The sequence below is a fragment of the Bacteroides intestinalis genome (assembly GCF_003464595.1).
Classification (GTDB): Bacteria; Bacteroidota; Bacteroidia; order Bacteroidales; family Bacteroidaceae; genus Bacteroides; species Bacteroides intestinalis_A.
This window is the reverse complement of sequence record NZ_QRZF01000029.1, coordinates 1-50,168: the sequence shown is the minus strand read 5'-3', so window position 1 is coordinate 50,168 and position 50,168 is coordinate 1. Positions and strand designations below refer to the sequence as shown.

General features: G+C 41.7%; 26 protein-coding genes and 1 pseudogene. 16 read left to right on the top strand and 11 right to left on the bottom strand.

All coding sequences use genetic code 11. The features are described 5' to 3' along the window. Positions 1 to 819: RHS repeat-associated core domain-containing protein (locus DWW10_RS26175; protein ID WP_182021534.1), on the top strand; the 819-nt coding region annotated here is incomplete at its 5' end. Positions 820 to 826: 7 nt separating this feature from the next. Continuing rightward, positions 827 to 1,183 (top strand): hypothetical protein, encoded by a 357-nt coding sequence (locus DWW10_RS24040; protein ID WP_118422373.1) that lies wholly within the window; start codon positions 827 to 829, stop codon positions 1,181 to 1,183. Positions 1,184 to 1,262: 79 nt separating this feature from the next. Here the strand turns inward: DWW10_RS24040 and DWW10_RS24035 are convergent, their stop codons facing one another. The 8 genes from DWW10_RS24035 to xerD form a co-directional block, all read right to left on the bottom strand. Beyond that, positions 1,263 to 1,799, bottom strand: coding sequence for a hypothetical protein (locus DWW10_RS24035; RefSeq protein WP_118422374.1), 537 nt, complete (start codon positions 1,797 to 1,799; stop codon positions 1,263 to 1,265). Beyond that, on the bottom strand, positions 1,799 to 4,072 hold the full coding sequence (locus DWW10_RS24030; RefSeq protein ID WP_118422375.1) for a GH92 family glycosyl hydrolase: 2,274 nt from the start codon (positions 4,070 to 4,072) through the stop codon (positions 1,799 to 1,801). The genes DWW10_RS24035 and DWW10_RS24030 overlap by 1 nt, the downstream gene beginning before the upstream one ends. Before the next feature lie 132 nt (positions 4,073 to 4,204). Next, positions 4,205 to 5,854, bottom strand: coding sequence for a RagB/SusD family nutrient uptake outer membrane protein (locus DWW10_RS24025; RefSeq protein WP_118422376.1), 1,650 nt, complete (start codon positions 5,852 to 5,854; stop codon positions 4,205 to 4,207). Positions 5,855 to 5,869: 15 nt separating this feature from the next. Then, complete coding sequence (locus tag DWW10_RS24020) at positions 5,870 to 8,866, bottom strand: SusC/RagA family TonB-linked outer membrane protein (protein WP_118422377.1); 2,997 nt, start codon at positions 8,864 to 8,866, stop codon at positions 5,870 to 5,872. A 396-nt stretch (positions 8,867 to 9,262) separates the two neighbouring features. Next, positions 9,263 to 10,801, bottom strand: a complete 1,539-nt coding sequence (locus DWW10_RS24015) for a YifB family Mg chelatase-like AAA ATPase (protein ID WP_118422378.1) — start codon at positions 10,799 to 10,801, stop codon at positions 9,263 to 9,265. A gap of 28 nt (positions 10,802 to 10,829) precedes the next feature. Next, the gene (locus DWW10_RS24010) at positions 10,830 to 11,864 is read right to left on the bottom strand and encodes a TlpA disulfide reductase family protein (RefSeq protein ID WP_118422391.1); all 1,035 of its coding nucleotides are present in this window, start codon (positions 11,862 to 11,864) and stop codon (positions 10,830 to 10,832) included. Positions 11,865 to 11,990: 126 nt separating this feature from the next. Continuing rightward, positions 11,991 to 13,682 (bottom strand): tetratricopeptide repeat protein, encoded by a 1,692-nt coding sequence (locus DWW10_RS24005; RefSeq protein ID WP_118422379.1) that lies wholly within the window; start codon positions 13,680 to 13,682, stop codon positions 11,991 to 11,993. Between the two features lie 138 nt (positions 13,683 to 13,820). Beyond that, positions 13,821 to 14,771 (bottom strand): site-specific tyrosine recombinase XerD, encoded by a 951-nt coding sequence (xerD, locus tag DWW10_RS24000; RefSeq protein WP_022393875.1) that lies wholly within the window; start codon positions 14,769 to 14,771, stop codon positions 13,821 to 13,823. A 239-nt stretch (positions 14,772 to 15,010) separates the two neighbouring features. Between xerD and aroQ the strand changes: the two genes are divergently transcribed. The 3 genes from aroQ (at position 15,011) to DWW10_RS23985 (ending at position 17,708) form a co-directional block, all read left to right on the top strand. Continuing rightward, positions 15,011 to 15,436, top strand: a complete 426-nt coding sequence (gene aroQ, locus DWW10_RS23995) for a type II 3-dehydroquinate dehydratase (protein ID WP_022393874.1) — start codon at positions 15,011 to 15,013, stop codon at positions 15,434 to 15,436. An 84-nt stretch (positions 15,437 to 15,520) separates the two neighbouring features. Continuing rightward, a complete protein-coding gene (gene pyk, locus DWW10_RS23990) occupies positions 15,521 to 16,978 on the top strand; it encodes a pyruvate kinase (protein WP_118422380.1) in 1,458 nt (485 codons plus the stop codon). Positions 16,979 to 17,078: 100 nt separating this feature from the next. Continuing rightward, positions 17,079 to 17,708 carry an O-methyltransferase gene (locus DWW10_RS23985; protein WP_118222958.1) on the top strand — a complete coding sequence of 210 codons (630 nt, stop codon included), beginning with the start codon at positions 17,079 to 17,081 and terminating at the stop codon, positions 17,706 to 17,708. 3 nt (positions 17,709 to 17,711) lie between these two features. Here DWW10_RS23985 and DWW10_RS23980 read toward each other — a convergent pair whose 3' ends face one another. Next, entirely contained in the window at positions 17,712 to 19,655 is a 1,944-nt protein-coding gene (locus DWW10_RS23980) for an ATP-binding protein (RefSeq protein WP_118422381.1), read from the bottom strand. Then, complete coding sequence (locus DWW10_RS23975) at positions 19,652 to 20,725, bottom strand: sensor histidine kinase (protein ID WP_118422382.1); 1,074 nt, start codon at positions 20,723 to 20,725, stop codon at positions 19,652 to 19,654. The genes DWW10_RS23980 and DWW10_RS23975 overlap by 4 nt, the downstream gene beginning before the upstream one ends. A 140-nt stretch (positions 20,726 to 20,865) precedes the next feature. Here DWW10_RS23975 and rbfA point away from each other — a divergent pair, with 140 nt between their 5' ends. Next, positions 20,866 to 21,198 (top strand): 30S ribosome-binding factor RbfA, encoded by a 333-nt coding sequence (rbfA, locus tag DWW10_RS23970; RefSeq protein WP_022391688.1) that lies wholly within the window; start codon positions 20,866 to 20,868, stop codon positions 21,196 to 21,198. Then, on the top strand, positions 21,195 to 22,427 hold the full coding sequence (locus DWW10_RS23965) for an FtsX-like permease family protein (RefSeq protein WP_118422383.1): 1,233 nt from the start codon (positions 21,195 to 21,197) through the stop codon (positions 22,425 to 22,427). The genes rbfA and DWW10_RS23965 overlap by 4 nt, the downstream gene beginning before the upstream one ends. A 68-nt stretch (positions 22,428 to 22,495) precedes the next feature. Here DWW10_RS23965 and DWW10_RS23960 read toward each other — a convergent pair whose 3' ends face one another. Continuing rightward, positions 22,496 to 26,557 carry a hybrid sensor histidine kinase/response regulator transcription factor gene (locus DWW10_RS23960; RefSeq protein WP_118422392.1) on the bottom strand — a complete coding sequence of 1,354 codons (4,062 nt, stop codon included), beginning with the start codon at positions 26,555 to 26,557 and terminating at the stop codon, positions 22,496 to 22,498. Between the two features lie 242 nt (positions 26,558 to 26,799). Between DWW10_RS23960 and DWW10_RS23955 the strand changes: the two genes are divergently transcribed. The 9 genes and pseudogenes from DWW10_RS23955 to DWW10_RS23910 all read left to right on the top strand — a co-directional run bounded on the left by DWW10_RS23955 (position 26,800) and on the right by DWW10_RS23910 (position 49,929). Beyond that, positions 26,800 to 29,466, top strand: a complete 2,667-nt coding sequence (locus DWW10_RS23955) for an alpha-L-rhamnosidase (protein ID WP_118422384.1) — start codon at positions 26,800 to 26,802, stop codon at positions 29,464 to 29,466. Positions 29,467 to 30,078: 612 nt separating this feature from the next. Beyond that, positions 30,079 to 33,240: a SusC/RagA family TonB-linked outer membrane protein gene (locus DWW10_RS23945; RefSeq protein WP_118422385.1), complete on the top strand. Its 3,162-nt coding sequence runs from the start codon at positions 30,079 to 30,081 to the stop codon at positions 33,238 to 33,240. 12 nt (positions 33,241 to 33,252) lie between these two features. Further along, a complete protein-coding gene (locus DWW10_RS23940; RefSeq protein WP_118422386.1) occupies positions 33,253 to 34,941 on the top strand; it encodes a RagB/SusD family nutrient uptake outer membrane protein in 1,689 nt (562 codons plus the stop codon). A 34-nt stretch (positions 34,942 to 34,975) separates the two neighbouring features. Beyond that, on the top strand, positions 34,976 to 35,353 hold the full coding sequence (locus tag DWW10_RS23935; RefSeq protein ID WP_118422387.1) for a hypothetical protein: 378 nt from the start codon (positions 34,976 to 34,978) through the stop codon (positions 35,351 to 35,353). Positions 35,354 to 35,420: 67 nt separating this feature from the next. Next, positions 35,421 to 36,851 carry a glycoside hydrolase family 28 protein gene (locus tag DWW10_RS23930; protein WP_118422388.1) on the top strand — a complete coding sequence of 477 codons (1,431 nt, stop codon included), beginning with the start codon at positions 35,421 to 35,423 and terminating at the stop codon, positions 36,849 to 36,851. Between the two features lie 256 nt (positions 36,852 to 37,107). Next, on the top strand, positions 37,108 to 39,813 hold the full coding sequence (locus DWW10_RS23925; protein WP_118422393.1) for a glycoside hydrolase family 2 protein: 2,706 nt from the start codon (positions 37,108 to 37,110) through the stop codon (positions 39,811 to 39,813). A 24-nt stretch (positions 39,814 to 39,837) separates the two neighbouring features. Continuing rightward, positions 39,838 to 42,432 (top strand): annotated as a pseudogene (locus tag DWW10_RS26170) (beta-mannosidase); the annotation flags it as partial. A gap of 1,530 nt (positions 42,433 to 43,962) precedes the next feature. After that, positions 43,963 to 45,153: a glycoside hydrolase family 88 protein gene (locus DWW10_RS23915; RefSeq protein WP_118422390.1), complete on the top strand. Its 1,191-nt coding sequence runs from the start codon at positions 43,963 to 43,965 to the stop codon at positions 45,151 to 45,153. 15 nt (positions 45,154 to 45,168) lie between these two features. Continuing rightward, entirely contained in the window at positions 45,169 to 49,929 is a 4,761-nt protein-coding gene (locus DWW10_RS23910) for a family 78 glycoside hydrolase catalytic domain (protein WP_118422394.1), read from the top strand. Positions 49,930 to 50,168: the final 239 nt, after the last annotated feature.

Here is a 50,168-nt window from a genome sequence, read left to right as displayed (position 1 = left end):
CCGCAAGCGGGCAGCTACCCGGGTACGTATCCTTATACTTATTGCGGCGGTGATCCGGTGAACAGGGTTGATCCGACGGGGGAAGATTATTGGAGTACGAGTGATCCGAATGTAATCTATAACTTCTGGAAGTATTATAATGATTCGAATAAAGATAAAGGTGGTTATGATTTCCAGGGTTGGTATCAAATGTCCGATAGGGAATTTCTTGCAGCTTATGATAAGTATGGAGAGGCTTCCTTGACTTACAATGATCAAACTTCTAAAATGTATTTCTCTAAGGGTAAAGTAGTAAATGGAGAAGTTGTGATTTATGGAGGTCATGTAACGGTACGGAAAGGAAAATCAAGTGTGCTTTCTGATGTTAGCTCCTCTTTGTCTGTAACATCCACAATATCAGGAGTTCTCGGAGATGCTGCTGAAAGAAGTAATGCTACTTTTAGATTGAAAAATAGTGAGAAAAAATTTGATTTTAGATATTACAAAGATGGCTGGAAAGGTAACAAGTATTATAAACCAAGTAGTGTTTCAACCGTAGGAAAATATATCAATAGGGGAAGTCGTGTTGTAAGTGTGTTGGGCACTTTTGTATCAGTCACCCAATTTAAAAATGCTAATACGATTGAAGAACAAGTAGAGAGTGGATTAGATTTATTAATAGATGGAGTTGGCTATTGTCCCGTTATAGGTACAGGTATATCTTTGTATTGGACCTTTGGCGGCAAACAACTCCACTATATGTATGTAAACAAGGGGCTTATTCCGCAGATAAAAATGGGAGTAAATCCAGGGCTTCCAGTATATCAACCTTTTAAATAAAGTACTTATGAGGATTCTTTTTAATTATTGTTATTATAGAATTAGTAAATTCTATAAAGATTGGGGAGAAAGTGGTTCAGAAGGCACTGCTGGAGTTATATTATATGGTTGTTTAGGTGGTTATTTTCTATCAATGTTGGGATTTATTCTTTCTGCTTTTAATATAGAAATGACAGAAATATTAGTTGCAGTTGTTATTCTATTTTTTATAGGTATGAGCTTCTTCTTTGTTAGCGAGAAAAAATACAAAGAATTGGAAGAACATTATAAAAATGAGAAACATAGTAAGCTTAAAGGCTGGTTCGTTTTTACATTTTGTATTTCTTCTTGGATATTGTTTATCATCGTTTTGTATAGCGTATAATGAATTTCTATTTACTTTGAGATGATATCCCTTCCCTGTCTCTTACTATGCGATATATAGTAGAGACAGGGAATTTTCATTATTCTACTTCCCAGTTAACCCCCAACGGATTATTACAAGTTCTCCATACTAACGCTAACTTAGGATTATCCAGTATCCACATCTCGCATCCTTCCACGGCATCCTTCACATGAATAAGCGTATAACCTAAAGCCTGTTCGTTACTGTCCAGGACAGAGTATGTCGTTTGATTGTAGACAAGTGTTCGCTGCTCCTTTAATTGCTTGTAGGCGGAACGGGAAAGGAAATAAACAGTTTCCTCCGGAGAGAGCTGTACGTGTTTACCATCTTCCGGTTGCAGGAAACTGAGCCGTGTAGCTTGTTCTATGGATTTGCGGCCCATAGCATAACTTCCCGATTGCCATTTCAAATTGCGTTCTATTCCCCAATACAGGTATATAGAATCCTGCTTTTCCTGGAAAGACATTTTATATTTCCGTGTCTGTCCGTGTAATTTGAATACAAATAGCAATGTATCGGGCATAATGCTCTGTGCAAATAGACTTCCGGTGAAGCCCAGACATAGCAAGACGGATAGAATCATATGTTTCTTCATTACTTCTCGTTTTCTTCGTTCAACAATAATTGTTTACCCCATTCACTCGGTTTCTTTCCCATCTTCAGGATCAGTTCGCCACCTGCAACGATGTCTTTATGCCGTATAGCTGAATAGGGGTAAGTTTCTCCATTCAATGTAACGGATTGTATATATCTGTTCTTATCAGAAAGCCCCTGAGTGGAAATCTTGAAAGTCTTTCCGTTATCTAACCGGAAGATTGTTTCTTCCAGCAAAGGAGTATTGATCAGGTAATAGTCTTGTCCGGCATTGGGGTATAGTCCCATCATGTGGAAGGCAAGCCATGAGGACATGGCACCGGAGTCATCATTGCCTGGTAGTCCTATAGGTCCATCATTATAGTTCTTAGCAATGATTTCGTGGATACGGTCACTGCTACGGTAGGGTTTTCCCAGCCAATGGTAAAGACAAGGAGAGAGGAAAGAAGGCTCATTGTTTACGTTGAAGAAACCCTGATCGAAGAAGATGTCCAGGCGTGCTTCAAACTTTTCTGCACCGCCGCATTTCTCTATCAGCCCGGGAACATCGTGCGGTATGCTTAGGGAATATTCCCATGAGGAAGCTTCGTAGAAGAACATGTCCCACCAAGGCGTGTACCAGGGACCTTCGAAAGTGACGGGGGTATAGGTAAAGGTCGGCTTTTGTATATTGGACTTTCCGAAAGTGATTTCATCGAGCCAGTTGCCTTTTTCATCGCGGGGCAGAATGAAACCTTTGGCACCGGCATGTTCATAATCGTCACGCCAGAGGTTCTTCCAATTTCCGGATTGCTTCAGATAGTGCTGATAAAGGTCTTCTTTTCCCAGCCCTTTGGCAACCAGGGCAATGGCATAATCGCAATAGGAGTATTCCACGGTACGGTTTCCGGCACGAGGAATGCCGTAGGGGATATAACCGAGTTCCAGATAAGGGATCAGTCCGCCCCGTCCTTCTGCTTCATGGCGGTCGCCGGGACAGACGGTTGCATCTTTCAGCATGGCTTGCAAGCCGAGTTCATAATCTATTCCTTCCAGCCCTTTTACGAAGGCGTCGGCTATTACGATCTCGGCATTGGAGCCGCCTTGTGTACGTCCGTTGCAGTTGCCACTACGGGCATCAGGCATGTAACCGTCTCGTTTGTAGATGTTGATGAGTGAGCGGACGATATCTGTTTCGCGTTTTGGATCTATCAGGGTAATGAGCGGTGAAGAAGTGCGATAAGTGTCCCAGATGGCATAGAAGTCATCATAATAAGGTTCATTATCTGCCCAAAGAGGATTCTCTCCACTGCGGTCTACAGGCATAATCATGGTGTGATAGAGGCCGGTATAGAACATACGTTTCTGTGCTTCGGGGGTACGGGGAGAGATTTCAATTCTTTGGAGTAAGTTTTCCCATTGGGCTAGAAGCTGCTGATGTGCGGTCTCGAATGACCAATGAGGAATATCGGAATGAGCATTTTGGCGGGCTTTCAGTGAGCTGAGGAAGGAGATACCTACTTTCAACTGCACCACTTCTTCAGATGAATTGAAGCGTAGTAATGCTCCGGTCTTTTGATGTGAGTCGTATTGGAACTTTTCATTTGTTATCTTATCACCTTTCCAGGTAGCTGTATTTACGAAAGGTTTATCCGTTTCTGCATAAAAGTAGACAGTGTAGGCACGACCATTGTTCCATCCGCCACGGATACGGGTATAGCCGATGACTTCGCGGTCGGAGATGATTTCTATTTCGGAGCCTACAAATTGTTGTGCCTCGCGTGCATCGGGTACGGGACTTTCACCTAAGAAGAATCCGGCATCGATGGCCAGTGACTTCAGAGAGTCTTTGGGATAGGTGAAACGATAGAACGAGGCTTTAGGTGCGGTGGTTATTTCTGTCTGTATACCGGAAGCTTGAAATTGGGTAGTATAATATCCTAATTTAATAGTTTCGTACTTGCGGTGATCGATATGCTTTGTTCGGTCCATTCCGTCGCCGAAAGGCATTACAAGGATATTGCCATATTTAGGTCCGCCACCTGTTCCGCTGACGTGTACCTGAGAGAAACCGTCTACCTGTTCGGGCATGGGTAGCCAGCCGCTGTTCGGGCGTGGGGTACAGTCCGGTGAAGGTTTCACCATTCCGTAGGGGCAGGAAGGGCCGATAAAGACTCGTCCCAGTCCTTCGGAACCAATGCGTGGGTCTACGTAATCTGTGAGTTTGGTGTTCTGTGCAAAGGTATTTGCGGAGAACAATAGTAGGACAGATAATGTGAATAATTTGCTTTTCATTGGCAATTGTTTTTGTTAAATGTAAAGAAAGCCCTGTATCCGATCCGTTTTGGGTTCCGTAAATCGTAATACAGGGCTTGAAAGCCTTTTTAAACTTTAAATATGATATACCGGCTCTTTCTTTTCTCTATATTAATAACCGAAATTCTGTTTCCAGTTGGTATTGGTTTCCATCATCTTTTGTGGAACGGGTAGCAGGCGACGCCACAACTCGGTCTTGGCGCCTGGGTTGGCTTCGTTCTTTACTCCCCAGTCGTTCTCGAACTGGCCGAAGCGGATCAAATCTTGACGACGCCACATTTCGCAGATGAATTCGCGTCCACGCTCGTCAAGCAGTTCCTGCAAGGTGGGCGTTCCCTCCACATGGGGAGCACTGGAGCAGTCTCGTACTTCGTTCATAAGTGAGGCGGGCGTGTGTCCCATGGTAGCTTTGGCACCGCGAAGGATGGCTTCTGCTTTGCTCAGCAGGATGTCGGCATAGCGGAAGATGGGGATGTCGTTACCGCTAAGGCGATCACGATCCGTATAGTCTTCAGGAATAGAGGGGTATTTGCCGAGGTGGCATCCCTTCATGATATTTTTTGCTTCAGAGTCGGCACCGACATCAAGGTGATCCAGTGAATAGGTTGTGGTTACAAATGTGATTTCCTTTGTATAGTTCACTTGTTGTCCCTGAAACATGATGGGGGTTTCTGTAAACTCGTAATTCTTGGTATAGTCGGCAACGTATTGCGGCCCTTTTAAGATTACCTGGTTACGCTCATCACCCGGCAGGTTGAAGCGGTCCACGCATTCGGGCACTAGTACATAGGCGCCTGCTAAAGACTTGGCGGGGAGGAAGCCCCACGGGCCGTTATCGCAGTTGTTTGCTTTCTTGAAGGTCATGAAGCGGTCCAGTTGGTGCCCGCCTTCGTATTTATTCGTGTTTTTTACCGGGTCGAAGTTCATGGCATAGATGAAGTCCTTGATATGTACTCCGTTGTTTGGGAAGAATTTTTTACGGTATCCTTTACCTACCTCGAATATACCGGAGTTGATGATGTCGTCGCATACGGCCACCAGTTCGTCCAGTTTATCGTTGGATGTGTCGTTGGTTACCTTGGTCACATCGCCACAGGTGTAAACACCCCAGTTCAAGTAGAGTTTGGCAAGCAAGGCTTTCGCCATCCATTTGTTGGGACGGCCGTAGGTGTCGGCGTTGTTTGCCTCGGTCAGCTGCGGGATTATTTCCAGCAATTCTTCCTCAATCCAACGGGCTACGTCGGCACGCGGAGCACGCTCAATGGGAGTGTCTTTTTCAGCCGAGCGTTTCAGCAAGGGAATATCACCGTAAAGGTCCATCATCATGAAGTGATAGAATGCACGAATGGCGCGTACCGGAGCCACGATGTCATCTTTACCTTCAGCACCTCCGATTTCAAGAATCACGGTGTTACAGTAGGAAATACCGGACAGCAAATCTTCCATCATGCCTACTCCCGGAGTGTCGGGTTTCAGACCGTGTATAGAAGGCAGAGCCAGACGTCCATTGTCATAATAACCATTATTGAAGGATATGCCCATCATTTCGTCACCCTGGAGCATGACACCTTCCCAGTAGTTGCGTCCCAAGCCGGACTCTTTCTGGAGATAGTAATAGCAAGCTTCAAGCTTAGCTTGTGCTGCAATGGGGTTATCGGGGAATTCTGTGTACTGGGTTTTGATTTCCGTATCCAAATCGGTACAAGCGGTTGCGCCGACAAGTACACCCGAAAGTAATAAAAGTTTTATATATGATTTCATAATCTGCTTATTTGTTTAGAAGTTAATAGTTGCACCTACAAGGAACTGACGGGTACGCGGATAGTGGTCGCTGCGTGTGTCACAACCTGGAGTCTCACCGCCGAGGTTGATTTCAGGGTCACGACCGCTGTAGCCGGTCAGCGTGAATACGTTGTTGCATGAAGCATAGAGGCGTAGGTCGCGTAGCCAGCCGTTGAAATTGCGGAATGTATAACCTAATGTCAGGTTAGAGAGGCGGAAGTAGCTGCCATCTTCTAGGTAGCGGTCAGAAGGGAGTGCCGATGAAGCATCCGTGGCACGTTGTTCTTTGATGACAGACTTCATCACATTCTTGCCCTCAGTCACGTTTCCGATGTTGCTGAAGAAAGCGCGTGGTTCATTGAATATCTTCTGTCCGAACACACCGGTGAAGAATGTGGTGAGATCCCAATTTTTATATGTGAAGGTATTGTTCCAACCCATAGTCAGCCAAGGCTGTGCATTACCTACAATGGTGCGATCCTTTTTACTTGGAGTGGTCGTAGTCTCACCCGTGCGTTCTCCCGTCTCTTCATCGCGTACGTAGAATTGCGAAACACCGCCCTCTGTATAACCGGCCCATTCCCACATATAGAAGGTTCCGATAGGTTCACCTTCGATGATGCGCTGGATGTTCTCAGTAGAAGCACCAGGAAGGCTCGGATTGTATCTGTCTATGATACCAGCGTTGAACTGGTCATTGGAAAGTTTCACTATTTTGTTGCGGTTGTGCGAGAGGTTGAGTGAGGTGTTCCATGTGAAGTCGCGTCCTTGGATGGGGGTGGCATTCAAAGTCAGTTCGACACCCCGGTTGTTCATCTTACCCACATTAGCGGTCAAACTTCCCACGGGATAGATGGTAGTGGATACCGGATAAGACCAGATCATGTCCTTGGTGGTCTTGTTATAGTATTCGATGGTACCGTTGATACGTCCTCCGAGGAAGGAGAAGTCCACACCCAGATTCAGCATGGTGGTGGTTTCCCATTTCAGGTCAGGGTTGACATTGCGTGCCGCATTCAGGTTCTTGTAGCTGGTTTCCTTGCCGGTTCCCGGATCGGTATAGATGAAACGGCTTCCGCCTTGGTAGTAGAAACGGGAGGTATAGATGTCAAAGCCCATGGCATTACCACTCTGTCCCCAACCTGCACGTAATTTCAAATCGTCGAAGATACCGAGGTTTTTGATGAAGCTTTCTTCGGAAAGGCGCCATGCCACTGAACCTGAGGGGAAGGTTGCCCACTTGTTGTTGCTACCGAAAGTAGAGGAACCGTCGCGGCGCAGGGCTGCCTGTACAATGTACTTGCTCTTGTAGGAGTAATTAGCACGTCCGTAGAACGAAATCATGCGAATGGTAGAAAGTGTATTGGCCCATACAGGGTCTTCCTCCCAAGAGTTTGCCATACCAATATTGTTCCACCATAGGGTATCGTCGTAGAAGTTGTAGCCGCGTGCACCGAAGCCGTCACCGTTGTTCTGTTCTTCCCAGGAGTAACCTACCATCAGGCCGATTTTGTGGTCATCGTTGATAGACTTGTCGTAATTACCATAGATTTCCATCATTTTCTTGATATCCTCAGTCGTGTTGCGGCTGGTCTGTCCGTTGCGGTTGTTGGTCTGCGACTGTTGAGAGTAGTAGTCCTTGTAGCTGTAGTTCTGGTTCTCGTAAGAGAAGTTGGCATTAAGGAAGAGGTCATCAATGATTTTCAGGCTTGCCTTTCCTGTCATCTGGATGCGCTTGTAGGTTGCTCGGCTCACGTCTTCGTAGACCATTGACAATGGATTATAGTTCTGTGAGATACCCATATCTTTATACCAGGTGCCATCTTCATTACGTACGGGTACTAATGGAGAGTAGTAGTACATGGCGTTGTAAACGGATGCACCTTGCTCGCCACGGGGCACACCCCATTCGTTGCGAATGTTACCGTTGATTCCTGCCGAGAGGGTTAAGCGATCCTTGAGCGTCTTGGTTTCCACGAAAGTACGGGCAGTGAAGATATTGTTGCCCACTCCTTTGATAATACCATCCTGCTCGATGTAATTGACGCTGGCATTGTAGCTAGTGCTTTTGTTGCCGCCGCTGATAGAGAGATTGTGGTTGTGGGTAAAACCGGTCTGCTGCACCTCGTCTGCCCAATTGGTATTGGCACCTTTGTCGTTGGCAATGGTCAGGTTGTTTTCTTTAGCGTATGCACGTAGTTCATCAGCAGTCATCATTTCATGGTCGTTGTGAATCTTGTCCCAAGCCACGTAGCCGCTATAACTTACACGTGCGGGACCGTCAGAGCCACGCTTTGTAGTAACTATGATAACGCCGTTGGCTGCTTTCGATCCGTAAATAGCTGTGGCAGAAGCATCGCGTAGCACGTCTATGCTCTCGATATCGGTGGGTGAAAGCAAGTTGAGGTTTACACCGGGGATACCATCAACCACGTAAAGCGGAGATGTTGAACCGTTCAAGGTGGAAGCACCGCGTAGGTTGATGGAGTTTACACCACCGTTAGGGTCGGAGTTTTGTACGATGACCAAACCTGGCACTTTGCCTTGTAGTAGCTGTCCCGGCTCGGTGTACGCACCAACGTTCAGGTCTTTTGCCTTCACTGTCGTGATAGAACTGGTCACATCCTTACGTGAGATGCTTCCGTAGCCGATTACCACTACTTCGTCCAGCAATTCAGTATCCTCGTTCATTGTCACGTTCATAACATTTTGGGTCACTTTTACTTCCTGCTTACTATAGCCTATAAAAGAGAAAATAAGTGTCTTTCCTTTTTCTACATTCAGAGAGTATTTACCGTCTATATCGGTAATGCAACCGTTGCTGGTGCCGGACTCTAGCACATTGACGCCGATTAGTGGTTCGCCTGCCTTGTCTGTTACAGTACCGGTCACCTTGTTTTGGGCGAATGCTAAGGTACTGCTTAGCAAGAACACTACAAAGAGCATGCTTTGTGCAAATGTTCTCTTTCTTTTTAATTGTACATTCAGCATAAAATAAAGTTTTAGTTATAAAATAATTTTCTTTTCTCTATATTCATAAATATTATTTTGCCTGCAAAAGTAGGGTTTGGCTATTACAAATATATTTCATTGATATTACATATTTATTGTAATATATTGATATATAATTTGTTATGAAGCTAAAAGACAAATGGGTTTTTGCTTTATATTACTATCTCTTAATGGATGTAATGTAAAGAATGAAGATAAGTATTTCGGACTGTTTTTTGTTATAAGTAGCATCTCAGGGAAAAAACGAAATAATGTCTTTGCCTCCATAGTATTTTAGATTTTGATTACCGCAAATCTACACCAATACTGTCGGAGTTAGGGAGAAAATGATGCAAATTAGGGGGAAAATAGTGAACTATCGTTTTTTTCCTTGAATTACCCTGCCCAGTCCTCTCTATCCAGGTTTCTGTAGCCGATGGCTTCTGCTAAATGTGAAGGCTGTATCAGGTCACTGCTCTCAAGATCGGCGATAGTACGTGCTACTTTTAGTATGCGGTCGTAAGCGCGGGCAGAAAGATTTAGCCGGTTCATGGCATTTTTCAATAACATGAGTCCTCTGTCGTTCGGACGGGCATATAATGACAGGAGTTTGCTGGTCATTTGTGCGTTGCAGTAGACACCAGCAACCTCGGCATATCTGTTCTCCTGAATCTGGCGTGCATGTATTACGCGTTCCCGTATGATGCTACTTGCCTCTCCGGGCTGTGCATCAGACATTTTCTCGAAAGGTACGGGGACAACTTCGATTTGCAGGTCTATACGGTCGAGTAAAGGACCGGAAATGCGGTTGAGGTATTTCTGTACTTGTCCCGGACTACATACACAAGATTTGGTGGGATGGTTATAATAGCCGCAGGGACATGGGTTCATGGAGGCAACCAGCATAAAGCTGGCAGGGTATTCTACATTGCTTTTTACACGGGAGATAGTAATTTTGCGGTCCTCCAGTGGCTGGCGGAGAACTTCCAGCACACTGCGATTGAATTCCGGGAGTTCATCCAGAAACAAAATGCCATTATGTGCCAGACTTATTTCACCGGGTTGTGGATAACTGCCGCCTCCTGTCATCGCCACTGTAGAAATAGTATGGTGAGGATCACGAAACGGGCGTTTGGAGATAAGCCCTTCATTTGCCTGCAATCTCCCTGCCACTGAGTGTATCTTGGTTGTTTCAAGGCTTTCTCCCAATGAGAGAGGAGGCAAAATCGAAGGAAGACGTTTAGCGAGCATGGATTTTCCGCTGCCAGGTGCACCAATGAGGATAATATTGTGTCCACCAGCTGCGGCAACTTCCAATGCACGTTTTACATTCTCCTGCCCTTTTACATCCGCGAAGTCAAGATCGAAATCACTTTGTTGCGCATAGAATTCCTCACGGGTATTGACAATAGTAGGGGTTAGTTCCTGCTTGTCATTGAAGAACTCTATGACTTCTCTGATGTTCTCCACTCCATATACTTGGATTTTATTGACTACTGCTGCTTCACGAGCGTTCTGCCGAGGGACGATGATACCTTCGAATCCTAATTCCCGTGCTTTAATGGCAATAGGCAGAGCACCTTTAATGGGTTGTAAACTACCGTCCAAGCTCAGTTCACCCATCATCAGATAGCGGTTCAATTTATCGGATTGGATTATTTCTCCGGCGGCGAGCATGCCGATAGCAAGTGGAAGGTCGTATGCGGATCCCTCTTTGCGGATGTCTGCAGGAGCCATATTAATCACAATGTTACTGGTAGGTATCCGATATCCGTTTATCTGTAGTGCAGATATAATGCGTTGGTGGCTTTCTTTTACAGCAGAGTCCGGTAGCCCGACAAGATAAAACATGCAACCTCGTGAACTGTTTACTTCAATGGTGATGAGGGTTGCGTCAATACCTTGTACAGCCGCTCCGAAAACTTTGATTAACACGTGCTTATTTGTGATTAGTGATTAATGGTTACTTCTCTTTTTCTTTCTGGGCTATTTCTTTCAGTTTATCTTCAATAGCCTTTTCATCCAGATTTTTTCCTTCTATTTTACCTGTAGGGCTGATTAGGATGTTGGCTGGGAGGGTATGTATAGAGAATAGTTTGGCAACATCTCCATCCCATCCGGAATATTCGCAAGTCTGTTCCCATTTCAAAGTATCTTGTTTAACTGCTTCCAACCATTTCTCTCTGTCCAGGTCAAGGGAAATGCCCATTAATGCGAAGCTTTTGTTCTTTTGTTCTTTCTTATAGATACGGCGGAACATTGCATTCTTTTCCCGGCTGATGGTATCCCATGAAGCCCAGAACTGTATCAGTAGATATTTGTCTTTGAAATCGGAACGGTTGATATCTTTGCCTTCTGTATTGCGTATGCGGAAATAAGGAGCTGTTTTTCCTATATCTACTTTTTCTTCTTCTTCGATATGTGTTAATAGGGCTTCCATATAGGGACGGTCTTTCAAGTCACCGGTCATACGGTCAGCCAATTTTTTTATTTGTTCCAGATTGGGCTGGGGTTTCTGTACAAAATATTTATCCAACAGATAAATGTTGGCTAATGAAGAGGGATGTTTGGTTATAAAATTCTCTGCTTTTTCTTCCAGAGCTTTCTCGGAAGGTGTACCCAGACCTTTCAGTTCTTGGTTGAAGTCTGTTAGATCTTGGTTAGGAGCATTACCGCTGATTTGCAATGAGGACAGCTCAGCTGCGGATCCTTTTATTTGTATTTTGTTTCCTTTATCCAGGAAGAGTGGGTATTCCGTCCCATCACTGAATAATAAGATAGTACTCACTAATGTATCAGCGGAAAGTGTTGTAGAGAATTTATCGTTTTCGACAATCAGTGTATCCATACGGTCATACATTCTATCCGCACCATATAAATAGATGGTATCATTGCCCAATCCCTTGATTTCTCCGTTGAGACTGATGCTGTCGGTTTTCTTTTCACCACAGGCAAAAAGGGCGATTAATAGAAAATATAATAGACAGATTTTCTTCATTTTGAAATACTTTTCCGCGAAAGTACGGCTTTTGCAGATAATAAAAAAGAAATGCCCGACATTTCTCAATGTCGGGCACCCTATAGTTTTTTTAATAGGAACTAATTAATATGAGTTAAGAGCTCCTTACTGAGCGATGCTCATAAATTCTGCATTCGTGAAATACTTAGCAAATTCCAAGTCAGAAGCAGCTTTCTTAGCCAATGACGGTTCTTTAGCAACAGCGTTCTTCAAACTGCTGGTTACCATAGAAGCATTGTTAGTTCTTGCACCTAATACAGCCATCAGGTAGTCAGTATAAGCGTCAGGTTTTGCTACGCTAGCCAAAGTGTTTTTAGCCTTGTTGTAGTCCTTAGCCAAGATCTGTGCCAAAGCAGCACTGTTAGTCTTAGTGTCACCGAATGCGCTTACAGCTCTGTCATATTGACCTTGAGCAACATACAGGTTACCTAATGCTTCGTTCAGCTCTTTAGCACCTGAAGCCTTGCTCAGATAGCTCTCAGCAGAGTTCTTGTCACCCTTTATCAAAGCGATCAAACCGAGGTTCATGTTAACTTCAGGAGCATCTTTGATAGAAGCAGCTTTCTTGAAGTAGCTTTCAGCTTTGTCAAGGTTACCTGCCTGATAAGCCAACTTACCTAAGTTGTTGTAAGCACGGAAATCGTTCGGATAGATTTGAGTAGCTTTAGTGAAGATAACTTCTTGCTTAGTCGGATCGTTAGTCAGTGTAGTTGCATACAGCAATTCTTCTATATTCAACTGCTTAGGATCAGATGCAGCCAGACTTGCAATTTCTTCGTCAGACTTACCGATGATTTCATAGTTCAAAGTCAGACGTGAACGACGCAACTGCGGCAAGATATCGTCAGCTAAGTTCTTGTAAACAGAAGAGATGTTCTTGATTTCCTGTTCTCTTTGTTCAGGATCAGAATACATAGACAGAACACGAAGGATCAGTTCTTTATCCTGAATATTGGATTTAGATACCAATTCCTGGAAACCTTGCCAGTCTTGAGCAGTGTATTTAGTATCGATAGCTGCGTCAACTTTAGATTTCTTTAAGTTCTGGTTGATAACTTTTGCAGTGTTGTCCTGACGGTTTTCAGCCAACTTAGTGTTCAGGCTTACACCACCATCGGGAGATGCATAAGCAGAAATTTCGATGTTGCTGATCTTCTTGTTTACAGCACCGTCTACATTCTTCACTTCTTCGTTGAATTCCTTAGCGGCTTTCAATTCGCTGGCGCGAACGTTAGCTTGCTGGATAAGGAACATGATGTTAGCATCGTGTTTTTCCTTGATGATACGCTGGAAAGCGTCGTCGCCATTAGCAGGATTAGCACTGCCCAATGTCTGTCCAATCATTTCAGAAGTAGAAATCACACCATCAGCTACCTTTACAGCAGGGATAGTTACTGTTTTCTTGCCGATTGTGGCTTTGAACTCCAGATACAATTCAGACTTAGCCATTTCAGGAACATAGTCAAAAGAAGTTTTCATCGTGTAATTACCACCCATCTTGTAAGAGATAGTCTGGTCGTTACCCTCTACTTTTTCTCCTTGGAATACAGCAGGCTGACCTTTAGCTTCGCCACCGTTCCATTTCAAAACCGGAGTTACTTCCACTACGGCTTTCTTGTTAAAATACTTTTCAGGGAATTTTCCATTAATCGTGGCCGGTACTTTTCCGCCTATGGCTTCAAGAACCTGAGGAGTCACGGTGAAGTAATCAGAGGATAATTCACCCATTTTGCTGCTACATGATGAAAGAGCAACAACCAGTGCCATTAACAAAGGCAGATACAATTTCTTAGTCATCTTAGGTATAAATTAATTGTTTGTAATTGAAATTAGTCTACTCGTTTTTATTAGTGCCTATTATCACATGATAATAGCCTCGCAAAGATATTAAATCTATCGGCACAATCTGAAACGAATAGCCAATTTTATTATAATTTAATGAAATCCTGTATCTTTTCGGTACTTAATGTTTCGTGGATGATGCTCAATGATCTCACTTCGCAACATATTCCGGTCGATATGGGTGTAGATTTCAGTGGTTGCGATAGACTCGTGTCCCAGCATACATTGGATGGCACGGAGGTTGGCACCTCCTTCCAGCAAGTGGGTTGCGAAAGAATGGCGGAAGGTGTGCGGACTGATATTTTTGGTGATGCCGGCTTTCTCTGCCAGCTCTTTAATCAGGTGAAAAACCATGATGCGGGAAATGCTATTTCCCCATCGGGCTAGGAAAACATAATCTTCAAATCCTTTCTTTATTTTACCAAGATTACGGTCGAGCAGCCAGTATTTTATTTCTTTGATGGCACGTGGAGAAATAGGGACCAAACGCTGTTTGCTGCCTTTTCCTTCTACCTTGATGAAACCCTCGTCAAAGTAGAGTTCGGATAACTTCAGGTTACAAAGTTCCGAGACACGTAATCCACAGCTGTATAGGGTTTCCAGGATGGCCCGGTTACGTTGTCCTTCCTTTTTGCTCATGTCTACAGTGGAGATAATAGTATCTATTTCTTCGACGGTAAGCACTTCGGGTAGTTTGAATCCGATTTTAGGGCCTTCGAGTAGTTCGCTGGGGTCATCTTCCCGATAGTCTGCCATGACCAGAAAGTGGAAGAAAGATTTTATTCCCGACATGATACGTGCTTGCGAGCGAGGATGAATGCCGATGTCGTGTAATCCGGCGGCAAAACGTTGCAAATCATCCAGAGTCACAGCCAGCATATCGATGTTTTCTGTTTTCAGAAAACACAGCAATTTGTCAAGATCGGTCAGGTAAGCATCAAGCGTATTGGCCGACAGAGCCTTTTCTAACTTTAAATATTGCTGGTACTTTCTGATTATCAACGCTTGTCTCTCGTTATTCGTTGATTTTTCTTCTGTTTTCATTTCTTTTTTCTACCTTTGCTCCGCGAAAATAGGCTGCACTTTAGCAGAATACTGATAAATTTGCTTCTGCGTACGGTCTGCACTATCTTTGCAACTCGATTTAAATATTTCTTAGGGCATATCTGAGCCGTGTCTGCTCCGTATTCGCTCCGTATCTATACACTTGGACTTGGTACGGACTTGGTACGGACTTGGTACGGAGCAGGTACTTCCGGGACAAAGGTATAAAAAATTGTGTTATGAGGATACAAATAATTAATGGCCCGAATATCAATCTGCTGGGCAAACGTGAACCTTCCATTTACGGCAGTGTTACTTTTGAAGATTACCTTGCCGAACTTCGTCAGAAGTATACTGATATACAGATAGACTACTTTCAGTCGAACATTGAAGGAGAGCTGATAGATAAGATTCAGCAAACCGGTTTTGATGTAGATGGGATTATCCTGAATGCGGGTGCCTACACGCATACCTCTATCGCCCTGCAGGATGCTATCCGTTCGGTTACTTCTCCGGTTATCGAGGTACATATATCTAATGTGCATGCTCGTGAGGCTTTCCGTCATGTATCTATGATAGCTTGCGCCTGTAAAGGCGTTATCTGCGGTTTCGGGTTGAACTCTTACCGCTTGGCGCTGGAAGCGTTGACTAATGATAAATTATAAATTATGGGTGGTGGATTGGCAGTGTCGTGATGCTGTATGGCAATTCATCATTCATCATTCAAAATTCATAATTAAATAGAGCTTATGTTATTAAAACAGACTAAGATCGTTGCAACCATTTCTGATAAACGCTGCGACGTTGATTTTATAAAAGGCTTGTTTGAAGCCGGTATGAATGTGGTGCGTATGAACACGGCACATCTCGGCCGCGAAGGTTCGGAGATGTTGATAAATAATGTGCGTGCGGTATCTAATCGCATAGCTATCCTGATGGATACTAAGGGACCGGAAGTGCGCACTACCATCTGTGCTGAACCTATTCCGTATAAAGTAGGGGATAAGGTAAAAGTAGTAGGTAATCCGGATTTGGACACTACACGCGAATGTATTTCTGTCTCTTATCCGAACTTTGTGCACGATGTAGCTGTCGGCATACATATTCTTATAGACGATGGCGATCTGGAAATGGTCGTTGTGGAAAAGACGAATGATTATCTGGTGTGTGAGATACAAAATGATGCTACTCTGGGAAGTCGTAAGAGTGTAAATGTACCGGGTGTACGTATCAATCTTCCTTCTCTGACGGAGAAGGACCGTACGAATATCCTGTACGCCATTGAGAAAGATATTGATTTTATTGCTCACTCTTTTGTACGTAATAAACAGGATGTTCTGGATATAAAGGAAATACTGGATGCTCATAACAGCGATATCCGGATTGTTGCCAAGATTGAAAATCAGGAAGGCGTTGATAACATCGATGAAATTCTGGAAGTGGCTGACGGTGTAATGGTAGCTCGTGGCGACTTGGGTATTGAAGTTCCGCAAGAACGTATTCCCGGAATTCAACGTTTGCTGATCCGTAAATGTATTCTGGCTAAAAAACCGGTAATTGTGGCTACCCAGATGCTTCATACGATGATTACTAATCCGCGTCCTACCCGTGCAGAAGTAACGGACATTGCAAATGCTATCTATTACCGTACGGACGCTTTGATGCTGAGCGGTGAAACAGCTTATGGTAAATATCCGCTGGATGCGGTGAAGACCATGACAAAGGTTGCTGCACAGGCAGAAAAGGATAAATTGGCTGATAATGATATTCGTATTCCGTTGGATGAAAATAGCAATGACGTAACTGCTTTCTTGGCTAAGCAAGCTGTAAAGGCTACTTCGAAACTGAAGATACGTGCAATCATTACTGATAGTTACAGTGGACGTACAGCCCGCAATCTGGCTGCATTCCGTGGTAAATATCCGGTACTGGCTATTTGTTATAAGGAAAAGACGATGCGTCATCTGGCACTTTCTTATGGCGTGGAAGCTATTTATATGCCGGAGCTTGCTAATGGACAAGAATACTATTTTGCAGCTTTGCGCCGTCTGCTGAAAGAAGGTCGCTTATCTGAGACTGATATGGTAGGCTACCTGAGTAGCGGTAAAGCCGGAACACACACTTCTTTCCTTGAAATCAATGTGGTGGGAGATGCTTTGAAGTATTCAGAAGAAAGCGTGTTACCCAATAAGAATAGATACCTCTAATTAATTGACAATTGATAATTGACAATTGACAATTTGCTGTGCTGTCATTCTGTATAGTAATTGTCAACTGTCAATTGGCAACTGTCAATTGACAATTGTTATGACCATAGACGAATATATATTGCAGCACATTGACGATGAGGGCGACTATCTGAAAGCTCTTTATCGGGATACACACCTCAAATTGCTTTATCCGCGTATGGCGTCGGGGCACTTGCAGGGCCGGATGCTGAAGATGTTTGTTAAAATGATACGTCCTCATCGTATTCTGGAGATAGGGACATATAGCGGTTATTCAGCTCTCTGCTTGGCCGAAGGCTTACCGGAAGACGGGATGCTGTACACGTTTGAGATCAATGATGAGCAGGAAGACTTTACCCGCCCTTGGTTGGAGGGGTCCGAGTATGCGGATAAAATAAAACTCTACATTGGTGATGCATTGCAATTAGTGCCTCAGTTGGGCGTAACGTTCGATTTGGCTTTTATCGATGGAGATAAGCGGAAATACGTTGATTATTATGAAATGGTGCTTTCCAATCTTTCCGACGGAGGTTATATTATCGCTGACAATACTCTGTGGGACAACCATGTACTGGAAGATCATCCCCGCAACAATGACTTACAAACCATCGGTATCAAGGCTTTCAATGAACTTGTAGCGCATGATACACGCGTAGAAAAGGTAATCCTTCCTTTACGGGACGGACTAACGATTATCCATAAAAAGTAGATTTCAGGATATCGGGTATGTGATAGAGACTATTTTTTCCTCTCCTTGTTTCTCTATCTGGTAGCATCCTTTGAAGGTTTCCACATAAAGACGGTTGATGTTATGCAGAATATGCTGTTCCTGCTCGTCTTCCCAGCACTGATAGAGTGGGCTATGTTGTATCATTATCTTCAGATTTTTATTTTCCTGACTTAAGGTATATTCGACTTCACGTTTTTCCCCTTTATAATCGTAGGGGACTGTTATGAGTGAAGTCAGTAGTTTCAGGAACCACTTGCTGTCAACCTCAACTTGCAACATTTCCAATTCAGTATTAAAGGTTGATTTCACAATACCGGGAGTTTCCATATCTACGATCATTCCAGCTTCCCGGCAGAGTTGTACGACATCGCATTCTTGTACATTGAAGCGCATCATTCCGGCTTCAAGGCGTGATAAATCGAGTATGTTATTTATAAGCCTTAGTAATTTGGCGGAATTACTCTTTACGGCGACTGAGTACTCTTCTATTTCTTCTTCTGTCAAATCGTTTTCAGAAGATAATAATTCTGAGAAACCGACTACAGTATTCAACGGTATGCGAATTTCGTAAGTGATGTTATGAAGGAAACGTTCTTTCATCTTGTCGGCAGCCTCTATTTTATCAAGGGCCTTCCGGGTTTCTTCTTCTGCATGCCGTAACTGACGGCGGATGTAGTAGGCGCGTACAATGGCAAAAATCAGTATTAATAGAATAACACTGCCTGCACATAGCTGTATATAGCGGTATCGTTTAGTCAATTCTTCTTTCTCCAATAAGGCTTTTCGAATTTTATAGTTGGCCTGATGTGCTTCTTCATGCCTTTGTAGCATGTCTTGGTTGAGAGAGTCACTTCTAATAGTTGCGATTTTGTACAAGTTGGCAGCATCTTTATACTGTCCTGTTTGCATAAAGGCATCTGCTTTTTCTTTAAGCAAGTCATTTTCGTTAAAAGGATCGTTGCCTCGGCAGGCTGCCAATGCCAGGTCAAGTTCCCGGAAGCATTTGTCCCATTCTTTATCAAGCTTGTAATAGGCTCCCCACAGACTATGGTAGTTTATATAAGCACCAAGATAAATATTGTCATCATAATATTCCTCTGCTCTTTTCAGGTGCTGGATTAGTTTCTCTTTATCTTCGATATCCATATAAATTTTGCATAACGATGTTTCTATTTCCAGAAATGTCGTTTTAAAGGTATCTGATAAAGGAAGTCCCTTGGACACACTTGTAAGAACATCAAATTGTTTTTGATATTCACTGATGGCTTGTGGATATTTTTTTTGTTTTCTATAAAGTTTAGCCAGCCCTCCGTGAATCATTAATAATGCATTTTCGTTGGCTGTCGGGTATTCTTTTAAAGCATGTGTGTAGGTTTCGATAGCTTCATCATATCGCCCGGCAAAGTCATATGCTTGTGCCAATGCGAGGGCAGCAATGAAAGTTCCTTTCGTGTACTTAAGGCGAATTGCCTCATCTTTCATTTCTTGAGCTTGCATGATGGCATATTCTGTATCTCCCAATGCACATCGTGCCTGAAGTACAGAGACCCACATCGTGTAATAGAAAGCATAATCCTTATACTGGTAACTGGCATCCTTCAGTATTAATAGTCTTTTTTGCTGATTAATAATGTCAGTGAGATATTCATATTGGCGGCAATAATCGAAGAGTGCCCATAATTCTTCTGTATGTATCTTTTTACGATGGGAAAGCTCTATTGCGGAATCCAGATATTCAGTAGCTGATTCCTGACCGATATATTGCTGGAATGCATCTCTCAGAAATGCGCAACGGATTGAATCATTGGGTATGGCAGCGGCTGCTTGAAATATGCTGTCGCGTACTTGCTGCTTCGTGGATGCGTGTGTTCTTGCCAGGAAAGATGTACCTGTCAGAAGCATAATAAGAAGAATTACTTTTTTCATGCCTTGTCTTCCTGTTTTAGTGGATGTGTGAAGATGAAACGTGATCCATTCGTATATTCCGGATCTATCCAGATATTTCCACCCAATTGATCGATGATAAACTGGCAGATGGATAAACCGATACCTGTCCCCTGTGATTTCTCGTCTACTCGTTCGAAACGGTTGAATATCGTAGGCTGTTTTTCTAAAGGGATACCGCAACCGGTGTCGGTAACGGAGAATTGTGCCATGCCATCTGCATTTTTTTCCAACCGCAAGATGATGCTGCCTTCTTTGGTGAATTTAGTAGCGTTGACCAATATATTAATCAGTACCTGGTGTAGGCGGAAAGTGTCGGTTACTATTTCCAAGGAGGGTAGATTTGTTTCGAAAGATAATGCTGCTTGTGTTTGCTTAATACCCTCTACAGTCTGAACAATGCCCTCGCAAAGAGTAACAGCATCACATACTTTCAGGTCGAATTTCATATTCTTTACGTCAAGGCAAGAAATGTCTACTACATCGTTCAATAGGTTAATCAGCAATCGGGAATTTAGCTGGATAATTTCGTAACACTGTTTTCGGGTATCTTCATCAATACCGGGAGTAGTCAGCACTTCGGAGAAACCGGACAACGCATTTAAGGGGGTACGGATTTCGTGGCTCATGTTCGAAATGAACAAGCTCTTATTGCGGGTGGCTTTCTCTACCTCTTCTTGTGCCTGCTGGAGTTTTTGTTGCGATTGTATGAGCTTTCTTCGTTGTTTTTTTAAGTAAATCACACAACCTGCAGCTATAAAAATAAAAACGGGAAGAATAATGAGGGCTAATGAAAGCAGACGGTTTTGTTGTTGACTGTTGGTGAGCTCCAATTCATCAATTGAGTAGATTTTCCGCATATCATTTACTTTATGGGAATTGATTTCCTCATAAACGGTATCTGATTTCTGACTGAGTTCCTCGTACAGTTTTGCGGCCTCCTCATACTGCTGCTTCTGCATTTTTTCATCTGCATCTTTCCAGCGACTATCCTCTTCTGCATAGCCAATGGATGAGAAAAATAGTAGTATTATCCAAATGTATACTTTCATAAAGTGAGCTATTTTGTGATGCTGTTGCAAATGTAGTTTTTTATTAATTAAAAGCTACGTTTTGGTGCTAAAAAAAGTATAATTCATTAGTCTAACAAGATATTTCCGTAACTTTGCCATTAAATATAGATAATTGATTTATGGAAACAACTCGTCAGAATAAAATAGCCCGTTTGCTTCAGAAGGAATTAAGTGATATTTTCCTGTTGCAAGCGAAGTCCATGCCCGGAATATTGATCTCTGTCAGCGCCGTGCGTATCAGCCCTGACCTGAGTGTTGCACGTGCTTATCTCAGCATCTTTCCTTCGGAAAAGGCGGAAGAGATGATTAAGAATATCAATGAAAACATGAAGTCTATTCGTTATGAATTAGGAACTCGTGTACGTCATCAGCTTCGTATCATCCCCGAACTGAAGTTCTTTGTGGATGACTCACTGGATTATCTTGAGAAAATAGATGAATTGTTGAAGTGAACCTTCCCTTCTACATAGCCCGGCGCTATCTCTTCTCTAAGAAGAAGCACAACGCTATCAATATCATTTCCGGCATTTCGGTGTGTGGAGTGGCATTGGCTACGTTGGCGTTGGTCTGTACACTCTCCGTGTTCAATGGTTTTCAGGATATGGTGGCAGGCCTTTTTACGGCTTTCGATCCGGAACTGAAGATTATGGTTCGTGAGGGAAAAGTCTTTGAACCGAATGGAGTTGCTTTTCAAGAGGTACGTTCTTTGCCGGAAATTGATGTCTGGACAGAGACATTGGAAGATAACGCCATGGTGCAGTATAAAGACCGCCAGGCTATGGCAGTCATAAAAGGGGTGGAAGATAATTTTGAACAACTGACGTCTATCGACAGTTTGCTATACGGTGCAGGGGAGTTTATCTTGCACGATTCCATAGTGGATTACGGGGTTTTGGGTGTGGAACTGATATCTGAACTGGGGACTGGTCTTCAGTTCGTTGATCCGCTTCAGGTATATGCCCCTAAGCGGAATGTACGTGTGAATATGGCTAATCCTTCTGCTTCTTTTAATCGCGATTACCTCTTTTCTCCCGGAGTCGTGTTTGTGGTGAACCAGCAAAAATATGATGCGCGTTATATTCTCACTTCTCTTGATTTTGCACGTAATCTTTTTAATTATGATACGGAGGTATCTGCTGTTGAACTGAAGTTGAAATCGGATACAGATGCCTCTGCCGTACAGAAAAAGATTTCCCGCATCTTAGGCGATGATTTTGTGGTATTGAACCGTTATGAGCAGCAGGCTGATGTATTCCGTATCATGGAGATAGAGAAGTTTATATCTTACCTGTTCCTTACGTTTATCCTTGCTATAGCCTGTTTCAATGTGATTGGTTCTCTTTCCATGCTTATTCTTGATAAGCGGGAGGACGTGGAGACCTTACGTAATCTTGGAGCGGATGATCGGTTAATCGCTCGCATCTTCTTGTTTGAAGGCCGGCTTATATCTTTGTTCGGTGCACTTTCCGGCATTATCCTTGGTTTGCTGCTTTGCTATATTCAGCAGCGTTTCGGCATTATCTCCTTGGGCGGTGGTGGCGGTGGTTTTATTGTGGATGCTTATCCAGTCAGTGTTCATGCAACGGACGTTATATTGATATTTGTTACTGTGATTACCGTTGGCTTCCTTTCAGTATGGTATCCGGTCCACTATCTGACGAAACGGCTACTGAAGAAATGATGATTCCTCTTTGCTTTGTATAAAGTTGGAAAGCAATTTCACAGTCTCTATCTCACCTGCCGGATTTGTCAAGTGAGTGAGTTGTCCTTTTGTTTATTAGCTTCTCTATAATCCCTGGGGGTATAATTGTAGCGTTTGGCAAATTCTTTATAAAAATGCGATCGGTTAGTGAATGCTGTTTTGTACATGATTTCTTGTATGGTCAATGTGGTCGTTAATAATAGTTTTGCTGCATAGCTTATCCTCTGTCCTTTAATGAAATCTTTAGGAGAGGGTTGATTCAGATTTTTGAATTTACGGTATAAGTTCCTGCTACTGGTTTGCATAGCTTCAGCTAATTCTTCGGGGCCGAATTTGGAGTTATCCATGTTTTCATTAATTATTTCTATCGCAGTTTGTATGTACTTCTTGTCCTCATTCTGTAATAATTGTCCACCACTATAATCGAATGCACTTGCGGAAGAATTATAGTATTGTTTTAACTCTTCCTGTTTTTTAATGAGCTGTTTGATAATGCTCTTCAAATATTGTGTATTGAATGGTTTGGGAATATATGCATCTGCTCCTGATTCTATACCTTCTATTTTCTCATCGGTTGTATTTTTGGCAGAAAGAATCACTAAAGGAATGTGTACTGTATGTTTGTTGCTTTTCAGTTGTTTGGTTAGAGTGATTCCATCGATTTTGGGCATCATAATATCTGTGATGATGAGATCTGGAGTCTCTTGCTTTAATACTTCTAATCCTTCTTCTCCGTTTTCAGCGGTTAATATTGCATACTCATCTGATAATATGTCTTTTAGCATCCATAATAGTTCTTTGTTATCATCGATGATCAGGATGGTTGTGTCCGGTAGAGTGTTTTCGTCTTCACTATCGGCCATTTCAGGTTGTGGCATTTCTGCTTTATTATCCGGCTGCTCAAGTTTGCTTACTGCATTTTGCCGTGGGCTTTCCATTACTTCCGTCACTTCGAGTGGAGGTAAGGTCACTATGAACTGGGTATATTGGTTTACTTCGCTTTCTACGTGAATGCTTCCTTGTAACAATTCCACCATACTTTGACAAATAGCGAGTCCTAATCCATTTCTGGATGATAAGCCTTTTATACTATTCTCCTTGATATTGTCGAGTATACTGTAGCGGTTAAAAATGAGTGGGATGTTCTCTTTACTGATACCTTTTCCGGTGTTATAAACTATTATATTTAGCTTGTTTTCGTCTTCACTTTCTTTTATGGATATGCGGATGGTACCATGTTCGGGGGTATATTTGAAGGCATTGGATATGAGGTTGTTTAAGATTTTAGTGAAGCCGCTATGGTCACTTTTCCATATAATCTCCGGTGTGATATTTGTTTCCAGCTGAATTTGATTCTGTTCAGCCAGTTCATCAAACGATTCAATGATTCCATTGGCCAGTTCACTGATGTTCAATTCTTGTATGTGGCATATCTGGTTACCGGTTTCCATACGGCGGAAGTCAATAACTTCCTGTATCAGGCTATTGAGTCGTTCGGTATTTGATTTTATAATCTGGGCGTATTTTTTTATAAAGCTATCACTTTTATCATGATGTAGTATCCTTTCACAAGGCCCATAGATCAGTGTGAGCGGAGTGCAGAATTCATGTGTGATATTGGTGAAGAAACGTAGTTTTCCTTCGTACATTTCTTCTTTGTATTTGTCTTGTAACCTTCTGGCAATGGAAGCCTTTCTACGTTCGTATTTCCAACGGATATAGCAGAAAATACCAACCCCTGCTCCTATAAGTAAGAGGACATAGATTATTTGAGCCGTGATAGTCAGGTACCATGGAGGTAAAATTGTAATATGGATACTCTGAATCAGGTTTTCGTTACTGTTGATTCCATCATCGTATTTCACTCTTAATATATAACTTCCGGGGGGAATATTAGTAAATTGCGCTTCATTGGAGTGTGTGTCCATCCATACATTACTGAAATTCTCCAGTTTATAGGAATATCTGCTGTTCTCTCCATTAATGAAGTCCATGGCGACAAAGGAAACGGCAAAGAAGTTTTGGTTATACTTCAATACGATTTCTTCTTTATCTCCCTTCTTTTTCTCAAATTCGGATATATTGTAGTCTTTATTGAATATTCTGAGTTTGGTGAAAAAGATATCCGGAATGAATTCGTTTCTTTGCTTTTCCTCATTTTCTATCCATACAACACCATCTACGCCTCCAAAGAAATACCGGTTTTTTGTATTATCCTGAAAGTATGCATTATCACTGAATTCTATAACCTTTAATCCGGTTTTATAATTAAGGTTTCGGAATGTATTTTTGCGTGGGTCGAACAAAATAATTCCCGTATTGCTGCTTAACCATAGATTTCCCTGAGGATCTTCGGCGATTCCATGTATAGTGTTATTAGGGAGCCCCTCATTTTCATTGAAGTTCTTATAATCATATTCACCATTGGGCAGTAGACTCAATTTGGTCAGACCATAGCTACTTCCTACCCATATATTTTCATCTCTGTCCTTGTGTATGCATAAGATATCATTCATCGGAGCAATTCCGTTTTTCTCGAAGGAGATGAGCCGATAGGCTTCAGTTTGCGTATTGAGTCGGATAACGCCATTCCCGCGCATTCCAATCCAGAGGATGGAGTCATTTTCCGGATAAATAGAATAAATCTGATTATACTGTTGCCTGTTGGGTACTCTGAAGTAGATGGCACGTATATTCCTTGCCTGGATTGTATTTCCGTGGGCTTCAATAGTGATTCTAAGTAGGGTGCTACCGGAGCCTACCCATAGTAATGAATCGCAGGTTTCACTTATGGAATGTACACGTGCGATCCCTGAGTGTGTATTATTGATGAGCGGATGTATTTTGTTATCCCGGTAAGAGTAATAGTTTAATCCGGGGCCATCCGAGCCAATCCATAGTATAGGGTACTTCTTACTAGCAACAAAAGCGAAAACGGCATTATTGCTCAATCCGTCCTGAACAGTGAAATGGGTTACATTAGTACTGGAATATTCCTGAGTAGTATCGTAATCTTTAACCCTGATGATGCCATTGTCCTTTGTACCCAACCATAGGGTGTTTTGCTGATCCGTATAAACGGCCCGGATAGGTCTTTTCCTGGTAATGGGTAATTGATTTAATGACAGGTTGTTGAAAGTATATTCATCCTTGGTCCATGCATATATACCTTGTCCGTCTGTTCCGATCCAGATAATATTTTGCTGTTCATCTTTCCATAATGAGAATACTCCACAGTTTATTTCTATCTTTTGTAGTTCGTAATTCTGGGCTGCATCAAGTCGGATGAGGCCATTGGTTTTGAAACCAATGAGGAGATCTTCATTATCAAAGATAATGGCACCGATTTCTCCGCTTTCATTAATAAGTTTATTTAGATTTTTAATAAAGCGGATGCCTTGTGAGCCTATATAAAAGATATTTCCGGCAGAGTCAACCATGATGATTCTTTTATTATGGTAGAATGCATATTTGATGGAATGGGGATGCTTAAAATCAGCATGTCTTTTTATGACAGGATTCCCCGATTCCGTATCAGATACGGTATATTTCTCCATAGTTCCTTGATGATTGATCCAAATGGTATCTTGCGCATCAACCAGCATACCTTGCACAGTGTTGTGTTCTATTCCCTTATGTATGGGAAGGTCGATGAAAGTATTTTGTATTTTGGAATAGAAGGATAGCACGTCCGGTTTGCTGAGAACATATAAATTGTCGTGGCTATCTTTGGTCATATAAGAGTTCTCTCCGAATTCATTGTAATATGCTTCTATGGTGTTACTCCGTTGTGATAGTTTATTAAGTCCCCATTTAGTACTAATCCATAGATAGATGCTGTCGGTTTCTATTATATTTCTGATAACATTACTTGATAAGCTGTTTTGGTTATTGATATCCGGTTTATAGATATAAATGTTACGGCTGTCGTACATGTTAAGCCCATCGTATGTCCCAATCCATAAAAAGCGTTCGTCGTCTTGGAAGAGGCAAGTTACAGAACTGTTGGACAAACCATCCCGGTTACTTATTTGTCTAAGGTTATACGGATGGATATAGCTTGTTAGACAAAAGAGGAATAACGAAAGCAGTAATATCTGTTTTTTCATGGGATTATTTATATCAGTTTTAGTATTAGATGAAAACAAAGATATGATTTTTTTCCGATGCCTTAATTTGAAAAAAGACTTTTTAAATAGCACAATTATCTCTTAAGACGAATAGTATACAAAAATGGCGAAAATAAATACATCGTTTTGCATATCCGGGCATATTATTGGCACTTCTGTGAATATGAATATGCTGATTATTTCCTATTTTTGTATCATTCATTAAAAATGTAGTCTATATTATGAAACGAGTTTTATCAGCATTCTTGCTTATTGTATTATTTCACTTATCATTATTGGCCGGATCAGTGGAGAAGCTAAATTCTCTCCGCTGCGAGTATCTGACTACTCCATTGGGAATAGATGTACTTTCTCCACGTTTGAGTTGGAAACTGCCGGTTGGCGTTGATGTTCAGAAAGCTTATCAACTGATTGTAGGAACAGATTCTGCCAGTGTTGCTCGGGGAGTAGGAAATAGTTGGGATTCTGGTAAGGTTTGGGCATCAGATGTATTGGTTGCTTATTCAGGGAAAGCAATTCAGCCTTACACACGATATTATTGGAAAGTATGCGTCTGGGATAATGATAATATATATACGAGTGACGTAACTTACTTTGAAACCGGAGTTATGGATGATCATAACTGGAAAGGTAGTTGGATATCGGACACTCATGATATTCGTTTGAAGCCTGCTGCTTATTTTAGAAAAGCACTGGATGTGAAACGTTCCATTAAGGAAGCACGTGCATACATTGCTGTGGCAGGATTGTATGAGCTTTATATCAATGGCTCGCGGATCGGAGATCATCGTCTGGACCCTGCATATACTCGTTTTGACAGACGTACTTTGTATCTGACACATGATATTACACAGTCCTTGAAGCAAGGTGATAATGCCGTTGGAGTGTTGCTGGGGAATGGCTGGTATAATCACCAATCTACTGCCGTCTGGAATTTCGACCAGGCACCTTGGCGTGGCAGACCTAAATTTTGCATGGATATCCGTATAATATATGATAATGGAGAAGTGGAGTTTATCTCTACCGGTCCGGATTGGAAAACCTCTTTAAGTCCGGTTGTTTTCAACAGTATTTATACGGCTGAACATTACGATGCCCGACAGGAGCAACCAGGTTGGAATACTCCGGGCTTTGATGATAAGAAGTGGAAAAATGCAAGTTGTACCTTTGCTCCGTCAAATTTGATTGTATCGCAACAGATGCATCCCATCCGGGATGTGGAGATGCTGCATCCGGTAGAGATGATCAAACTCTCCGATTCGGCTTATTTATTCAACTTAGGAAGAAATATAGCAGGTGTCAGTGAACTGACAGTCAAGGGAAAGCCTGGTACGGAGATTCGTTTGAAACATTCGGAAAGGGTGGGCGAAGATCATAGAGTGGATATGTCTAATATTGATTATCATTATCGTCCTACGGATGATTCCGACCCTTTTCAGACTGATATCTTTATACTGGGCGGTACAAGTGAAGAAACATTCCGCGCCCGTTTTAACTATAAAGGTTTTCAATATGTAGAAGTGACCAGTAGTGAGCCGGTAGAGCTGACTGATCATAGTCTGAAGGCCTACTTTATGCATAGTGATGTTCCTGTTGCTGGTAGAATTTCATCATCGGACGCATTGTTGAATAAAATATGGAAAGCTACGAATTCTTCATATCTGTCAAACTTGTTTGGCTATCCTACCGATTGCCCTCAACGGGAGAAGAACGGATGGACCGGAGATGCACATATCGCTATTGAGACCGGACTCTATAATTATGACGGAATTACCATTTATGAAAAATGGCTGGCTGATCATCAGGATGTGCAACTTCCTAACGGGGTACTTCCTGCTATTATTCCTACCGGAGGCTGGGGCTATCATTGGGGAAATGGTGTTGACTGGACAAGTACGGTGGCCATCATTCCATGGAATATTTATCTGTTCTACGGAGATAAGCGTTTGCTTGAAACTATGTATGATAACATCAAGAGGTATGTAGATTATCTGAATTATACCTATCCTTCAGGTGTCACGGATTGGGGATTGGGAGATTGGATTCCTATAAAGTCACATTCTTCGAAGGAACTCACTTCGTCTATCTATTATTATATAGATACGGATATTTTAGCTAAGGCCGCTAAATTACTGAATAAGCAACAGGATTATGACAAATATTCTGTTTTGGCAGAAAAGATCAAAACCAGTATCAATGCCCGCTTTCTGAATGAAGAAACAGGTATCTATTGCAGTGGAAGCCAGACAGAATTGAGTGCACCCCTATACTGGGGAATTGTTCCGGAATCTTTAAAACCCCTGGTAGCGAGGAATCTGGCCGAAAAAGTGGATAAGGATGGCAGTATGGATGTAGGATTGTTGGGCAGCAAAACCATTCTGAATGCTTTAAGTATGAATGGGTATGCAGATCTGGCTTATCAGCTTGCTTCTAAAGATACTTATCCGTCCTGGGGATGGTGGATAAAAAATGGAGCTACGACCCTTTACGAGAATTGGCGTATTGATGGGAACAAAGATATTTCATTGAATCACATTATGTTCGGAGAAATCAGTGCCTGGTATTATAAGGCCTTGGGAGGTATCTTTCCTGATCCGGCTATGCCGGGATTCAAGCATATTATATTAAAGCCTAATTTCGTAACTGGCCTGGATACTTTTGAAGCGAGTCATGTTTCACCTTATGGAGAAATCGTTTCATCATGGAAAAAGAGTAAAGGAAAGATTCTATATACGGTTACTGTTCCTTCAAACAGTTCTGCCACTCTGTTTTTGGGTGGAAACTATGCAGTAAAATGTAAAGAGGCCAAATTGGTTGACTTATCTAAAGAAAAGGAAGGTATTGTATTGGCAACCGGTACTTATCATTTTGAAATAAAAAACAAATAGAAGATATTTCTTTTATAATTCATTGGTAAGAAGGCGTGTTTATACATTTATAAATGCGCCTTCTTTTGTCCGGTATTTCTTCATGTATATTCTTCGGGTTGGCAGGAGTCTTGAAAATATTTCCTAAAGGGGGAAGAATTCACTATACGACTGAATGGCATTCAGTCGTATAGTGAATAGGGTTCAGTCGTATACTGAATGCGGTTCATCATATAAGTGTATGTTATGTATGCTCATTATCGCCAAAAATGTATGCTTTTTCAATATGTTCATTTTCGTCATGTTAATGGCGGGATTGGATATGTGTATATATTGCCAACCATTTAACTTTGCCGATAGAAATAACGTAATTAGTATGTTTTCAATAAGCATTGATTAAGCGTTAAGGTAAAGAAGATTTTTGAGTCAAAGTGAGAGGGTGAAGACTGCATGTGCACGATTCACCCGCTCCTTTCGGAAAGTAGAAAAACATTTGTTTAACCTCTAATATATTTTTAAGTATGGAAAAACATTCTCCTTGATTTTCTTAGAGTATAAAGACTCTATGCTTTATTATACTCTATTCTGATTAGTTTCTTAATGAACTATTTCTAATATTAATAATACACAATTATGAGAAACAAACTCAATGTTCAAAAGAAAATGGTTTTTAGACATTACTGGCTGAAAGATATCATGCCACTTTCTAAAAAATCTATTTTAATGGCGGCACTTTTGTCGCTTGGCTTAGTTGCAACTACTGATGCGTATGCTGTTAAAGGAAATCAGACATATGCAAGTGGAACGATGGCAGATGTTCAAAGTGTCATGCAAACTGCTAAAAAACTAACAGGAAAGGTTGTTGACGCAAAAGGTGAATCTATTATTGGTGCAACAATCAAAGTGAAAGGAACTGGCCAGGGGGCTATTTCTGATATTGATGGAAACTTTAGCTTACCTGTTGACACAGCTACCCCTACAATAGAAATATCTTTTGTCGGTTATCAAACAAAGACAGTGAAGGTTACGGCTGGAACTACTGTACTGATTACATTAGACGAGGATACCCAGTTGCTTGATGAAGTGGTTGTAGTGGGCTATGGTACTCAGAAACGTATGACAATGAGTTCGGCCGTTGCTACCGTACAAGGCGATAAGATTAAGGCTCCTGTAGCAAATGTTTCCAATCAGTTGGGAGGACAGATACCAGGTATCATTACCCGCCAGACTTCCGGTGAACCGGGAAAAGATGAGGCTACCGTGCTGCTGCGTGGTAATAAGCCGTTGGTACTGGTCGATGGTATTGAACGCCCTTGGGAAAAAGTGAACCAGGCTGATATAGAATCAATCTCTGTACTGAAGGATGCTGCGGCAGTTGCTCCTTATGGTTTGAAGGGAGCTAATGGTGTAATTCTGATTAATACGAAGCGAGGAAAAGAAGGAAAAGTAACTTTGACTTATGATGGTTCAGTCGGCTTCCAGACTCCAATGAACATACCTGACTTCCTGAATGCCTACGACGCATTGACCTTATACAATGAAGCGTTGAGAATGGACGGACGTGACAAAGAAGTATATGGTGATGATTTGTTGCAGAAGTATAAAGATGGCACTGATGACCGTTACAAGAATACGGACTGGATGGATGCATACATGAAAACTACGACAACTACCCGGCATAATGTTTCTTTGAGTGGTGGTAATAAATTTATTAATGCATTCGCTTCTTTCGGTTATATGTATCAGGGTAGCATGATGGGTAAAGATACCGGGTATGACAGATTCAACTTACGTTCGAATGTGGATTTCCATCCGATTGACCTGACTAAGGTGAGCATCGATATCAACTTAGCTTACGATACGAAAAAGAGCCATTATTATGATGGTAAAAAGATGATGGAAGACTTATACCGTTTGTGTGCTCCGACAGTTCCCAATATGGTAGGGGGGAAGCCTGCTATGCAAGGTGGTGGTTCCAGTATGTATATGGGCGTGCACGATGGAGCAGATAAAAAGTATAATAATAACTTCCAGAATATTACGGTTTCTTTGGACCAGAAGCTTCCATTTCTGAAAGGATTATCAGCAAAAGCTTTGTTCAGCTACGACCGTCAGATCTATGATGCAAAGGAATGGCAGTATCCCTTTACCGCTTATGCTTATAATGATGCGGGTGAGATAGAGGAGCAACAAGGTGGTGAAGCTAAACCTTCGCTCGCTGTCAAGAATAAGCAATGGACGTATTATACTATCCAAGCCCACTTGAATTATGACCGTAAATTCGGAAAACATGAAGTAGGTGTGTTGGGAGTGTACGAAAGAAGATGGGGTAATACGATTGAAACCAATGCTGGCAGAAAGAATTATGATTTTATGATTCCGGAATTGAATATGGGTAGCCCTGTTGCCGAATTTATCAGTAACTCCGGTACTTCCAGCCAGTTTGCACAACAAGGTTATGTAATGCGTCTGAATTATAATTATGCTCAGAAATACATGCTTGAATTAGCCGGACGTTATGACCAGACTTATCAGTATGCTCCCGATCGTAGAAGCGCATTTTTCCCTTCTGTATCTTTAGGATGGAGACTCTCTGAAGAATCATTTATAAAAGATCATTTCTCATTTATCAATAATTTGAAGTTGAGAGCTTCTTATGGTAAATCGGGTAATCCGGTAGGTGATGCATTTGCTTATCTTTCACAATATAACATTGGAAATGGTGCTGTATTTGGTAAGAACCCTACCCAGTTGCAAAGCTTGACGGAAGGTGCTGAACCTAATGTATTTCTGACTTGGGAAACCGTTTGGAAGGCAAATGTCGGATTGGACATTAATCTTTGGAATGACTTGTTAGTAGCCGAATTTGATGTTTATCGTGATAAGCGTTCTGACAAGATATTAAATCCGAATGCCGAAGTTTCTGCCGAATATGGTATCGGATTGGCTAAAGAAAATGCCGGTAAAGACGAAAGATATGGTTTTGATGCGGCGTTGGGTAGCCACTATACTTTCCAGTGCGGGTTGAAGATGTCTCATTCTGTTTCCTTTGGTTTCACTCGCGATAAACAGATTGAAATTCGTGAAGCTCCCGGAACTAAGAATAATCCAAGAAAACGTCAGACGGGTCAACCGAGTGGGCGTACATGGGGATACAAAGCTGCCGGATTGTTTAAAGACCAGGCGGATATTGATAATTGGGCTTATCAGAAAGGTGTAATGCCTGGCGATATTAAATATGTAGATATCAATGGTGATGGTAAGATTGACAGTGAAGACCAGGTGATTATTGGTTTCAACCAGACTCCTGAGGTGATGTGGGGTTATAATCTTCGTTTGGAATACAAGAACTTTGATTTCAGTATGTTCATTCAGGGCGCAGGCGGTTCTGATTATTATTTAGGTAGCAATGGAGACCGTAATGTACGCTATCCGTTTAAAGATGCTATTCATCCGCGTCGTGAACACTTGGATTCATGGACAGAGTCTAATCCGAATCCGAATGCTAAATATCCACGTTTGTCTGCTTCAATCCGTAATCAGAACTATGAGACTTCTTCTTACTGGATGGTAAACACAACTTATGTGAAGTTGAAATCATTGCAGATCGGCTATACCTTTAAGCCCGAGCTGTTGAAGAAAGCCAAGATGCAGAGTTTACGTTTATATGCTGATTTTTATAACTTGTGGACTATTTATAGCCAGATGCCTGATGACTTTGATGTTGAAAACCAGGCTTTCAATTCATACCCACAACAGATTGTGAGTTCATTTGGTGTAAGTGTAACCTTTTAATGCATTGTAATTATGAAAAAAGTAATATATAGTATCCTTTGTTCCATACTTTTGCTGAATGCCTCGTGCACAGATTTTATGGACGATATAAAACCGATGAGTTCTGTTACCGATGAAGGTATTTGGTTGACAGAGTCGAGTGCCATGCTGTTTATGAGTAAGGTTTACAGAGATTTGGATGGACCTTATTATAGTGTAAATGGTTTGAATGACCATGCTGTCGATATTCTGTTTACGGATGATTGTATTCAGATTGGTGAAAAGGCATCTAATCAATGGAATTTATTTGATTTCAATGCTTCGTCTGCCCCCATTGACAGATGGAGTAATCGATATGCTTCAATTCGTAGAGCAAACATTGCTTTAAAGAACTTGCCGGACTCTCCGCTGCCTGCCAATGTAAAAGAGCGTTTGATTGGTGATTCCTATTTCTTGCGTGCAATGTTCTATTTAGAGCTATTCCGTTATTATGGCGCCGCTATACTGATAGACAAACCGCTTGATCGCAATACAGATGATATCTTCCTGACTCGTGCTACCCCGGAGGCTACCTTGCAATTTATTATCTCTGATTTTCAGAATGCTGCGGACCGTTTACCGGTAACTGTGCCTGATGATGAATTAGGTCGTGCAACTAAAGGAGCGGCATTGGGAATGATGGCTGCTACTTATCTGCATGCAGCCGGAGTTATAGATTCTAAATACTATGCGGATGCTGCCAAGACTGCCCGTATTTTGGTTAGTGGTGATTTGAAGAATACGTATTCTTTGTATCAGAATGGATTTGCAGAGATGTTCTATGAGGATAATGAGCATAATAGTGAAGTTATTTTTGATATTCAGTTTGCATATCCGTATAGATGGTCGAGTGCCCAGACTGTTTTGGCTCCGCCTGAACCAGGCACACCGGCTGAATATGGCTGGAGTAAGGACCACCCGACTGCAAGTTTGGCCGATGAGTTTGAAATGACTACCGGTGAGCCTTTTGACTGGAATAACCCCGATCATGCAGCTGCTCCTTATGAGAACCGTGATAAACGTTTTTACGCTACTCTCCATTATAATGGAAAACCCTGGAAAAATAAAATCTTGTATACAGCTCAAAATACTCCGGGTAACTTGAATTTGAAAGAGAATCCAAATGGTATGTATAGTGCAGGTAAACCTTCGTGTACAAAGACCGGATATTACATTGGGAAATACATGAATCAGGATGTGCTTTGCGGATATGATAATCGTGGACGCGGTGTAGGTGGTGGTCATAACTTTATTGTGCTGCGCTATGCAGAAATGTTGTTGACTTTAGCTGAAGCAGAAAATGAAGTTAATGGACCTACCGCTGAAGTGTACAGTGCTATAAATGAAATTCGTACCCGTGCAGGTCAGCCTAACCTTCCTACCGGACTAAGTAAGGATGAGATGAGGAAACGTATTCGCCACGAACGTCGTATAGAACTGGCCCTTGAAGGTAAGAGATGGTTTGATATTCAGCGTTGGAAGATAGGAGAGGAAGTCTTGAATAAGGATGCAGAGGGTTGCCTTGTAACTTATATAAAACGACCCGATGGAGAAATCGTCCCCACTTATGAGACTGTATTTGTTTGTAAAAAGACATTTATGGCTCCTCGTGACTATTTGTTGCCTATTCCACAATCTGCACGTGATAAGAATCCTAACTTGGATCAGAATCCTTTGTGGTAAGATGATGATTGTATAATTTAAAAGTAACTACAATATGAAAAAGATACTATTTCTTACGTTCGTCGCTTTGGCATTGACTTTTATGTCATGTGGAGATGATGACTATACAGTAGATGAAGCTTATGAAAAAGCAGAAATTACCAATGTAACAGTATATAACAGAGCAGAAGGTGTCATGAGTGATAAGACCCAGATTGATTCTGAGGCTGGAACGGTTACAGTGACCCTAAAGAAAGGTGCTGATATTACTGACCTGAAAATGGTGGCAACTATTTCTGCCGGAGCAACTCTGACGCCGGGTATGGCTATTGGTTTCCAAGACTATTCCACCCCGCGTACTTATACGGTAACCTCACCGGGTAAGACGGTAGTGAAACAATGGACAGTGACCGTAATACCTGCAGCTAATTAATTAATAACTGTAATGAGGCTGTGCCAATTGTTTTGTTGCAGCCTCATTCATTTAAAGATTTTATAGAATGAATAATACGATAACATGGGGACTACTTTGTTTCTGTTTACTGTTTGCGGCTTGCACCAATAAGGAACAGAATGGTTCGGAACCTATAACAGATAAGTATGCAATCCATACGGATGGAAAGACATTGACCACCGTTGGTCTTCAAAAGGCAATTGACGATTGTGCCGGACAGGGAGGGGGAACTGTATCTCTGCCTGCAGGGAAATATCTGACCGGGACACTTGTGTTGAAGAAGAATGTTACTTTAAATTTGGAGAAAGGCGCCACGATTCTGGGCAGTAAGAATATTGCTGATTATCCGGATAAAGGAAGACGTAAGGCTTTGGTCTTCGCAGAAAAGGCAGATCATATTTCAATTACGGGCGAAGGTGAAATTAATGGGAATGGCGCGGCCTTTAATCAAGGAAATGATGCTCCTAACCGTCCTACTTTGGTACTTTTGCTTGATTGCAACAAAGTGAATGTAAATGGTGTGAAACTGTCAAATTCTGGATTCTGGACCTTCCGCTTTGTGCGATGTGATGGAGTTGATATTAATAAAGTATATGTAGAAGGTCATGCAAACTGGAACAATGACGGCTTTGATATTGAAAGCCGGAATGTGACTATCACAGACTGTGTGATTGATACTGATGACGATGCCATTTGCTTTAAAAGTGAAGATCCTGATTATGTTGTCGAGAATATAACAGTGAAGAACTGTGATTTGTCTTCCAATTGTAATTTTATTAAATTTGGTACTGCCAGTGCCGGAGGTTTCCGCAATATCCGGGTTTCTGATTGTATTCTTCATAAATGTAGTAAGTCTTTGCTTCGTTTCTGGGAGAAACGTGTCCCCGGGGTTACTGATCCGATTACCGGTATCGCAGGTATGGCTCTTGAAGTCGTTGACGGTGGATTTATGGAAGATGTCATCATATCCGATCTGACGATGGAGGATGTACAAACCCCTATATTTATTCGTTTGGGCAAACGTAAAGTTTCGGAGAATTCTTATTTGAAGAATGTTTTGATAAAGAATATCACTGCAAGCTCTGTCAGCTATGTAGCGAGCTCCATTACCGGTGTTCCCGGCCTGCGTGTCGATAATGTTGAAATCCGCGATGTGGACTTTAAGCTGAAAGGTGGTGGAAAAGTATCGGATGCGATGGTAGAAGTTCCTGAGGTTGAGAATGCCTATCCTGAGAATCGGATGTTTGGTGTAATGCTGCCTGCTTATGGAGTTTATATACGGCATGCTGATAATATCCGTTTTGTAAATATGACACTCTCGACTATTGGAAATAAGGAAGAACGGCATGCAATCGTTGCGGAAGATGTCAACGGACTTGAAATCACTAATTCTACCTTGCAATCTCCTGCCAGTGAACTTCCTGTAGTTCATTTAAAAGATTGTAAGAATGTGACGGTACCGGAAAATTTGCAATAAATTCTGTATACACCTTTTGTGGGCATTGTCTACATTTGCTTACTGAAAAATAAAGTAACTCAAGTTTCGCAAGCTCAACTTTCGCAGTTGACAAGGTTTCAGTTGACAAGGGAACAAGGAAAGAATGTCAGACTTTTCATGAGAATACGATCGGTGAGAATCGTTTGTGAGACTATCTCCCTTGTCACCTTGTCAACTGAAACCTTGTCAACTAATAAGTTGAGCACTTGCGAAACTTAAATAAAGTAATAATATGATGAATAAACTATTGATTTTTTTGCTTTTGTTCCTGTCTGTTTCATATTCTGTACAGGGCAGTGATACAAACTATGCAAGGACAACCGATAGAATTTGGTTGGATTCGAAAGAGGTACATCAGGGAGAATATACCTGGAAAATGATGAAAGTAGGTGATGTGAAAGCATCTGCCGAGGAAGTCTCATCATTGGGATATGATACAGGTGAATGGTTACCTGCCATTGTCCCGGGAACTGTACTTAATTCCCTTGTATACAATGAAAAGTATCCAGAACCTTATTATGGATTGAATAATAAGATTGAATCCAATAAAATACCGGATATTTCAAAGGTAGGCCGTGAGTTCTATACTTATTGGTTTCGTACCGAATTTGAGGTTCCAACTTCTTTTAAAGGAAAAAATATCTGGTTGCAACCTGACGGTATCAACTATCGTGCCGAAGTATGGGTCAATGGAAATTTGTTGAGCACAATCAATGGAATGTTTGTCAATGACTACATTAACATTACAGATTTTGTAAAAGTGGGCAATAAGAATGTTCTTGCTGTCAGAGTTTATCCGGTGGATGTACCGGGGACTACGATGCCGAAGCCTTGGGGGGCTGTAGGCGAATTTCATAATGGAGGCAATGGGAACATTGGTCTGAACACCACAATGCTTATGAGTGTGGGTTGGGATTTTACCTTTATGGATGGTATCAGAGATCGTAATACAGGTATTTGGAAGAGCATTTCCATGTATGCTACAGGGACATTGACATTACGTCATCCGTTTGTAAAGTCAGAACTTCATAAACCGGGCTATGATATAGCCCGTGAAACTATATCTGTGGAAGTGGTTAATCCGCTTAATTCGACAGATACAATCAGTGGAGTGATCAGAGGAGAGATTACGGGAGAAAATATTGTTGTAGAAAAGCCTTTCCGCATTTTGCGTGGTGAGGAAAAGCTTGTGACTTTTACTCCGGAAGAGTTTCCTCAACTCACTATCCGTAATCCACGTTTGTGGTGGCCGGTCAATAAAGGTCCCCAAAACTTATATGAACTGAAACTGACGGTGAACGTAAAAGGGCAAGTTTGTGATTCCGTTAAAACCAGGTTCGGTATTCGTGAGATCACTTCTGATACAAATACTCCTGATAAATCGCGCGTGTTCTACGTGAATGGCAAGCGAATTTTTATTCGTGGTACAAACTGGATTCCTGAAGGAATGTTACGTACTTCGGATGAACGTACCTATGCTGAGTTGAGATACACTCGCCAGGCAGGTATTAATCTGATTCGCTTCTGGGGTGGTGGCATTGCTGAATCCGACTATTTTTATCAGCTTTGTGACGAACTGGGACTATTAATCTGGCAGGAGTTCTGGATGACGGGGGATACACGCCATCCGCAGGATAAGAGCGTATATCTGAATAATGTGGAATCTACAGTGAAACGTATTCGCAACCATTCGGCTTTGGCCTATTATGTAGCTTCGAATGAGAGTTCCGAAGTTAGCGGTACTCCCGAATTATTGAACAAACTTGATGGAACGCGTGGTTATCAGATGCAATCGGAATGTGCCGGAGTGCATGATGGAAGTCCGTATAAACAAGTAAACCCGATGCAACATTATGAAAACACAGCTTCGCAAAGGGGGAGCCGTGTCGATGGATTCAATCCGGAATATGGTGCTCCGACACTCCCTACGGTTGAAATTCTTCGGGAGATGATGGATGAAAAAGACTTGTGGCCTATTAACAAAGAAGTCTGGGATTATCTGGATGGGAATGGATTCCATTTGATGTCTACCATGTACACCGATCTGGTTAATAATTATGGGAAGTCTTCTTCCATTGATGAGTTTGCACAGAAGGGACAGTTTGTAGGAGCAATGAACTCAAAAAGTATCTGGGAAGTATGGAATTACAATAAATTGGATTATGGTGACCGTTTCTGTTCCGGTTTGCTTTTCTGGTATCATAACTGTCCGGTTCGCCAGGTATGTGCCCGTATGTGGGATTGGTCGTTAGAACCAACAGCTTCGCTTTATCATACAGCCAATTCTTTGGAACCTTTGCATGCACAATTTGATTATTTAAAAAATACCGTATCAGTGGTGAATGATTTTTATCAGGCTTTTAAAGCCTACACGGTAACGGCCCAGGTATATGATATTAATAGTAAGTTGGTATTTGAAGAGTCTGCCAAAGTGGACCTTCCTTCAGATGGAGTAGCAAATGATGTTTTGACTATTCGTTTCCCTGAAAACATATCACAGGTACATTTTATTAAGTTAAGGTTGAAAGATGAAAAGAATAAAGAGGTTTCCTCCAATTTCTATTGGCGTTCGAATGACAAATATGAGGGTAAAGAAACATTGACGGGACCTACTTCTTCAGGTTTTGAGGCTTTATCCCAACTGAAACAAGCCAAACTGAAGACCTCTTATAGGATAAGAAAAACTGAAGACAAATACTTTGTGGATGTTACAGTGAGAAATATATCCAATTCTATTGCTTTCTTCAATCAGTTGCAATTCCTCAATCCGGATTTAAAACCTATCCGTCCTTCTTTCTATACGGATAATTTCTTTTCTTTGATGCCGGGTGAAAGTAAAACTGTAATTATTGAAACAGATATAAGAAAGATAGTAGAAAACCCGGTATTAGTGGTAAAAGGATGGAATGTGGATCGTAAACAGATGGACTTAAAGAAGTAAGCCTAATCTCATAACAATAAACAAATGAATATGAAAGTGAAGATGAAATTCTATATAGTCTTGCTGAATCTGTTATTTCTGTTTACAGCAGTCGATGCCCAGCCTGTCCTTCAGTATCTACATGAAGAATGGAGCTTCCGTCAGGCGCGGGGCACTAACTGGTATGAGGCTACAGTGCCGGGAACGGTTCACACAGACCTGATGAATAACAAACTGATAGATGATCCATTTTACAGACTCAATGAGCGTGGTGTACAGTGGGTGGATAAAGAGGATTGGATTTATCGGACTACTTTTGATGTGGCTCCTGAACTATTGGCTAAAAGAAATATAGTATTGCATTTTGAGGGGCTGGACACCTATGCCGACGTAACGCTGAATGGAAAGAAAGTTCTTGCTGCAGATAATATGTTTCGTGAATGGCAAGCAGATGTCCGTTCTCTCTTGAAAGAGCATGGCAATGAGTTGCAGGTTTACCTGCATTCTCCTATCAAAGTAGCTATGCCGAAGTGGGAAGCGGTTCCTTTTCAATATCGCAGTTCGAATGATCAGTCGGAAAATGGAGGTTTGCTGAATCGTAAGGTCGGAGTATTTGTTCGTAAGGCCGGCTATCATTTTGGTTGGGATTGGGGCCCTCGTCTGGTAACTTCGGGTATTTGGCGTCCTGTAGCCCTGGAGGCATGGGATGAGGTTCGTATAGATGATGTCTTTTATAACCAGAAGTCTGTGACAGCCAATCAGGCTGTAATAGACGTAACAGTAGAAGTGCTGTCTGATAAAGAAACAGAAGCAAGTGTTTCTGTAATCAATCGTACGGATAGCCGTACCGAGTGCCGAAAATTAATTCGCTTAAATAAAGGTTTGAATAAAATCCCGGTATCATTTACCATGAAGAAACCCCGGTTATGGTGGACTAATGGCTTAGGCGAACCTTTCTTGTACGACTTTGCTACAACTCTGGAACTGGATGGAAAACAAATAGATATAACAGAAGACAAACTGGGCATCCGTTCATTGAAAGTGGTAACGGCTCCTGACGAACATGGTGAAAGTTTCTATTTTGAACTGAATGGGAAACCCTTGTTTGCCAAAGGAGCGAATTATATTCCTTGCGATAACTTTCTGACACGTGTTACCGACTCTATTTATGAGAAAACAATTCAGGATGCAGTCAGTGCAAATATGAACATGCTCCGGATTTGGGGTGGTGGGGTTTATGAGAAAGATATTTTTTATGATTTATGTGATAAATACGGTATTTTAGTTTGGCAGGATTTTATGTTTGCATGTAGCGTATTCCCTGCTGAGGGTGAGTTGCTGGAAAATATTCGTAAGGAAGCTATAGATAATGTACGGCGATTGCGCAATCACAGTTGTATAGCTCTTTGGTGTGGTAATAATGAGTGCCTGGATGCTTGGTTTAACTGGAATTGGAAGAATACCTACGATAAACAGAATCCGGCTTATTCAGATATTATATGGAAGCAATTTAAGGACCAGTATTTTGTAACGTTACCGGCTGTTGTGGAGGAATATCATCCAGGGGTTTGCTATCGTAAATCGTCTCCTTACTCTGATGATAAGGGTACGCGCAATCATACGGTAGGTGACATGCATTACTGGGAAGTTTGGCAGGGATTAAAACCTCTTTCGGAATTTAAGCATGAGCGGAGCCGCTTTTTTAGTGAGTATGGCTTTCAGTCATTCCCGGAATTTGAATCAATTAAACGTTATGCACCTCTGCAGGAAGACTGGAATTTGACTTCGGAAGTGATGATGGCTCATCAGAGAGGTGGGGCAACAGCCAATAAACGTATTAACGATTTCTTGTTGTCGGAATACCGGCAACCCAAAGATTTCCGTTCATTTACCTATATGAGCCAGTTATTGCAGGCTGATGCTATGAAAATGGCTATGGAAGCACACCGGCGTGATATGCCTTATTGTATGGGATCATTGGTGTGGCAACATAATGATTGCTGGCCGGTAGCGTCCTGGTCCAGTCGTGATTATTACGGTCGTTGGAAAGCCCAGCATTATTTTACGGTAAAGTCTTTTGCTGATTTACTGGTATCACCGATAGAAGATGGCAACGTTCTTCAGGTATATATAGTGTCCGACAGACTGAAACCTACTTCAGGTGAGTTAAAGGTTTGTGCTCTCCGGTTGGATGGTGATGGTATTGTGAAGGAATTCACCAGGCAGGTCACCGTTCCGGCTAATACAAGTACGGTGGTTTGGAGAGAAACTGTGGATAAAATGTTGGATGGAGCGAATAAAGAAGATGTTGTAATCCATGTCTCTTATAGAGATAAAACCGGAAAAGAGTATACCAATAATTATTTTCCGGCTAAACAGAAGGATATGCATTATGCAACGGCACGGATTAATAAGAACTTCGTAGCGGTTGAAGGTGGTTATGATGTTACTTTATCTTGTGATGTTTTTGCAAGAGGAGTTTTCCTGTCGCTTAAAGGAGATATCGATAATTTTATATCTGATAATTATATGGATATCTTGCCGGGTAAGCCTGTGACGGTAAGAGTGACCACTGATTTACCTGGGTTACAGTTTGCGGAAAGACTGCAAGTCACTTCTTTTTCAGATGCAGTGGAACAACCGCAAGTGAAGGCTTATCCGTTGGCATCTTGCTATCAGCGTGGCAAACAACATTCTCTGAATGTAGGCCAGACTGATGTACCGGTACAAGCCTTTTCTCCTATCTATGATTTTGCTACATTTTCCTTCTCCGGCAGGCAAAAGGTTACTGTTACAGTAGATGAAGATATTAAACAGTTCACTATTTCACCTTTAGCTTTGAACATAAAAGCGGTAGCTGACGGTAATAAGCTGACGTTTGATTTGGTAGATTCCCGTTACTTGATTGTGAAGATCAACGAACTGAAAGAACTGGCTATTGCGGCAGATAATCTGGAAACAGATATACCCGAGAATGAAGGGATAGGTATATATAATATTCTCTCTGAACCTTATAAAGCCGATCCAAAAGGAGCAGAGTTGAGTACAATAGCTATTCAGACAGCTATTGATGATGCGAATCGTAATGGTGGAGGAACTGTTTATATACCGGCCGGCCTGTATTATTGCGGTAATTTAATTCTCCGTAGCAATGTGCATATTTATATGGAAGGTGGGGCTGTGCTCCGTGGAACAGGAAATCCGAAAGATTATATCACACATTACCGGAAGCAATCACTAAAAATGGATGGTACCTGGTTTATCTTTACGGAAGATAATTCTTCGAATATAAAGATCTATGGTCGTGGAATTATTGATGGGAATGGCACCTATATGCGTACTCAACATCATTATCTGAATAACCTCTTATTTCCGATGCAATGTAGCGGATTTACAGTTGATGGAATTACTTTTGTAGATAGTGGTCTGTGGGGCGTTGTTCCAACTCGTTGCGATCATGTGGCATTGCTTAATACCAAGCATTTCAATGAGAACGATAAGAACTATGAAGATGACGCTATCGATATTCAAGAGTGCCAGCATGTATTGGTAAAGCACTCGTTTGCTATTGCCGAAGATGATACTTACTCTACCAAAACCTGGTTGCAGGAGACTGATATTGCAGGAAAATGGTATGGGAAACCGGAAATACTGGATGATGTTGTCTTTGATGATTGTTTCGGATGGAGCCGGTGTGCCACTTTTAAATTAGGCTTTGGAGTGGAGCAGGATCAGACCAATCTGAGTTTTATCAATTCTTTCTCTTATAAGAGTATGCGTGCCATTGCGGTAAATCATAGATGGGGAAAAGGGATTGCCAGTAATATACTTTTTGATAATATAGATATTGAGGGATTTTGGCCTCGTGATAAGAGTGAAAGCCGCTGGTTGGAAATCAATTTACGTTCTCCTGAAAATGTGGAGAATATAACCCTCAGTAACATCAGGGTCCGTGAAGTAGGAAGTACTCCTTCTTTGATTAGAGGCTATAGTGAAAAGCATCCGATAAAAAATATCATGCTGGAAAATATATATATGCACGATCAGATGACACCGGTTCATAGCTTGCAAGAAATGAATGTAACAGATATCAAGCATATTAGCGGACTGAAAGTTGTGCGGAATTGAGATTGTGAAATGAAGAATATCATATTTGGAAAAGAAAGAAATATGAAAAAGATAACATTACTGTTTGTTGTGGCTTTTGTCTGTGTCTTTTCTACTGGCGACCTGTTTGCCAAAGGAAAGGTAAAGGTTGATAAGGCTTTGGAACATGCTGCTCGCCAGTATCTTTATATGAGAGATGAACTGAAAGGAACTAACCAGTTCCCTAAAACGTATGACAAGCATATGCAGCGCTTGAAAACCAGCAATTCAAAATGGTGGTGCAGTGGCTTTTATCCCGGAACTTTATTTTATTTGTATGAAGAAACAGGAAATGAAGAACTCTATACCGAGGGAGTGCGTATGTTGAAGTTATTGGAGCCGGAACAGTATAATGTGAATACACATGATGTTGGTTTCATGATGTATTGTAGCTATGGCAATGCCAATCGCATTGCTCCACAATCCGGATATAAAGATATTATGGCGAATAGTGCCCGTTCTCTGATTACCCGTTTCAGTCCGGTAGTGGGCTGTATCAAGTCCCACAATCGTGGATCGGATGATTATGTCGTTATCATCGATAATATGATGAATCTGGAGTTATTGTTTTGGGCGGCTCAGGCCACAGGAGACAGTACGTTTTATGACATTGCGGTGAAACATGCCGATACTACTCTAAAGAATCATTTCCGTGCCGATAATAGTCTTTACCATGGTTTGAATTATAATCCGAAGACTGGTACAATAAAGCATTATCAAGGTGGGCAAGGTTTTTCCGAGAAATCGGCTTGGGCACGTGGGCAGGCTTGGGGACTTTATGGTTATACGATGATGTATCGATTTACTAAGAAACCGGAGTATCTTGAACAAGCTATAAAAATTGCAGAATTTGTCTTGAACCATCCTAATATGCCTAAGGACCTGATTCCTTATTGGGATTATAATGCTCCCGATATACCGGATGCTTTACGTGATGCTTCTGCAGCTGCCATTAATTGTTCCGGTTTATTGGAACTATCCCAATATGTATCCGGAGACAAGGCTGAAAAATATTATAAAGCAGCTGAGAAAATGCTACAGACATTATCTTCACCGGTATATACGGCAGAGGTGGGAACCAACGGAGGATTTATTCTTAAACATTCAGTAGGAAATATACCGTCCGGTACTGAGGTTGATGTACCTTTAACGTATGCCGATTATTATTATGTAGAGGCTCTATGCCGTTACAAATCTTTGGTGGATAAGCCTTAAAATAATGATATGGTTATGAAACGATTACAACTATTTTTCTTCTTCCTTACTCTATTTTGTTCTTTGACTGGGGCTAAAGACATACGGATGGAGATGCAAAAGGAACTGGATGAAATGACAGACAGGCTGGTCTCTTCCCATCTGGAAACAAAAGTGGATGAACAGGTAGTCTCTGGCTATATGAATGCGATACGTCCGGATGGGAGTTTCCCTGATTTGGACTATATCACAGTACATGAAGGTGCCTTCTTTCCAGCCGGTACGCATCTGAAGCGATTGAAATCGATGGCTATTGCTTACCGAAAACCTGGGAGTGAGTTTTATAGTTCAAAAAAACTATTAAATAGAATTGTTGCGGGTATTGATTATTGGTATAAAGTGCGTCCTGAGTCGAAGAATTGGTGGTTTGGTGATATTGGTGCTCCGCAAGATTATATGGTTCCGTTGCTTCTGCTGAAGGGTAAGATCAGTAAAAAACAGCTTTTACATTACTCTTCCTATTTACGGGATCTTACAGGAAATAAAGGGCATAAAGGTAAAAATCGCACTTGGGTATCCAGTGTGACGATTCATAAAGGATGCATTGAGGATAATATCGATCTGGTACGGATAGGCTTTGAATCTATTGCTTCTACTATTGAAATAGTTCCCGGACAAGGTGATGAAGGTATTAAGATTGATGGCAGTTTTCATCAGCATCGTCCGCAATTGTACTCCGGTGGGTATGGGCTATCATATGTAGACGATATTGCATACTATCTGCAACTGGTAAAGGGTACTGTTTTTGATGCTTATTTTACTCCGGAGAAAAAAGAGATATTTATTAATCTATTATTAGAGGGGCATCGTTTACTCGGTTATCGAGGGACTTTTGATTTTGGTTCAATTGGCCGTAATATATCACGTCAGGAGGGGCTTAGTAACATTTCTTCTGCCACATTAGAGCGGATGGAGGAGAATGATTTACAGCACGCGGCAGACTATTCTGCATGGAAAGAACATCTGTCCGGTACTCCATTTCCTACTCCCGGTAATAAGTATTTCTGGAAATCGGATATTATGGTTCAGCATGGAGCCAATTATTATCTTTCGGCTAAAGTCATTTCTACCCGAACCAATGGTACAGAGATGCTTAATAATGAGAATCTCAAAGGGTATAATCTACCACTTGGCACAACAAATATCCTGACTTCAGGAAAAGAATATGAAAGTATATTTCCTATCTGGAATTGGAATAAAATACCAGGTACTACAGCTGTGCAACATCCGGATTCAGCCAGGCTTCAAGGATATTTATTCGGATTGAATGAGTTTGGCGGTGGAGTCAGTAATGGTAAAAACGGGGTGGTTGCTTATGAACATTGCTATAGGGGAGTAAAAGCTAATAAGGCTTATTTCTTTATGGATGATGTACTTTTGTGTTTAGGAGCCGGCATAACGTCTGATGCTCCTGAAGAAGTGGTTACAACTGTAAATCAGTGCTTTTTTACTGATAAGATGATCGTTGGCGGGGAGGGAAGTAGTACTATCTATAAAGAAAACGCATCTATAAAAAATCCCATTTGGGTGCATCATGATAAAGTTGGTTATTTGTTTCCCTTAGGTGGAGAGGTAACTGTCAATAGTCAGAAACAAAGTGGTTCCTGGAAAGATATTAATATCAGTGAGAGCGGCGAGGAAGTTTCTGATGCTGTCTTTAATCTTTGGATTGATCATGGAAAGAAGGTCAAGGATGGGGAATATGCTTATATGGTAGTTCCTGATAAGTCCTTAGAAGATTTCCAGTCATTTGTAGCTACTCAGAACTATAAGATTATTGAAAATTCGGTTACGGTACAGGCTGTCAAGCTGAATCATCAATATGCTGTTGTCTTTTATCGTCCGGGAATGGTTGAGTTGGATAGCGGGCTTACATTAACTGCGGATAAACAAGTTATTGTCTATCTTGAACAAAAGGAAAATGGTTATGATATTTGGGCGGCTGATCCGCTTTATAAACAAAGAGAGGTATGTCTTGCTCTGAATGGCAGAGAAGTGCAGATCGCTTTCCCAAAAGAAGGATTAACAGGAAGTACGACCTTTACAGATATTGCTGCTATCCAGCCTTTCGACTTAAAATGTGAATATCTGGAAAATCCTTTAGGAATTGATGTACCGAAGCCGCGGTTAAGTTGGAAAATGGGAACAACTACCAGTATGCGTGGCCTGAAGCAGACCGCTTATCAAATATTGGTATCAAGTTCCGAAGCTCTTCTGGATGCAAATCGTGGTGATCTTTGGGATAGTGGTCGTATAAATACTAATGAATCGGTGAATATAGTTTATGAAGGCGTTCCTTTAATTGCCGGACAAAAATGCTTCTGGAAAGTTCGTTTCTCCGATGAGCAAGGCAATTGGTCTTCCTGGAGTGCACCTGCCTCTTGGCGTATGGGATTATTGGCAGATGACTGGGGAGCACAATGGATAGGCAGTGAAAAAATGGAAGCTCAGAGTGTAGGAGGCCGGAAGGTCAATAATGTGATGCCCGATCCTTGGTTCCGCAAAACATTCAACTTGGAGACTATACCACAGGATGCTGTTATTTATGTAGCATCTGTCGGTTATCACGAACTGTATGTGAATGGAAAAAAGGTAGGGGATGCGGTTCTTTCTCCCTCGGTTACGGATCATAAATCGCGTGCCCGTTATATGACTTATGATATAACGAATTATCTGAAATCAGGTAACAATGCGATAGCTCTGTGGTTAGGAACCTCCTGGTCTATATTCCCAGCTTATCAACGGGAAGATAAGCCGGCTATTCCTATGGCTTTAGTCCAGGCTGAGATTATATTGCCTTCAGGAAAAGAATTGCAAATTACTTCCGATGAAAGCTGGAAGACTCATGCCAGCCCCAACACTTTATTGGGATATTGGGAAGCCCATCATTTTGAAGGCGAATGTTATGATGCGGCTTTAGAGAAAGATAATTGGAATGCCATTGATTTTGACGACTCCGATTGGGAACAGGTAAAAGTGTATCACCCTGCACTCAAAGTTTCCTCAGACCGTACGGAACCTAATCGTCTGATTCAAGAGATAACTCCTCTCTCTATTCAGGAAATTACTCCTGGTGTTTATAGAGTTGATATGGGCGTCAATTATGCCGGTTGGTTTGAAATGCAGCTTAAAGGCCAGCCTGGCGATTCAATCGTATTCCAATTCTCCGAGAGGGAAAAGGATGTTTGCAGTTATGGCATACACAGTATTTATAAAGTGGGCCCTAAACGGAAAGGAACTTTCTGCAATCGTTTTAATTATATGACGGGCCGTTGGGTACAAATCAGTGGTTTGCGCTATAAGCCAACAACAGACCAGATACGTGGTTGGATGATTCGTCCTGATTATCGCAGAAGCGGTGGATTTGAATGTGATATTCCCTTACTGAATAATATCTATCGTACCACTTTATGGACTTTGGAAAACCTTAGTTTAGGCAATTATGTGGTAGATTGTCCTCATCGTGAACGCTGTGGCTATGGTGGAGATGCTTTGGCTACCACGCGTACGGCTTTGGGGAATTATCAATTGGGAGCTTTCTATAATAAATGGATGGAAGATTGGCGGGATGTTCAAGAGGCAGATGGTAATATTCCTTATACAGCTCCTACTCGTATTGGTGGTGGAGGTCCGTCGTGGAGCGGATTCTGTATCACATTGCCATGGGAGTTTTATCGGCAATATGGAGATATACGCATCCTTTCGGAAAGTTTTCCGACAATCCAGCGCTGGCTTGATTTTTTAGAAACGAAGTCCCAACATAATATGTTGGTACGCTGGGGAGGTAAGTGGAGTTTCTTGGGAGACTGGCTTTGGCCGGATGCATGGTCGGAACGATCAGCCATGGAAAAACAAGGAAAAGCACTTGGAGATACACGTGAGACGCTGTTTTTCAATAATTGCCATTGGATTTATAGTTTGGAGACAGCAGCAAGGATAGCCGATATTTTGGGCCATAAAACAGTGGCGGCTACTTATAGGAAGCGAGCCTCAGAAATCCGTAAAGCAGTACATACGACTTTCTTTGATTCCCGGAATAATAGTTATGTGAATGGTTATCCTTCGTATCTGGCCATTGCATTAATGGTTGATCTGCCTCCTGAGAATCTGAGGACCAAAGTCTGGAAACGTCTTGAACAGGAAATTCTTGTAAATCGTAAAGGGCATTTCTGGGGAGGGATAACTGCCGGTTCATTCCTGCTGCATACTTTACTGGATAATCATCGTGATGATTTGATTTTTGAGATGGCTATGAAAGAAGATTTTCCAGGTTGGGGGAATATGTTGGAAAAAGGTAATGGTACACTCTTTGAAGACTGGGAATGTCGTGGCTCGGCTTTGCATAGTTCTTATTTATACATAGGAAGCTGGTTTATTGAGGCTCTGGGAGGTATTCGACGTACGGAATCCGGATATAAACAATTTATCATTGAACCTTGGATTACGGAGAAAGGGCCTCAGCAGGTTCGTTCACATTATAATTCGATGTATGGGAATATAGTGTCCAACTGGGCGGTGAATTCTGGTGTCCTGAATCTTGAAGTTACTGTGCCTGCTAATACTACGGCTATTTTGAAGCTGTCCGATATAGATTTGGAAACCCTAAAAGAAGGAGATTCTATATGGAAAGAAGCGAAAGGAGTTAGCTTGTATGCGCAGAAGGGAAGGGCTATCTCGCTTGCGTTGCAGTCCGGAACTTATCGTTTTTCAGTTACCATGAACTCAAGCGTTCAATAAAAAGTTGGATCAAGTTACTCTCACTACCCTCACTCTTAGTACGAGTCGTTGATAGTTAAGATATTAAGTGTGGTGGTAGTAAAAAACGGTGTGAGGGTAAGCGGGTTACTCTCACTTTCGCAGTCGCCCATATCAGGACGATGCATTTGTTTATTTCATATTAGGGGTTATTCTGCTGAGAACCAGTGATATTGACTTAATACAGAAATGGTTTACACCTATTTAACTAAAAACGGTGT

What these genes read in the sequence shown, in the direction of transcription:
- DWW10_RS23910 (WP_118422394.1), top strand. Translation starts at nt 45,169, where the DNA reads ATGAAACGATTACAACTATTTTTCTTCTTCCTTACTCTATTTTGTTCT.
- DWW10_RS24035 (WP_118422374.1), bottom strand. Translation starts at nt 1,799, where the DNA reads ATGAAGAAACATATGATTCTATCCGTCTTGCTATGTCTGGGCTTCACC.
- DWW10_RS24005 (WP_118422379.1), bottom strand. Translation starts at nt 13,682, where the DNA reads ATGACTAAGAAATTGTATCTGCCTTTGTTAATGGCACTGGTTGTTGCT.
- DWW10_RS23935 (WP_118422387.1), top strand. Translation starts at nt 34,976, where the DNA reads ATGAAAAAGATACTATTTCTTACGTTCGTCGCTTTGGCATTGACTTTT.
- DWW10_RS24040 (WP_118422373.1), top strand. Translation starts at nt 827, where the DNA reads ATGAGGATTCTTTTTAATTATTGTTATTATAGAATTAGTAAATTCTAT.
- DWW10_RS24020 (WP_118422377.1), bottom strand. Translation starts at nt 8,866, where the DNA reads ATGCTGAATGTACAATTAAAAAGAAAGAGAACATTTGCACAAAGCATG.
- aroQ (WP_022393874.1), top strand. Translation starts at nt 15,011, where the DNA reads ATGAGGATACAAATAATTAATGGCCCGAATATCAATCTGCTGGGCAAA.
- DWW10_RS23985 (WP_118222958.1), top strand. Translation starts at nt 17,079, where the DNA reads ATGACCATAGACGAATATATATTGCAGCACATTGACGATGAGGGCGAC.
- DWW10_RS23945 (WP_118422385.1), top strand. Translation starts at nt 30,079, where the DNA reads ATGAGAAACAAACTCAATGTTCAAAAGAAAATGGTTTTTAGACATTAC.
- DWW10_RS23955 (WP_118422384.1), top strand. Translation starts at nt 26,800, where the DNA reads ATGAAACGAGTTTTATCAGCATTCTTGCTTATTGTATTATTTCACTTA.
- DWW10_RS23960 (WP_118422392.1), bottom strand. Translation starts at nt 26,557, where the DNA reads ATGAAAAAACAGATATTACTGCTTTCGTTATTCCTCTTTTGTCTAACA.
- DWW10_RS24030 (WP_118422375.1), bottom strand. Translation starts at nt 4,072, where the DNA reads ATGAAAAGCAAATTATTCACATTATCTGTCCTACTATTGTTCTCCGCA.
- pyk (WP_118422380.1), top strand. Translation starts at nt 15,521, where the DNA reads ATGTTATTAAAACAGACTAAGATCGTTGCAACCATTTCTGATAAACGC.
- xerD (WP_022393875.1), bottom strand. Translation starts at nt 14,771, where the DNA reads ATGAAAACAGAAGAAAAATCAACGAATAACGAGAGACAAGCGTTGATA.
- DWW10_RS23915 (WP_118422390.1), top strand. Translation starts at nt 43,963, where the DNA reads ATGAAAAAGATAACATTACTGTTTGTTGTGGCTTTTGTCTGTGTCTTT.
- DWW10_RS23930 (WP_118422388.1), top strand. Translation starts at nt 35,421, where the DNA reads ATGAATAATACGATAACATGGGGACTACTTTGTTTCTGTTTACTGTTT.
- DWW10_RS23975 (WP_118422382.1), bottom strand. Translation starts at nt 20,725, where the DNA reads ATGAAAGTATACATTTGGATAATACTACTATTTTTCTCATCCATTGGC.
- DWW10_RS24010 (WP_118422391.1), bottom strand. Translation starts at nt 11,864, where the DNA reads ATGAAGAAAATCTGTCTATTATATTTTCTATTAATCGCCCTTTTTGCC.
- DWW10_RS24025 (WP_118422376.1), bottom strand. Translation starts at nt 5,854, where the DNA reads ATGAAATCATATATAAAACTTTTATTACTTTCGGGTGTACTTGTCGGC.
- rbfA (WP_022391688.1), top strand. Translation starts at nt 20,866, where the DNA reads ATGGAAACAACTCGTCAGAATAAAATAGCCCGTTTGCTTCAGAAGGAA.
- DWW10_RS23940 (WP_118422386.1), top strand. Translation starts at nt 33,253, where the DNA reads ATGAAAAAAGTAATATATAGTATCCTTTGTTCCATACTTTTGCTGAAT.
- DWW10_RS23980 (WP_118422381.1), bottom strand. Translation starts at nt 19,655, where the DNA reads ATGAAAAAAGTAATTCTTCTTATTATGCTTCTGACAGGTACATCTTTC.
- DWW10_RS23925 (WP_118422393.1), top strand. Translation starts at nt 37,108, where the DNA reads ATGAATAAACTATTGATTTTTTTGCTTTTGTTCCTGTCTGTTTCATAT.